The organism is Streptomyces sp. AP-93, assembly GCF_022808175.1.
GTDB lineage: Bacteria > Actinomycetota > Actinomycetes > Streptomycetales > Streptomycetaceae > Streptomyces.
The window spans coordinates 226,546-282,981 of the sequence record NZ_JALGBX010000007.1; the positions used below are offsets into that span (position 1 = coordinate 226,546).

The 56,436-nt window shown below is 70.6% G+C and carries 56 protein-coding genes (2 of these 56 cut by a window edge); 45 read left to right on the forward strand and 11 right to left on the reverse strand.

Translation table 11 applies throughout. The features are described 5' to 3' along the window. From iscB to nusB, 11 genes are all read left to right on the forward strand, one after another. Positions 1–1,365, forward strand: the 3' portion of a protein-coding gene (gene iscB / locus MTF69_RS14460; protein ID WP_243334306.1) for an RNA-guided endonuclease IscB. The gene continues 27 nt to the left of window position 1, outside the view; the window shows 1,365 of its 1,392 coding nt (coding positions 28–1,392); its start codon lies beyond the left edge, outside the window; it ends in the stop codon at positions 1,363–1,365. 103 nt (positions 1,366–1,468) lie between these two features. Beyond that, entirely contained in the window at positions 1,469–1,939 is a 471-nt protein-coding gene (gene ruvX, locus MTF69_RS14465) for a Holliday junction resolvase RuvX (RefSeq protein ID WP_243334308.1), read from the forward strand. 127 nt (positions 1,940–2,066) lie between these two features. Beyond that, positions 2,067–3,854 (forward strand): endolytic transglycosylase MltG, encoded by a 1,788-nt coding sequence (gene mltG, locus MTF69_RS14470; protein WP_243334310.1) that lies wholly within the window; start codon positions 2,067–2,069, stop codon positions 3,852–3,854. A 6-nt stretch (positions 3,855–3,860) separates the two neighbouring features. Continuing rightward, the gene (locus tag MTF69_RS14475) at positions 3,861–4,688 is read left to right on the forward strand and encodes a shikimate dehydrogenase (protein WP_243334311.1); all 828 of its coding nucleotides are present in this window, start codon (positions 3,861–3,863) and stop codon (positions 4,686–4,688) included. A gap of 180 nt (positions 4,689–4,868) precedes the next feature. Then, positions 4,869–6,053 carry a chorismate synthase gene (gene aroC / locus MTF69_RS14480; protein ID WP_243334320.1) on the forward strand — a complete coding sequence of 395 codons (1,185 nt, stop codon included), beginning with the start codon at positions 4,869–4,871 and terminating at the stop codon, positions 6,051–6,053. Positions 6,054–6,097: 44 nt separating this feature from the next. After that, complete coding sequence (locus tag MTF69_RS14485) at positions 6,098–6,580, forward strand: shikimate kinase (protein ID WP_243334539.1); 483 nt, start codon at positions 6,098–6,100, stop codon at positions 6,578–6,580. Then, complete coding sequence (aroB, locus tag MTF69_RS14490; RefSeq protein WP_243334322.1) at positions 6,577–7,668, forward strand: 3-dehydroquinate synthase; 1,092 nt, start codon at positions 6,577–6,579, stop codon at positions 7,666–7,668. Before MTF69_RS14485 ends, aroB begins: the two co-directional genes overlap by 4 nt. A gap of 145 nt (positions 7,669–7,813) precedes the next feature. Continuing rightward, on the forward strand, positions 7,814–8,581 hold the full coding sequence (locus MTF69_RS14495) for an AAA family ATPase (RefSeq protein ID WP_243334324.1): 768 nt from the start codon (positions 7,814–7,816) through the stop codon (positions 8,579–8,581). Between the two features lie 109 nt (positions 8,582–8,690). Then, a complete protein-coding gene (locus tag MTF69_RS14500; protein ID WP_243334325.1) occupies positions 8,691–9,800 on the forward strand; it encodes an aminopeptidase P family protein in 1,110 nt (369 codons plus the stop codon). Positions 9,801–9,859: 59 nt separating this feature from the next. After that, the gene (gene efp / locus MTF69_RS14505) at positions 9,860–10,426 is read left to right on the forward strand and encodes an elongation factor P (protein WP_243334327.1); all 567 of its coding nucleotides are present in this window, start codon (positions 9,860–9,862) and stop codon (positions 10,424–10,426) included. Between the two features lie 2 nt (positions 10,427–10,428). Further along, entirely contained in the window at positions 10,429–10,866 is a 438-nt protein-coding gene (gene nusB, locus MTF69_RS14510) for a transcription antitermination factor NusB (protein WP_214948214.1), read from the forward strand. 181 nt (positions 10,867–11,047) lie between these two features. On the opposite strand, the gene bldD is transcribed toward nusB, so the two are convergent. Beyond that, positions 11,048–11,548 carry a transcriptional regulator BldD gene (bldD, locus tag MTF69_RS14515; protein ID WP_069929708.1) on the reverse strand — a complete coding sequence of 167 codons (501 nt, stop codon included), beginning with the start codon at positions 11,546–11,548 and terminating at the stop codon, positions 11,048–11,050. A 240-nt stretch (positions 11,549–11,788) separates the two neighbouring features. Here bldD and pyrR point away from each other — a divergent pair, with 240 nt between their 5' ends. From pyrR to MTF69_RS14595, 16 genes are all read left to right on the forward strand, one after another. Continuing rightward, positions 11,789–12,397: a bifunctional pyr operon transcriptional regulator/uracil phosphoribosyltransferase PyrR gene (gene pyrR / locus MTF69_RS14520; RefSeq protein WP_279345750.1), complete on the forward strand. Its 609-nt coding sequence runs from the start codon at positions 11,789–11,791 to the stop codon at positions 12,395–12,397. A 148-nt stretch (positions 12,398–12,545) separates the two neighbouring features. Next, the gene (locus tag MTF69_RS14525) at positions 12,546–13,535 is read left to right on the forward strand and encodes an aspartate carbamoyltransferase catalytic subunit (protein ID WP_243334330.1); all 990 of its coding nucleotides are present in this window, start codon (positions 12,546–12,548) and stop codon (positions 13,533–13,535) included. A 2-nt stretch (positions 13,536–13,537) separates the two neighbouring features. After that, on the forward strand, positions 13,538–14,824 hold the full coding sequence (locus MTF69_RS14530) for a dihydroorotase (RefSeq protein ID WP_243334332.1): 1,287 nt from the start codon (positions 13,538–13,540) through the stop codon (positions 14,822–14,824). Next, on the forward strand, positions 14,821–15,402 hold the full coding sequence (locus MTF69_RS14535; protein WP_243334334.1) for a hypothetical protein: 582 nt from the start codon (positions 14,821–14,823) through the stop codon (positions 15,400–15,402). Before MTF69_RS14530 ends, MTF69_RS14535 begins: the two co-directional genes overlap by 4 nt. Then, positions 15,399–16,562, forward strand: a complete 1,164-nt coding sequence (carA, locus tag MTF69_RS14540; protein WP_243334336.1) for a glutamine-hydrolyzing carbamoyl-phosphate synthase small subunit — start codon at positions 15,399–15,401, stop codon at positions 16,560–16,562. Before MTF69_RS14535 ends, carA begins: the two co-directional genes overlap by 4 nt. Next, on the forward strand, positions 16,555–19,863 hold the full coding sequence (carB, locus tag MTF69_RS14545) for a carbamoyl-phosphate synthase large subunit (protein WP_243334338.1): 3,309 nt from the start codon (positions 16,555–16,557) through the stop codon (positions 19,861–19,863). Before carA ends, carB begins: the two co-directional genes overlap by 8 nt. A gap of 122 nt (positions 19,864–19,985) precedes the next feature. Beyond that, complete coding sequence (locus tag MTF69_RS14550) at positions 19,986–21,095, forward strand: quinone-dependent dihydroorotate dehydrogenase (RefSeq protein ID WP_243334543.1); 1,110 nt, start codon at positions 19,986–19,988, stop codon at positions 21,093–21,095. Then, positions 21,092–21,943 (forward strand): orotidine-5'-phosphate decarboxylase, encoded by an 852-nt coding sequence (gene pyrF / locus MTF69_RS14555; RefSeq protein ID WP_308401404.1) that lies wholly within the window; start codon positions 21,092–21,094, stop codon positions 21,941–21,943. Before MTF69_RS14550 ends, pyrF begins: the two co-directional genes overlap by 4 nt. A gap of 579 nt (positions 21,944–22,522) precedes the next feature. Next, entirely contained in the window at positions 22,523–23,380 is an 858-nt protein-coding gene (locus tag MTF69_RS14560; protein WP_243334340.1) for a dihydroorotate dehydrogenase electron transfer subunit, read from the forward strand. 53 nt (positions 23,381–23,433) lie between these two features. Further along, on the forward strand, positions 23,434–24,369 hold the full coding sequence (locus MTF69_RS14565) for a dihydroorotate dehydrogenase (protein WP_243334341.1): 936 nt from the start codon (positions 23,434–23,436) through the stop codon (positions 24,367–24,369). A 245-nt stretch (positions 24,370–24,614) separates the two neighbouring features. After that, positions 24,615–24,938 carry an integration host factor, actinobacterial type gene (gene mihF, locus MTF69_RS14570; protein WP_243334344.1) on the forward strand — a complete coding sequence of 108 codons (324 nt, stop codon included), beginning with the start codon at positions 24,615–24,617 and terminating at the stop codon, positions 24,936–24,938. Between the two features lie 61 nt (positions 24,939–24,999). Next, positions 25,000–25,563 carry a guanylate kinase gene (gene gmk, locus MTF69_RS14575; protein ID WP_243334346.1) on the forward strand — a complete coding sequence of 188 codons (564 nt, stop codon included), beginning with the start codon at positions 25,000–25,002 and terminating at the stop codon, positions 25,561–25,563. Between the two features lie 79 nt (positions 25,564–25,642). Further along, positions 25,643–25,915, forward strand: a complete 273-nt coding sequence (gene rpoZ, locus MTF69_RS14580; protein ID WP_004948662.1) for a DNA-directed RNA polymerase subunit omega — start codon at positions 25,643–25,645, stop codon at positions 25,913–25,915. Between the two features lie 119 nt (positions 25,916–26,034). Continuing rightward, entirely contained in the window at positions 26,035–27,249 is a 1,215-nt protein-coding gene (gene coaBC, locus MTF69_RS14585) for a bifunctional phosphopantothenoylcysteine decarboxylase/phosphopantothenate--cysteine ligase CoaBC (RefSeq protein ID WP_243334348.1), read from the forward strand. A gap of 195 nt (positions 27,250–27,444) precedes the next feature. After that, positions 27,445–28,653, forward strand: a complete 1,209-nt coding sequence (gene metK / locus MTF69_RS14590) for a methionine adenosyltransferase (RefSeq protein WP_243334350.1) — start codon at positions 27,445–27,447, stop codon at positions 28,651–28,653. Between the two features lie 121 nt (positions 28,654–28,774). Continuing rightward, entirely contained in the window at positions 28,775–30,883 is a 2,109-nt protein-coding gene (locus tag MTF69_RS14595; RefSeq protein ID WP_243334548.1) for a primosomal protein N', read from the forward strand. 481 nt (positions 30,884–31,364) lie between these two features. Here MTF69_RS14595 and MTF69_RS14600 read toward each other — a convergent pair whose 3' ends face one another. Further along, positions 31,365–31,886: a hypothetical protein gene (locus MTF69_RS14600; protein ID WP_243334352.1), complete on the reverse strand. Its 522-nt coding sequence runs from the start codon at positions 31,884–31,886 to the stop codon at positions 31,365–31,367. A 273-nt stretch (positions 31,887–32,159) separates the two neighbouring features. Here MTF69_RS14600 and fmt point away from each other — a divergent pair, with 273 nt between their 5' ends. Together fmt and MTF69_RS14610 are read left to right on the forward strand one after the other, a co-directional pair. Continuing rightward, complete coding sequence (fmt, locus tag MTF69_RS14605; protein WP_243334353.1) at positions 32,160–33,125, forward strand: methionyl-tRNA formyltransferase; 966 nt, start codon at positions 32,160–32,162, stop codon at positions 33,123–33,125. Positions 33,126–33,203: 78 nt separating this feature from the next. Then, on the forward strand, positions 33,204–34,652 hold the full coding sequence (locus tag MTF69_RS14610) for an RsmB/NOP family class I SAM-dependent RNA methyltransferase (protein WP_243334355.1): 1,449 nt from the start codon (positions 33,204–33,206) through the stop codon (positions 34,650–34,652). A gap of 11 nt (positions 34,653–34,663) precedes the next feature. Here the strand turns inward: MTF69_RS14610 and MTF69_RS14615 are convergent, their stop codons facing one another. Next, positions 34,664–35,065, reverse strand: coding sequence for a RidA family protein (locus tag MTF69_RS14615; protein ID WP_243334357.1), 402 nt, complete (start codon positions 35,063–35,065; stop codon positions 34,664–34,666). Positions 35,066–35,181: 116 nt separating this feature from the next. On the opposite strand from MTF69_RS14615, the gene MTF69_RS14620 reads away from it, so the two are divergent. After that, entirely contained in the window at positions 35,182–36,177 is a 996-nt protein-coding gene (locus MTF69_RS14620) for a YafY family protein (RefSeq protein ID WP_243334360.1), read from the forward strand. 415 nt (positions 36,178–36,592) lie between these two features. Here MTF69_RS14620 and MTF69_RS14625 read toward each other — a convergent pair whose 3' ends face one another. Beyond that, positions 36,593–37,300 (reverse strand): VOC family protein, encoded by a 708-nt coding sequence (locus tag MTF69_RS14625; RefSeq protein WP_243334362.1) that lies wholly within the window; start codon positions 37,298–37,300, stop codon positions 36,593–36,595. 413 nt (positions 37,301–37,713) lie between these two features. Further along, on the reverse strand, positions 37,714–38,778 hold the full coding sequence (locus MTF69_RS14630; RefSeq protein WP_243334365.1) for an IS110 family transposase: 1,065 nt from the start codon (positions 38,776–38,778) through the stop codon (positions 37,714–37,716). 515 nt (positions 38,779–39,293) lie between these two features. Between MTF69_RS14630 and rpe the strand changes: the two genes are divergently transcribed. The 5 genes from rpe (at position 39,294) to MTF69_RS14655 (ending at position 42,462) form a co-directional block, all read left to right on the forward strand. After that, positions 39,294–39,980: a ribulose-phosphate 3-epimerase gene (rpe, locus tag MTF69_RS14635; protein ID WP_243334366.1), complete on the forward strand. Its 687-nt coding sequence runs from the start codon at positions 39,294–39,296 to the stop codon at positions 39,978–39,980. A gap of 138 nt (positions 39,981–40,118) precedes the next feature. Then, entirely contained in the window at positions 40,119–41,132 is a 1,014-nt protein-coding gene (locus MTF69_RS14640; RefSeq protein WP_243334549.1) for a sugar-binding transcriptional regulator, read from the forward strand. A gap of 136 nt (positions 41,133–41,268) precedes the next feature. After that, positions 41,269–41,493 (forward strand): hypothetical protein, encoded by a 225-nt coding sequence (locus tag MTF69_RS14645; protein WP_243334368.1) that lies wholly within the window; start codon positions 41,269–41,271, stop codon positions 41,491–41,493. 259 nt (positions 41,494–41,752) lie between these two features. Further along, a complete protein-coding gene (locus MTF69_RS43720) occupies positions 41,753–42,028 on the forward strand; it encodes a ribonuclease domain-containing protein (RefSeq protein ID WP_374323043.1) in 276 nt (91 codons plus the stop codon). Beyond that, positions 42,025–42,462: a barstar family protein gene (locus MTF69_RS14655; RefSeq protein WP_243334372.1), complete on the forward strand. Its 438-nt coding sequence runs from the start codon at positions 42,025–42,027 to the stop codon at positions 42,460–42,462. The genes MTF69_RS43720 and MTF69_RS14655 overlap by 4 nt, the downstream gene beginning before the upstream one ends. Positions 42,463–42,513: 51 nt before the next feature. On the opposite strand, the gene MTF69_RS43385 is transcribed toward MTF69_RS14655, so the two are convergent. The 5 genes from MTF69_RS43385 to MTF69_RS14675 all read right to left on the reverse strand — a co-directional run bounded on the left by MTF69_RS43385 (position 42,514) and on the right by MTF69_RS14675 (position 46,076). After that, positions 42,514–43,017 (reverse strand): group II truncated hemoglobin, encoded by a 504-nt coding sequence (locus MTF69_RS43385; RefSeq protein ID WP_308401405.1) that lies wholly within the window; start codon positions 43,015–43,017, stop codon positions 42,514–42,516. Continuing rightward, the gene (locus tag MTF69_RS43390; RefSeq protein ID WP_308401406.1) at positions 43,014–43,343 is read right to left on the reverse strand and encodes an antibiotic biosynthesis monooxygenase family protein; all 330 of its coding nucleotides are present in this window, start codon (positions 43,341–43,343) and stop codon (positions 43,014–43,016) included. Before MTF69_RS43390 ends, MTF69_RS43385 begins: the two co-directional genes overlap by 4 nt. Before the next feature lie 91 nt (positions 43,344–43,434). Beyond that, the gene (locus MTF69_RS14665) at positions 43,435–43,932 is read right to left on the reverse strand and encodes a hypothetical protein (protein ID WP_243334374.1); all 498 of its coding nucleotides are present in this window, start codon (positions 43,930–43,932) and stop codon (positions 43,435–43,437) included. 60 nt (positions 43,933–43,992) lie between these two features. Then, positions 43,993–45,636, reverse strand: a complete 1,644-nt coding sequence (locus MTF69_RS14670; RefSeq protein ID WP_243334551.1) for an FAD-dependent oxidoreductase — start codon at positions 45,634–45,636, stop codon at positions 43,993–43,995. Between the two features lie 167 nt (positions 45,637–45,803). Further along, positions 45,804–46,076, reverse strand: coding sequence for a UBP-type zinc finger domain-containing protein (locus MTF69_RS14675; protein WP_243334383.1), 273 nt, complete (start codon positions 46,074–46,076; stop codon positions 45,804–45,806). A 296-nt stretch (positions 46,077–46,372) separates the two neighbouring features. Here MTF69_RS14675 and MTF69_RS14680 point away from each other — a divergent pair, with 296 nt between their 5' ends. The 4 genes from MTF69_RS14680 to MTF69_RS14695 all read left to right on the forward strand — a co-directional run bounded on the left by MTF69_RS14680 (position 46,373) and on the right by MTF69_RS14695 (position 49,898). Next, positions 46,373–47,197: a type 1 glutamine amidotransferase domain-containing protein gene (locus tag MTF69_RS14680; protein ID WP_243334385.1), complete on the forward strand. Its 825-nt coding sequence runs from the start codon at positions 46,373–46,375 to the stop codon at positions 47,195–47,197. Positions 47,198–47,242: 45 nt separating this feature from the next. Next, positions 47,243–48,907 carry a thiamine pyrophosphate-binding protein gene (locus MTF69_RS14685; RefSeq protein ID WP_243334388.1) on the forward strand — a complete coding sequence of 555 codons (1,665 nt, stop codon included), beginning with the start codon at positions 47,243–47,245 and terminating at the stop codon, positions 48,905–48,907. An 83-nt stretch (positions 48,908–48,990) separates the two neighbouring features. Then, positions 48,991–49,422: a nuclear transport factor 2 family protein gene (locus tag MTF69_RS14690; protein WP_243334389.1), complete on the forward strand. Its 432-nt coding sequence runs from the start codon at positions 48,991–48,993 to the stop codon at positions 49,420–49,422. 20 nt (positions 49,423–49,442) lie between these two features. Then, positions 49,443–49,898, forward strand: a complete 456-nt coding sequence (locus MTF69_RS14695; RefSeq protein WP_243334390.1) for a nuclear transport factor 2 family protein — start codon at positions 49,443–49,445, stop codon at positions 49,896–49,898. A 21-nt stretch (positions 49,899–49,919) separates the two neighbouring features. Here the strand turns inward: MTF69_RS14695 and MTF69_RS14700 are convergent, their stop codons facing one another. After that, on the reverse strand, positions 49,920–51,137 hold the full coding sequence (locus MTF69_RS14700) for a transposase (protein ID WP_243334392.1): 1,218 nt from the start codon (positions 51,135–51,137) through the stop codon (positions 49,920–49,922). A 146-nt stretch (positions 51,138–51,283) separates the two neighbouring features. On the opposite strand from MTF69_RS14700, the gene MTF69_RS14705 reads away from it, so the two are divergent. The 6 genes in view from MTF69_RS14705 to MTF69_RS14730 are tightly spaced (at most 36 nt apart) and all read left to right on the forward strand, a layout consistent with a single transcriptional unit that may run on beyond the window. After that, on the forward strand, positions 51,284–51,664 hold the full coding sequence (locus MTF69_RS14705) for a nuclear transport factor 2 family protein (protein WP_243334395.1): 381 nt from the start codon (positions 51,284–51,286) through the stop codon (positions 51,662–51,664). A gap of 11 nt (positions 51,665–51,675) precedes the next feature. Further along, complete coding sequence (locus MTF69_RS14710) at positions 51,676–53,295, forward strand: GMC family oxidoreductase (protein WP_243334396.1); 1,620 nt, start codon at positions 51,676–51,678, stop codon at positions 53,293–53,295. After that, positions 53,288–53,926 (forward strand): DJ-1/PfpI family protein, encoded by a 639-nt coding sequence (locus MTF69_RS14715; RefSeq protein WP_243334398.1) that lies wholly within the window; start codon positions 53,288–53,290, stop codon positions 53,924–53,926. The genes MTF69_RS14710 and MTF69_RS14715 overlap by 8 nt, the downstream gene beginning before the upstream one ends. After that, positions 53,926–54,360: a VOC family protein gene (locus MTF69_RS14720; protein ID WP_243334400.1), complete on the forward strand. Its 435-nt coding sequence runs from the start codon at positions 53,926–53,928 to the stop codon at positions 54,358–54,360. The genes MTF69_RS14715 and MTF69_RS14720 overlap by 1 nt, the downstream gene beginning before the upstream one ends. Before the next feature lies 1 nt (position 54,361). After that, positions 54,362–56,182 (forward strand): AGE family epimerase/isomerase, encoded by a 1,821-nt coding sequence (locus MTF69_RS14725; RefSeq protein ID WP_243334403.1) that lies wholly within the window; start codon positions 54,362–54,364, stop codon positions 56,180–56,182. Positions 56,183–56,218: 36 nt separating this feature from the next. Further along, positions 56,219–56,436, forward strand: partial view of an STAS domain-containing protein gene (locus MTF69_RS14730; RefSeq protein WP_243334405.1) — the 5' portion only. Its footprint extends 127 nt past the window's final position; 218 of the gene's 345 nt are visible here — the first part of the coding sequence; its start codon is at positions 56,219–56,221; its stop codon lies beyond the right edge, outside the window.

Sequence of the window (56,436 nt, forward strand, 5' to 3'; positions counted from 1 at the left end):
CGCGTCACCCCCAACCACCAGGTTGGGGAGAAGGCCCGTGAGGGCCACCCCGTCGTGTTCGTCCTGGACAAGCACGGCACACCGCTCCAACCCACCAGCCCCCCCAGAGCCCGCAAGCTCCTCTGCCAGGGCCGGGCCGTCGTGGCCCGGCACACTCCATTCGTGATCCGGCTCAAAGACCGTACGGTCTGCGCATCGCAGGTGGACGGTGTGGAACTCGGGATCGACCCCGGCTCGAAGCACACCGGCATCGCCGTGTTGACCGCGAAGAACGGTGAGCGCCGTGGCCTGTACGCGGTCGAACTCGCCCACCGGGGCAGCGTGATCCGGGACAAGCTGACCGCTCGTGCCGCCTACCGGCGTGGCAGGCGCAGCCGCAACCTGCGCTACCGCGCGCCTCGCTTCTCCAACCGGGCCCGTCCCCAGGGCTGGCTCGCCCCGTCGCTGCGTCACCGCGTGGACACGACCATGTCGTGGACCGACCGGCTCGCACGCTGGGCACCCGTCCGAGCGGTGCATGTGGAACGGGTCGCGTTCGACACCCACGCCATGTCCAACGGCGGACCGCTGGAAGGGGCCGAGTACCAGCACGGCACCCTGCACGGCACAGAAGTCCGCGAATACCTCCTCGCCAAGTGGAGGAGGTCCTGCGCCTACTGCGGCATCACCGGAGTGCCCCTCAACATCGACCACATCCACCCCCGCTCACGCAGCGGCAGCGACCGCATCTCCAACCTGTGCACCGCCTGCATCCCCTGCAACGAGAAGAAGTCCAACCAGCTCGTCGAAGACTTCCTCAGGCAATCGCCGTGCCAGCTGGCCCGCATCCTTGCCCAGGCAAAAGCCCCACTCCGCGACGCGGCAGCCGTCAATGCCACCCGCTGGGTACTCTGGCACGCCCTTGATACCGCGTTCCCTAACGTGCACACGGCGTCCGGTGGCCGCACGAAGTGGAACCGGATGCGGACCGGTACCCCGAAGACCCACACCCTCGACGCCCTGTGCGTCGGCGAACTCGACACCATCACCCGTACCCCGGCCCGCGTCCTCGCGGTCACCGCGACCGGGCGCGGCACTTACGCCCGCACACGCACCGACAAGTACGGCTTCCCCCGCCTACGGCTGCCCAGGCAGAAACAGTTCTTCGGCTACCAGACCGGCGATTTGGCTAGCGCAGTCGTACGTACCGGCAAGAAGGCCGGTACCCACGTCGGCCGGGTCGCCGTCCGCGCCACCGGCCGCTTCAACATCAAAACCGCACACGGCCTCATCCAGGGCATCGGACACAAACACTTCCGGCTCCTCCAACGGGCCGACGGCTACGCCTACACCGCCCGACCCGAAGGCCCCACCGTTGCCATCTGACCGCCATCGGCAGAGCGAGATGACCTCCGGGGCTCCGCGCCTCCGGCCCAAGGGTTCGTTTCCTCCCCCAGCTAAAGCAGGGGGTATCCACGAAAGAAGTCCGATGACACTGCGCCGCGGCCGCCGTCTGGCCATCGATGTCGGTGACGCCCGGATCGGGGTCGCCTCGTGCGACCCCGACGGGGTGCTGGCCACACCGGTGGAAACCGTTCCGGGCCGGGACATCCCCTTCGCCCACCGGCGGCTGCGGCAGCTCGTCGCGGAGTACGAGCCCATCGAGGTGGTGGTCGGTCTGCCCCGCTCGCTCAGCGGGCGGGAAGGGCCGGCCGCGGCCAAGTGCCGCGCCTTCGCCACGGAACTGGCGAAGGGCATCAAGCCCGTGACGGTGCGTCTGGTGGACGAGCGGATGACGACGGTCACCGCCGCCCAGGGCCTGCGGGCCTCGGGGAAGAACGCGAAGAAGAGCCGGTCGGTCATCGATCAGGCGGCCGCCGTGGTGATCCTGCAGAACGCTCTTGAGACCGAACGGGTATCAGGTAATCCGCCCGGTGAGTGCGTCGAAGTGGTTGTCTGATCGCGATACGGTAACGTTCCGCGCGATGTGACGGCATTCGAACAGCCGTCGCCCATCAGAAGAGGCGGCACCGTGTGCCGCGGCGGACGGAGCCGCGGCCAACGCCCTGCGGCGCGCTAGGGGATCGATGACTGAGTATGGCCGGGGCCCTGGCCCCGAACCGTGGCATCCCGAGGACCCGCAGTACGGGGACCAGGGGTGGAACGGGCACGAGGCCCAGCAGGGTCAGATGCCCTACGTCGGAGGCCCGCAGCAGTACCAGCAGGAGCCTCAGCCTCAGCAGGCCTACTACGCGCAGCAGCAGGCCCAGTACCCCCAGGCCCAGCAGATGCCGTACCCGCAGGAACAGCAGCAACAGCAGCAGCACATGCAGTATCCGCAGCACCCGCAGCAGCAGCAACAACATCCGCAGCACCAGTACCAGCAGCAGCACCAGCAGACGTACGGGGGCCAGGGGCAGGGCCAGGGCCAGCTCTGGGACACCGGTCAGGGCCAGGTCTGGGACACGGGCCAGGGCCAGTACGCCCCGGCCCCGCAGGCCGCCGACCCGTACGCGGGCGCGGATCCGTACGCGCAGCAGCAGGCGAGCGGCTACCCCGGCGAGGCCCCCGACCTCTACGGCACGCCCGAGGCCTTTCCGCCGCCGAGGCCGCCGAGCATGAGGCACCTGCAGACCGAGGAGCTGCCCTGGCAGGAGGAAGAGGACGCCGCGGCCGACTCCTTCCTCGCGGGCGGCGGCGGCAGCGGCGGTGACGACGGCGACGACGGTGACGGCGACGACGGCGGGCGCGGCGGCCGCCGGTCGGGCCGCTCCGGCGGCAAACCGAAGAAGCGCAGCGGCATGGCCTGCCTCATCGCGGCCGTGGTCATCGTCGGCGTGGTCGGCGGTGGCGGCTACTACGGCTACAGCTACCTCAAGGACAAGTTCTCCGCGGCCGAGGACTTCGCGGGCGACGGCATCGACGAGACCGTCGACGTGGAGATCCCCAAGGGCGCGGGCCTCGGCCAGATGGGCCGCATCCTCAAGGAGGCCGGCGTGGTCGCGAGCGCCCAGGCCTTCGTGAACGCCGCGACGGCCAGGCCCGGGGGCAAGGAGATCCAGCCGGGCATCTACCCGCTCAAGAAGAAGATGTCCGCCGCGGCCGCGGTCGCCGTCATGACCGACCCCTCCAAGCTGCACGTGCTCACCATCACCGAGGGCATGCGCAACACCACGGTCTACGAAGCGATCGACAAGAAGCTCGAAAAGCCGGCCGGCACCACCAAGGACATCGCCTTCAAGCAGGCCAAGGCCCTCGGCCTGCCCGCCTGGGCGAACAACGACAAGAACATCATGGACCCGCTCGAGGGCTTCCTGTACCCGATGCGCTACGACCTGACCAAGGACAGCACTCCCGAGTCCCTGCTCAAGCAGATGGTCAAGAACGCGACGGACAAGTACACGGAGCTCGGAGTCGAGGGCAAGGCCAAGGAACTGGGGCTGGACAACCCGCTCCAGGTGATCACGGTCGCCAGCCTCGTCAACGCCGAGGGCAAGAACCACGACGACTTCCGGAAGATGTCCGAAGTGGTTTACAACCGCCTGAAGAAGACCAATGACGTCACGAACCGGAAGATCGAGTTCGACTCGACGTACAACTACGTCAAGGGCACGAGCGAGATCAACTTCAACATCGTGGAGGCCAAGGCCTTCGTCCACCCCTACAACACGCACAACGTGGCGGGCCTGCCCCCGGGCCCGATCGGGAACCCCGGTCTGGATGCGCTGACCGCTACGCTCGACCCCGACCACGGCGGCTGGATGTTCTTCGTGTCGGTCGACGGCGACAAGACGACCTTCACCCAGACCTACGACGATCACCTCAAGCTCGTCGCCGAGTTCCAGGAACGGCAGAAGCAGAAGAACGGCGGGTAGCAGGACATGTCACGGATACGGGCCGCGGTGCTGGGTTCGCCCATCGAGCACTCCCTCTCACCGGTGCTGCACCGCGCCGCGTACCAGGAGCTCGGCCTCGGAGGCCGGTCGTACGACCGCTTCGAGATCGACGAGGCCGCGCTCCCCGGTTTCATCGCGCAGCTCGGCCCCGAGTGGGCCGGGCTGTCGCTGACCATGCCGCTCAAGCGGGCGATCATCCCGCTGCTCGACGAGATCAGCGACACCGCCGCCTCCGTGGAGACGGTCAACACCGTCGTCTTCACCGAGGACGGCAGCAAGGTCGGTGACAACACCGACATCCCGGGCCTGCTCGCGGCGCTGAGCGAGCAGGGCGTCCGGAAGGTGGAGTCCGCAGCCGTCCTCGGAGCGGGCGCCACCGCCTCCTCGGCCCTCGCCGCGCTGGCCCGGATCTGCACCGGCGAGGTGACCGCGTACGTACGCTCCGAGGCCCGGGCCGCCGAGATGCGCGCGTGGGGCGAGCGGCTCGGCGTGGACGTCCGTACGGCCGACTGGTCGCGGGCGGCCGAGGCGCTGGCCGCGCCGCTGGTCATCGCCACCACCCCGGCCGGTGCCACGGACGAGCTGGCCGCCTCCGTGCCGGCCGCTCCGGGCACCCTCTTCGACGTCCTGTACGACCCCTGGCCCACGCCCCTGGCCGCGGCCTGGACGCACCGCGGCGGAAAGCTCCTCGGCGGCCTCGACCTCCTGGTCCACCAGGCGGTCCTCCAGGTCGAGCTGATGACCGGCTGCCCCACCGCTCCGCTCGGGGCCATGCGCGCCGCGGGCGAGGCGGCGCTGCGCGCCCGCCACTGAGCCGGAGCGGAACCCCTTTCTAGATCCACATGTCGCCCCGGGCAGAGGTGCGCCGCCGTCCGACAGCTGGACCGGAGGGCGGTGTACCGGCCCGGACATGGGAGGATCGGGTGAAGGCGGGTCAGGGCCGCGCACCCGATCGCGCCATCGACGGATCAGGCGCGAGCACGAGGAGCATCGTTGAGCAGGTTGCGTTGGCTGACGGCCGGGGAATCTCACGGCCCGGCTCTGGTAGCGACGTTGGAGGGGCTTCCCGCCGGCGTTCCGGTCACCACCGAGCTGGTGGCCGACCACCTCGCCCGGCGCCGGCTCGGCTACGGCCGCGGTGCCCGGATGAAGTTCGAGCAGGACGAGGTGACATTTCTCGGCGGTGTTCGCCACGGACTTTCCCTCGGTTCCCCGGTAGCCGTGATGGTGGGCAACAGCGAGTGGCCCAAGTGGGAGACGGTCATGTCGGCCGACCCGGTCGACCCCTCGCTGCTCAAGGACACCGGCCGCAACGCGCCGCTGACCCGGCCCCGCCCCGGCCACGCCGACCTGGCCGGCATGCAGAAGTACGGCTTCGACGAGGCCCGGCCGATCCTGGAGCGCGCCAGCGCCCGTGAGACCGCCGCCCGCGTGGCCCTCGGCGCCGTCGCCCGGTCCTTCCTCAAGGAGGTCGCGGGCATCGAGATCGTCTCCCACGTCGTGGAGCTGGCGGCCGCCAAGGCCCCGTACGGCGTCTACCCGACCCCCGCCGACGTCGAGAAGCTCGACGCCGACCCGGTGCGCTGCCTCGACGCCGACGCGTCGAAGGCGATGGTCGCGGAGATCGACCAGGCCCACAAGGACGGCGACACCCTCGGCGGCGTCGTCGAGGTCCTCGCCTACGGCGTGCCCGTCGGTCTCGGCTCGCACGTCCACTGGGACCGCCGCCTCGACGCGCGCCTCGCGGCCGCGCTCATGGGCATCCAGGCCATCAAGGGCGTCGAGGTCGGCGACGGCTTCGACCTCGCCCGCGTGCCCGGCTCGCAGGCCCACGACGAGATCGTCTCCACCCCCGAGGGCATCCGGCGCACCTCCGGCCGCTCCGGCGGCACCGAGGGCGGGCTGACCACCGGCGAACTGCTGCGCGTGCGCGCCGCGATGAAGCCCATCGCGACCGTGCCGAAGGCCCTCGCCACCGTGGACGTCGCCACCGGCGAAGCCACCGTCGCGCACCACCAGCGCTCCGACGTCTGTGCGGTGCCCGCCGCGGGCATCGTCGCCGAGGCCATGGTCGCCCTGGTGCTGGCCGACGCCGTCGTGGAGAAGTTCGGCGGGGACTCGGTCCCCGAGACCCGCCGCAACGTCCGGTCGTACCTCGACAACCTGCAGATCCGGTGACCGGCGGCCGCGCGACCGGCCCCCTGGTGGTCCTCGTCGGCCCCATGGGGTCCGGGAAGTCCACCGTGGGCGAGCTGATCGCCCAGCGGCTCGGCGTCTCCTACCGGGACACCGACGCCGACATCGTCGCGGCCCAGGGCCGGGAGATCTCCGACATCTTCGTGGACGAGGGCGAACCGTACTTCCGTGAGCTGGAGCGGGAGGCGGTCGCCGCGGCCCTCGCCGGCCACGAGGGCGTCCTCGCCCTCGGCGGCGGCGCCGTCCTCGACGAGAGGACGCGCGAGCTGCTGGCCGGGCTGCCCGTCGCGTACCTCTCGATGGACGTCGAGGAAGCGGTCAAGCGCGTGGGCCTCGGCGCCGCGCGCCCGCTGCTCGCCGTCAACCCGCGCCGCCAGTGGCGCGAGCTGATGGACGCCCGGCGCCCCCTGTACACCGAAGTCGCGCGCGTCGTGGTGGCCACCGACGAGCGCACCCCCGAAGAGGTCGCCCAGGCGGTCCTCGACGCTCTGGAGTTGAAGAACGCATGACGGACAAGGTGACGCGGATCCAGGTCGGCGCGAGCGCCGGGCACGACGCGTACGAGGTGCTGGTCGGCCGGCAGCTGCTCGGCGAGCTGGGCTCCCTGATCGGTACGAAGGCCCAGCGGGTCGCCGTCATCCACCCCGAGGCCCTCGCCTCGACCGGTGAGGCCCTGCGCGACGACCTCGCCGCCCAGGGGTACGAGGCCGTCGCCATCCAGGTGCCGAACGCCGAAGAGGCCAAGACGGCCGAGGTGGCGGCGTACTGCTGGAAGGCGCTGGGCCAGTCCGGCTTCACCCGCAGCGACGCCATCGTCGGCGTCGGCGGGGGATCCACCACCGACCTCGCGGGCTTCGTCGCGGCCTCCTGGCTGCGCGGGGTGCGCTGGATCGCCGTACCGACCACCATCCTGGCGATGGTGGACGCGGCCGTCGGCGGCAAGACCGGCATCAACACCGCCGAGGGCAAGAACCTCGTCGGCGCCTTCCACCCGCCGGCCGGCGTGCTCTGCGACCTGGCGGCGCTGGAATCGCTGCCGGTCAACGACTACGTCAGCGGTCTCGCCGAGATCATCAAGGCCGGATTCATCTCCGACCCGGTGATCCTCGACCTGATCGAGGCGGACCCCGAGGCGGCGCGCACGCCCGCCGGCCCGCACACGGCCGAGCTGATCTGCCGCTCCATCCAGGTCAAGGCCGACGTGGTCTCCAGCGACCTCAAGGAGTCGGGCCTGCGGGAGATCCTCAACTACGGGCACACCCTCGCGCACGCCATCGAGAAGAACGAGCGCTACAAGTGGCGCCACGGCGCGGCCGTCTCGGTCGGCATGGTCTTCGCCGCCGAGCTCGGCCGGCTCGCGGGCCGGCTCGACGACGCGACGGCCGACCGGCACAAGGCCGTCCTCGCCTCGGTGGGGCTGCCACTGACCTACCGCGGCGACCAGTGGCCCAAGCTGCTGGAGACCATGAAGCTCGACAAGAAGTCCCGGGGCGACCTGCTGCGCTTCATCGTCCTGGACGGGCTGGCGAAGCCGACCGTTCTGGAGGGTCCCGACCCGGCCGTCCTCGTGGCAGCCTTCGGCGAGGTCACGGCCTGAGCCGCCCGCAGCCGGCATGAACCCGCCCGAACCGGTCTGTACCGGTCTGGGCAGCGCCATCCCGCGACCGTGTGACCCGGCGAGCCTCCGGGGTCATATAACGTTCTCGTATCAGTCGTGGTGGAACGAGACGGAGTGGCAGCGGATGCAGCAGGGAGTGGGAGGCGGGGGCTGGGAGCCGCCGGGGAGTCAGCACCCGGCGGCGCCCCCGCAGCCGCCGGTGCCGCCGGTGGCGGGCTGGCCCATGCCTCCAATGCCTCCCATGCCCTCCGGGCACGCCCCGCCCCTGGCCTCGCCGGGGCCCCCGGACGGGTTCACCGGGCACGTCCCGCTGCCGCCCGCCGCTCCCGGCACCGGCGGCGCCACCCTCGCGGTCCTGCTGATCGGCCCCGCGGGCGCCGGCAAGACCACGGTGGCCCGCCACTGGGCCGGCACCCGGCCCGTCCCCACCGCGCACATCAGCCTGGACGACGTACGGGAATGGGTCTGCTCGGGCTTCGCGGATCCGCAGGCCGGCTGGAACGACCACTCCGAGGCGCAGTACCGCCTCGCCCGCCGCACCTGCGGGTTCGCCGCCCGGAACTTCCTGGCCAACGGGATCTCCTGCATCCTCGACGACGCGGTGTTCCCGGACCGGCCGGTGGTGGGCCTCGGCGGCTGGAAGCGCCATGTCGGGCCCGCGCTGCTGCCGGTCGTCCTGCTGCCCGGCCTGGAGATCGTCCTGGAGCGCAACGCCGCCCGCTCCGGGAACAGGCGGCTCTCCGACGAGGAGGTCGCGCGGATCCACGGCCGGATGGCCGGCTGGTACGGATCCGGGCTGCCGATCATCGACAACTCCCACCTGGACGTCGAGGGCACCGCCCGCGCCCTGGACGAGACCCTGGCCCGCGTCATCTCCCAGCCGGCCTACTGAACAGTCGGCCTACTGAACCCCCGCCCGCGGCGCCCGCCGGGCCGGGCCCGGCCCCCGTCCGGCTGCGCTCACCAGGCCGGATGCGCGCCGCGCTCGTAGGCTCGGAAACATGTCAGACGTGTACGCGGCCCGCCGGGGCCTGCTTCGCGACCGCTGTGCGGCCGCCGGAAACGCCGCCGCACTCATCACGCGTCCGGCGAACGTCCGCTACCTCTCCGGGGCGTCGCCGCTGGGCGCGGTCCTGCTGCTCGGTCCGGGGAGTACGGACATGCTGTTCTGTGCCGGGCAGCCCACGGGGGAGGCCGACGAGGGACGGCTCGACGAGAACCTACGGCTCTCCGTGCTGGCCGGCCCCGGAGCGGATCCCGCCGTCGCGGCGGCCGACGCGGCCTCCGCGGCCCGCGCCGAATCCCTCGCCGTCGAGGAACACCACCTCACCGTCGGCCGGCACCGGGCGCTCGGCTCGGTGGCGCCCGGGCTGCGCCTGGCCGATCTGGGGACCGCCGTGGAACAGCAGCGCCTCGTCAAGGACGAGGAGGAGATCGCCTGCCTGCGGATCGCCGCCGAGATCGCCGACCAGGCCCTCGGGGAGCTGCTGGAATCGATCCTGGTGGGCCGCACCGAACGGCACCTCGCGCTGGAGCTGGAACGCCGGCTCGTGGACCACGGGGCCGACGGCCCGGCCTTCCCGACCTCCGTCGGCACCGGCCCGCACTCCGGCCGCTCCCGGCACCGGCCCTCCGACCGGCGGGTCGAGGAGGGTGATTTCCTGTCCGTCTGCCTCGGCGCGAACTACCGGGGCTACCGCTGCGAGATCGGCCGCACCTTCGTGATCGGCACGACCCCCGCCGACTGGCAGATCGAGCTGTACGAGCTCGTCTTCGCCGCCCAGCGGGCGGGCCGGGAGGCCCTGCGGCCCGGGGCCGCGTACCGCGATGTGGATCACGCGGCCCGCTCCGTACTCGACTCCGCAGGTCACGGCGAGGCCCTCGCGGCGTGGACCGGACACGGTGTCGGTCTCGAAATCGACGAGGACCCGCAGCTTGCACCTACCGCCATGGGTAAACTGGACGCTTGCGTGCCGGTCACCGTCGAACCGGGGGTTCACCTCCCTGGCCGGGGTGGTGTCCGGATCGATGACACGCTCGTCGTACGCCCCGAGGCGGACGGCGGTCCCGAGCTACTCACCATTACGACCAAGGAGCTGCTCGCGCTCTAGCCCGCGTCGCCGGGCTGTGCGCGCACCCGTGGTCTTCCAGTGCAGGAGATTCCCACACCGTGGCTTCCACGAACGACCTCAAGAACGGCATGGTGCTGAAGCTCGACGGGGGCCAGCTCTGGTCCGTCGTCGAGTTCCAGCACGTCAAGCCCGGCAAGGGCCCGGCCTTCGTGCGCACCAAGCTGAAGAGCGTCATGTCCGGCAAGGTCGTCGACAAGACGTTCAACGCCGGCACCAAGGTCGAGACGGCCACCATCGACCGCCGCGACATGCAGTTCTCCTACATGGACGGCGAGTACTTCGTCTTCATGGACATGGAGGACTTCGACCAGCTGATGGTCGACAAGAAGGCCGTCGGCGATGCCGCCAACTTCCTGATCGAGGGCTTCACCGCCTCGGTGGCCCGCCACGAGGGCGAGGTGCTCTACGTCGAGCTCCCGGCCGCCGTCGAGCTGACGATCGAGCACACCGACCCGGGCGTCCAGGGCGACCGCTCCACCGGTGGCACCAAGCCGGCGACGCTGGAGACGGGCCACGAGATCCAGGTCCCGCTCTTCATCAACACCGGCGAGAAGATCAAGGTCGACACCCGCACCAGCGACTACCTCGGCCGGGTGAACAGCTAACCGTGGCTGCCCGGAGCAACGCGCGCAAGCGCGCTTTCCAGATCCTGTTCGAGGCCGACCAGCGCGGGGTCTCCGTGCGCGAGGTCCTCGCGGACTGGGTCCGCCACTCGCGGTCGGACACCGACCGTCAGCCCGCGGTGAACGAGTTCACCATGGAACTCGTCGAGGGGTACGCCGACAAGGTGGACCGCATCGACGATCTGATCGCCACCTACGCCGTGGACTGGGACCTCGACCGCATGCCGGTCGTCGACCGGAACATCGTGCGTCTCGGTGCCTACGAGCTGATCTGGGTCGACGGAACCCCGGACGCCGTGGCCATCGACGAGGCCGTCCAGCTGGCCAAGGAGTTCTCCACGGACGAGTCGCCCTCGTTCGTGAACGGACTGCTCGGCCGCTTCAAGGACCTCAAGCCGAAGCTGCGCCGCAGCGAGAGCTGATCGGCGCCGCCGGTACGGCGTGAACGGAGGGCCCGCAGCGCACACGCGCTGCGGGCCCTCCGCCGTACGTCCCGGCGGCGCCGGAGGGCGCGCCTGTACGGGCATGAAAAAGCCGGTGGGTGCCGGGAGCCTGTCGGCTCCCGGCACCCACCGGTAAACGTTTCTGCTGAGGCCTGGGGGACTAGATGTCCTCGTGAGCCACCGCACGACGCGCGTCCGCGTCCAGAACGCCCCAGCTGATCAGCTGCTCGGTCAGGACCGAGGGCGACTGGTCGTAGATCACGGCGAGGGTGCGCAGGTCGTCCTGGCGGATCGACAGCACCTTGCCGTTGTAGTCGCCGCGCTGGCTCTGGATGGTCGCCGCATAACGCTGCAGCGGACCGGCCTTCTCGGCGGGCACGTGGGCGAGGCGCTCCAGGTCCAGGCGCAGCTTCGGCGGCGGCTCGGCCGCTCCGCCGGGGGTCGTACCCGGCAGCAGTTCCTGCACCGGAACCCCGTAGAAGTCCGCCAGCTCGGCGAGACGCTGGACGGTCACGGCGCGGTCTCCGCGCTCGTAAGAACCGACCACCACGGCCTTCCACCGGCCCTGGGACTTCTCCTCGACACCATGGAGGGAAAGGCCCTGCTGGGTGCGGATGGCGCGGAGCTTGGCCCCGAGCTGTTTGGCGTATTCGCTGGACATAACGCTCCCGGACGCTGTGACGACATGACCACGTGCGGCTCCGCCGCGCGGCTGGTAACTCACTGTGAGGTTACGCAGCGTTACTTGGATGCGTCAAGCCGAATGGTCTCCAACGCCCACGTAAGAGGGGTCCTGGTCTGCCCCGATGCCAGGTCGCGGGAATCTCCCTGGTACCGTGGAAAACGTACATCCGACGTCCTTTAAGGTCCGTCCCGTGAGGCGGAGAAGGAGGTCCTTTTCATGGACACTCAGCACGACCGGCACGACCAGCAGGACCGGCAAACAGCTGCCGATGTCATGCGCCCCGTTCTCGAAGCGCAGGACATCGCCCGTGTTCTGACCCGCATCGCCCACGAAATCGTCGAACGCGCCAAGGGCGCCGACGATGTGGTGCTCCTCGGCATTCCCACCCGCGGCGTCTTCCTCGCCCGCCGGCTGGCCGCCAAGCTCGAAGAGATCACCGGTGCGAAGATCCCGGTCGGCTCCCTCGACATCACCATGTACCGCGACGATCTGCGGATGAAGCCGGCCCGGGCGATCGGCCGCACCGAGATTCCCGGCGACGACATCGACGGCCGCCTGGTCGTCCTCGTCGACGACGTTCTCTTCTCCGGCCGCACCATCCGCGCCGCCCTCGACGCCCTCGGCGACCTCGGCCGCCCCCGCGCGGTGCAGCTCGCGGTCCTCGTCGACCGCGGCCACCGCGAACTGCCGATCCGCGCCGACTACGTCGGCAAGAACCTCCCCACGTCGCTGCGGGAGAACGTCCAGGTCCAGGTCCAGGAGGAGGATGGCCGCGACGCCGTGCTGCTCGGCCAGCGGACCGACCGGGCAGCCGTCGGGCAGTAGCCCCCGCCGGCGGCCGGGCCCCTCGGGGTCCGCGCCGGAGTCTGCCCTGCCGCACCCCCAGCCAGCCCGTCTGCCCTCCCCACGGCTTGCCCTCCCCACGGCTTTGACCTCACCACGGCTTTGACTCACCGACTTACGGAGCACCCGGATGAAGCGCCACCTCATCTCGGCCGCCGATCTCACGCGCGACGATGCCGTCCTGATCCTCGACACCGCCGAGGAGATGGCCCGCGTCGCTGACCGGCCGATCAAGAAGCTGCCCACCCTGCGCGGCCGCACGATCTGCAACCTCTTCTTCGAGGACTCGACCCGGACCCGGATCTCCTTCGAGGCCGCCGAGAAGCGCCTTTCCGCCGATGTCATCAACTTCGCGGCCAAGGGATCCAGCGTCTCCAAGGGCGAGTCCCTCAAGGACACCGCCCAGACCCTGGAGGCCATGGGCGTCGACGCGGTCGTCATCCGCCACCACGCCTCCGGCGCCCCCTACCGCCTCGCCACCTCCGGCTGGATCGACGCCCCGGTGATCAACGCCGGCGACGGCACCCACGAGCACCCCACCCAGGCCCTGCTCGACGCCTTCACGATGCGCCGCCGCCTCGTCGGCAAGGACGCCGGACTCGGCAAGGACCTGAACGGCCGCCGGATCACCATCGTCGGCGACGTCCTGCACAGCCGGGTCGCCCGCTCCAACGTCCACCTGCTGCACACCCTCGGAGCCCAGGTAACCCTGGTGGCCCCGCCCACCCTGGTGCCCGTCGGCGTCGAGGCCTGGCCGTGCGAGATCTCGTACAGCCTGGACGAGGTACTGCCGAAGTCCGACGCCGTGATGATGCTGCGCGTGCAGCGCGAGCGGATGAACGCCGCCTTCTTCCCGACCGAGCGCGAGTACTCCCGCCGCTACGGCCTGGACGGCGCCAGGATGTCCCGCATGCCCGAGCACGCCATCGTCATGCACCCCGGCCCGATGGTCCGCGGCATGGAGATCACCGCCGAGGTCGCCGACTCCGACCGCTGCACGGTCATCGAGCAAGTCACCAACGGCGTCTCGATCCGCATGGCCGTCCTGTACCTGCTGCTCGGAGGCTCCGAGCCCGCCGTCACCACCACCAGCACGCCCCGCACCGAGGAGAGCAAGTAAAGATGAGCAAGATCCTTATCCGTGGCGCGAAGGTACTCGGTGGCGACGTCCAGGACGTCCTGATCGACGGCGAGACCATCGCCGCCGTGGGCACCGGCCTCGACGCCGGCGACGCGACCGTCATCGAGGCCGCAGGCCAGGTCCTCCTCCCCGGCCTCGTCGACCTCCACACCCACCTGCGCGAGCCCGGCCGCGAGGACTCCGAGACCGTCCTCACCGGCACCCGCGCCGCCGCCTCCGGCGGCTACACCGCCGTCTTCGCCATGGCCAACACCTTCCCCGTCGCCGACACCGCCGGCGTCGTCGAGCAGGTGTGGCGCCTGGGCAAGGAGTCCGGTTACTGCGACGTACAGCCCATCGGCGCCGTCACCGTGGGCCTGGAGGGCAAGCAGCTCTCCGAGCTGGGCGCCATGCACGAGTCCGCCGCCCGCGTCACCGTCTTCTCCGACGACGGCAAGTGCGTGGACGACGCCGTGATCATGCGCCGCGCCCTGGAGTACGTGAAGGCCTTCGGCGGCGTCGTCGCCCAGCACGCCCAGGAGCCCCGCCTCACCGAGGGCGCCCAGATGAACGAGGGCATCGTCTCCGCCGAGCTCGGCCTCGGCGGCTGGCCGGCCGTCGCCGAGGAATCGGTCATCGCCCGCGACGTGCTGCTCGCCGAGCACGTCGGCTCGCGCGTCCACATCTGCCACCTCTCCACCGCCGGCTCCGTCGAGATCATCCGCTGGGCCAAGTCCCGCGGCATCGACGTCACCGCCGAGGTCACCCCGCACCACCTGCTCCTCACCGACGAGCTCGTGCGCTCGTACAACCCGGTCTACAAGGTCAACCCGCCGCTGCGCACCGAGGCCGACGTCCTGGCCCTGCGCGAGGCGCTCGCCGACGGCACGATCGACATCGTCGCCACCGACCACGCCCCGCACCCGCACGAGGACAAGGACTGCGAGTGGGCCGCCGCCGCCATGGGCATGGTGGGCCTGGAGACCGCGCTCTCCGTCGTCCAGCAGACGATGGTGGAGACCGGACTGCTCGACTGGGCGGGCGTCGCCGAGCGGATGTCCTTCGCCCCGGCGCGCATCGGCAGCCTTCCGAACCACGGACGCCCCGTCTCGGCAGGTGAACCCGCCAACCTGACCTTGGTCGATACCTCGTACCGTGGTGTCGTGGACCCCGCACACTTCGCCTCCCGCAGCCGCAACACGCCTTACGAGGGCCGTGAGCTGCCGGGGCGCGTCACTCACACCTTCCTGCGGGGCCGGGCAACGGTCGTGGACGGGACGCTGGCGTGACACCTGCAGTAATCCAACTGGCCGCCGAGGCGACACAGAAGTCGGCGGAGGTGACGGACTGGGGCGCCCGCATCGCGTGGGTGATCGGTCTGCTCGTCTTCATCGCGTTCGTGTACTGGCTGATGCGCCAGGGATGGAAATGGCGCGGCACCCTGCAGAGCGATCTGCCGGAGCTGCCCGCCGCCCCCGGCGGTCTCCCCGAGCACCGGCTGGCCCTGACCGGCCGGTACCACGGGTCCACCACCGCCGGGCAGTGGCTCGACCGGATCGTCGCCCACGGACTGGGCGTCCGCAGCCGGGTCGAGCTCGCGCTCACCGACGCGGGCCTCGACGTGGTCCGTCCGGGTGCCACCGACTTCTTCGTACCGGCCGCGCAGCTGCGCGGCGCCCGCCTCGACAAGGGAATCGCGGGCAAGGTACTCACCGAGGGCGGTCTCCTCGTCGTCACATGGGCGCACGGCGACAGGCTGATCGACTCCGGATTCCGCTCCGACCGAGCGGCAGAACACGCCGCCTGGGTCGAAGCGATCAACGACATGAACCACTCAATCACCACGACGGAAGGCGCCGAACGATGACGACCTCCACCAGGGGAGCAGCCAAAACTCCCGCCGTACTCGTCCTGGAGGACGGTCGGATCTTCCGCGGCCGCGCCTACGGCGCCGTGGGGGAGACCTTCGGCGAGGCCGTGTTCTCCACCGGCATGACCGGCTACCAGGAGACCCTCACCGACCCGTCGTACCACCGGCAGGTCGTCGTGATGACCGCCCCGCACGTGGGCAACACCGGCGTCAACGACGAGGACCCCGAGTCCTCCCGCATCTGGGTCGCCGGGTACGTCGTACGCGACCCCGCCCGCGTCCCCTCCAACTGGCGCTCCGTGCGCTCGCTGGACGAGGAACTCGTCAAGCAGGGCGTCGTCGGGATCTCCGGCATCGACACCCGCGCCCTGACCCGCCACCTGCGCGAGCGCGGTGCCATGCGCGTCGGCATCTTCTCGGGCGAGGCCTGGGAGGGCGTGCGCGACGCGGCGCTGCTGGCCAAGGTCCAGGCCGCCCCGCAGATGAAGGGCGCCAACCTCTCCGCCGAGGTCGCCACCAAGGAGACCTACGTCGTCCCCGCGATCGGTGAGAAGAAGTTCACCGTCGCCGCCGTCGACCTCGGCATCAAGGGCATGACCCCGCACCGGATGGCCGAGCGCGGCATCGAAGTGCACGTGCTCCCCGCCACCGCCACCGTCGAGGACGTCTACGCGGTCGCCCCCGACGGCGTGTTCTTCTCCAACGGCCCGGGCGACCCGGCCACCGCCGACCACGCGGTCTCCGTCATGCAGGGCGTCCTCGCCCGCAAGACCCCGCTCTTCGGCATCTGCTTCGGCAACCAGATCCTGGGCCGCGCGCTCGGCTTCGGCACGTACAAGCTGAAGTACGGCCACCGCGGCATCAACCAGCCGGTGCAGGACCGCACCACCGGCAAGGTCGAGATCACCGCGCACAACCACGGCTTCGCCGTGGACGCGCCCCTCGACAAGGTCTCGGAGACCCCCTACGGCCGCGCCGAGGTCTCCCACGTCTGCCTGAACGACAACGTCGTGGAAGGCCTCCAGCTGCTCGACCAGCCGGCCTTCTCCGTCCAGTACCACCCCGAAGCGGCTGCCGGCCCGCACGACGCCGCGTACCTCTTCGACCGCTTCACGTCTTTGATGAACACCGCCCAGATGGAGGCCGATCGTGCCTAAGCGCACCGATATCCAGTCCGTCCTGGTCATCGGCTCCGGCCCGATCGTCATCGGCCAGGCCGCTGAGTTCGACTACTCCGGGACCCAGGCCTGCCGCATCCTCAAGGCCGAGGGCCTGCGGGTGATCCTGGTGAACTCCAACCCCGCCACGATCATGACCGACCCGGAGATCGCCGACGCCACGTACGTCGAGCCGATCACCCCCGAGTTCGTCGAGAAGATCATCGCGAAGGAGCGCCCCGACGCGCTGCTCCCGACCCTCGGCGGCCAGACCGCGCTGAACACCGCCATCTCCATGCACGAGCAGGGTGTGCTGGAGAAGTACGGCGTCGAGCTCATCGGCGCCAACGTCGAGGCGATCAACAAGGGCGAGGACCGCGACCTCTTCAAGGGCGTCGTCGAAGCCGTCCGCGCCAAGATCGGCTACGGCGAGTCCGCCCGCTCGGTCATCTGCCACACGATGGACGACGTCATCCAGGGCGTCGACACCCTCGGCGGCTACCCCGTCGTCGTGCGCCCCTCCTTCACCATGGGCGGCGCCGGCTCCGGCTTCGCCCACGACGAGGAAGAGCTGCGCCGCATCGCCGGCCAGGGCCTCATGCTCTCCCCGACCACCGAGGTGCTCCTGGAGGAGTCCATCCTCGGCTGGAAGGAGTACGAGCTGGAGCTGATGCGCGACACCAAGGACAACGTCGTCGTCGTCTGCTCCATCGAGAACTTCGACCCGATGGGCGTCCACACCGGCGACTCCATCACCGTCGCCCCGGCGATGACGCTCACCGACCGCGAGTACCAGCGGCTGCGCGACATCGGCATCGCGATCATCCGCGAGGTCGGCGTCGACACCGGCGGCTGCAACATCCAGTTCGCGATCGACCCGGTCGACGGCCGCGTCATCGTCATCGAGATGAACCCGCGCGTCTCGCGCTCCTCGGCGCTCGCGTCGAAGGCCACCGGCTTCCCGATCGCCAAGATCGCCGCCAAGCTGGCCATCGGCTACACGCTCGACGAGGTCCCCAACGACATCACCGAGAAGACGCCGGCCTCCTTCGAGCCGTCCCTCGACTACGTCGTCGTCAAGGCCCCGCGCTTCGCCTTCGAGAAGTTCCCGCTCGCCGACGCCACCCTCACCACCACCATGAAGTCGGTGGGCGAGGCCATGGCCATCGGCCGCAACTTCACCGAGGCCCTGCAGAAGGCCCTGCGCTCGCTGGAGAAGAAGGGCTCGCAGTTCACCTTCGTCGGCCCCACCGGCGACAAGGAAGAGCTGCTCGCCACCGCGGTCCGCCCCACCGACGGCCGCATCAACACCGTCATGCAGGCCATCCGCGCCGGCGCCACCCAGGAAGAGGTCTTCGAGTACACGAAGATCGACCCCTGGTTCGTCGACCAGCTCTTCCTCATCAAGGAGATCGCGGACGAGCTGGCCGCCGCCGACAAGCTCTACCCCGAGCTGCTCGCCGAGGCCAAGCGCCACGGCTTCTCCGACGCCCAGATCGCCGAGATCCGCGGCCTGCGCGAGGACGTCGTCCGCGAGGTCCGCCACGCGCTCGGAGTCCGCCCGGTCTACAAGACGGTCGACACCTGCGCCGCCGAGTTCGCCGCGAAGACCCCGTACTTCTACTCCTCGTACGACGAGGAGTCCGAGGTCGCCCCGCGCGAGAAGCCCGCGGTCATCATCCTGGGCTCCGGCCCGAACCGCATCGGCCAGGGCATCGAGTTCGACTACTCCTGCGTCCACGCCTCCTTCGCCCTCAGCGACGCCGGCTACGAGACCGTGATGGTCAACTGCAACCCGGAGACCGTCTCCACCGACTACGACACCTCCGACCGCCTGTACTTCGAGCCGCTCACGCTCGAAGACGTGCTGGAGATCGTCCACGCCGAATCGCTGGCCGGCCCCATCGCCGGTGTCATCGTCCAGCTCGGCGGCCAGACCCCCCTGGGCCTCGCCCAGGCCCTCAAGGACAACGGCGTCCCCGTCGTCGGCACCCCGCCGGAGGCCATCCACGCCGCCGAGGACCGCGGCGCCTTCGGCCAGGTCCTCGCCGAGGCCGGCCTGCCCGCCCCCAAGCACGGCACCGCCACCACCTTCGCCGGCGCCAAGGCCATCGCCGACGAGATCGGCTACCCCGTCCTCGTACGCCCCTCGTACGTGCTCGGCGGCCGCGGCATGGAGATCGTCTACGACGAGGACCGGCTGTCCTCCTACATCGCCGAGTCCACCGAGATCTCGCCGACCCGCCCCGTGCTGGTCGACCGGTTCCTCGACGACGCGATCGAGATCGACGTCGACGCCCTCTACGACGGCACCGAGCTCTACCTCGGCGGCGTCATGGAGCACATCGAGGAAGCCGGCATCCACTCCGGCGACTCGGCCTGCGCCCTGCCCCCGATCACCCTCGGCGGCTACGACATCAAGCGCCTGCGCGCCTCCACCGAGGCCATCGCCAAGGGCGTCGGCGTCCGCGGCCTGATCAACATCCAGTTCGCGATGGCGGGTGACATCCTCTACGTCCTGGAGGCCAACCCGCGTGCCTCCCGGACCGTCCCCTTCACCTCGAAGGCGACCGCCGTCCCGCTCGCGAAGGCCGCCGCCCGCATCTCGCTCGGCACCACCATCGCCGAGCTCCGCGAAGAGGGCATGCTCCCGAAGACCGGCGACGGCGGCACCCTGCCGCTCGACGCGCCGATCTCCGTCAAGGAGGCCGTCATGCCGTGGTCGCGCTTCCGCGACATCCACGGCCGCGGCGTCGACACCGTGCTGGGCCCGGAGATGCGCTCCACCGGCGAGGTCATGGGCATCGACTCCGTCTTCGGCACGGCGTACGCCAAGTCGCAGGCCGGCGCCTACGGCCCGCTGCCCACCAAGGGCCGCGCCTTCATCTCCGTCGCCAACCGCGACAAGCGCACGATGATCTTCCCGGCGCGCGAGCTCGTCGCCCACGGCTTCGAGCTGATGGCCACCTCCGGCACCGCCGAGGTCCTGCGCCGCAACGGCATCAACGCCACCGTCGTGCGCAAGCTCAGCGAGGGCGAGGGCCCGGACGGCGAGAAGACCATCGTCCAGCTCATCCACGACGGCCAGGTCGACCTGATCGTCAACACCCCGTACGGCACCGGTGGCCGCCTCGACGGCTACGAGATCCGTACGGCCGCCGTGGCGCGCGGAGTCCCGTGCCTCACCACGGTCCAGGCGCTCGCCGCGGCCGTCCAGGGCATCGACGCGCTCAACCGCGGCGACGTGGGCGTCCGCTCGCTCCAGGAGCACGCGGAGCGGCTGACGGCGGCCCGCGACTAGGTCCCGCCAGGATCGAAAGCCCGCACGGCCCGTAGAGGGGAGGGGGACACCGTCCAGCGCGATGCGCGACGGTCGTCCCCCTCTTCATGAGCTTCACGAGCGCACAAGGGAACCCCTGCACGATGTACAAGATCTTCTTCAACCTGGTCTTCAAGCGGATGGACCCGGAGCAGGCCCACTACATGGCCTTCCGCTGGATCCGCCTCGCGGCCCGCACCCCGGTGCTGCGCACCTTCGTCGCCGCCTACCTGGCCCCCCGCCACGCGGAACTCCGCACCGAGGCCCTCGGACTGCGGATGCACGGCCCCTTCGGGCTCGCGGCCGGCTTCGACAAGAACGCCGTCGCCATCGACGGGATGTCGATGCTCGGCTTCGACCACATCGAGATCGGCACCGTCACCGCCGAGCCCCAGCCAGGCAACCCGAAGAAGCGGCTGTTCCGGCTGGTCCCGGACCGCGCGCTGATCAACCGCATGGGCTTCAACAACGAGGGCTCGGCGGCCGTGGCCGAGCGCCTGGCCGCCCGCAACCCCGTCTTCAAGACGGTCGTCGGCGTCAACATCGGCAAGACCAAGGTCGTCCCCGAGGAGGAGGCCGTCGCGGATTACGTCGCCTCCACCGAGCGCCTCGCCCGGCACGCGGACTACCTCGTCGTCAACGTCTCCTCCCCGAACACCCCGGGCCTGCGCAACCTCCAGGCCACGGAGTCGCTGCGGCCCCTGCTGAGCGCCGTGCGCGAGGCGGCGGACCGCGTCGTCACCGACCGGCGGGTCCCGCTGCTCGTCAAGATCGCGCCGGACCTCGCGGACGAGGACGTGGACGCGGTCGCCGACCTGGCCCTGGAGCTGGGCCTGGACGGCATCATCGCGACGAACACGACGATCGCCCGCGAGGGCCTGGGCCTGAAGTCCGACCCCTCGCTCATCAAGGAGACCGGCGGCCTGTCCGGCGCCCCGGTCAAGGAGCGCTCCCTGGAGGTCCTGCGCCGGCTGTACGCCCGCGTCGGCGACCGGCTGGTCCTGGTCGGCGTCGGCGGCATCGAGAACGCCGAGGACGCCTGGCAGCGGATCCTGGCCGGCGCGAGCCTGGTCCAGGGCTACAGCGCCTTCATCTACGAGGGCCCCTGCTACGCCCGCGCCATCCACAAGGGCCTGGCCGCGCGCCTGGCCGCCAGCCCGTACGCGACGCTCGCCGAAGCGGTGGGCGCGGAAACCCGAAAGGCCGCCCTGTGACCTCTGCGACTCCTGTGATCCCCTTCGGTACGCGGCTGCGCGAGGCGATGGACACCCGTGGGCCGCTCTGCGTCGGCATCGACCCGCACGCGGCGCTGCTCGCCTCCTGGGGCCTGAACGACGACATCGCGGGCCTGGAGAAGTTCTCCCGCACGGTCGTCGAGGCGCTCGCCGACTCGGTCGCGGTCTTCAAGCCGCAGGCGGCGTTCTTCGAGCGGTTCGGCTCGCGCGGGATCGCGGTACTGGAGCAGACCGTGGCCGACGCCCGTGCGGCGGGCACGCTGGTCGTCATGGACGCGAAGCGGGGTGACATCGGCTCGACGATGGCCGCGTACGCGGAGACCTTCCTGTCGCCCTCGTCGCCGCTGTTCTCCGACGCGCTGACGGTCTCCCCGTACCTCGGCTACGGCTCGCTGAAGCCGGCGGTCGACCTGGCCCGTGAGTCGGGGGCCGGCCTGTTCGTCCTGGCGCTGACCTCCAACCCGGAGGGTGCGGAGGTCCAGCGGGCGGTCCGTTCGGACGGCCGCTCGATCGGGGCGACGATGCTGGCGCACCTGGCGGCGGAGAACGCGGGCGCCTCCCCGATGGGCTCCTTCGGAGCCGTGGTCGGGGCGACGCTCGGGGACCTGTCCTCCTTCGACCTGGACATCAACGGGCCGCTGCTGGCCCCCGGCATCGGTGCGCAGGGCGCTACCGCGGCGGACCTCCCGGCGGTGTTCGGCGCGGCCGTGCGCAATGTCGTTCCGAACGTGTCGCGGGGCGTGCTGAAGCACGGGCCGGACGCGGCCGCGCTCCGCGCTTCCGCGCGGGCCTTCGCGGACGAGATCCGCGCAGCCGTAGCGGCGTAGCCCTGCGGGGCGGAGTCCCCTACCCACCCTTCGCCCGTTCCCCGGGGCTCCGCCCCGGACCCGTTGCCGCGCGCGGCGCCGTTGCCGGGGGCCAGCCCCCGGACCCCCGCTCCTCAAACGCCGGAGGGGCTGGATTTGGCCGGCCTCGGCCCGTACGTGGCTGTGAGGCCGGGCTGGATTTGGGCGGCGGCCTGCAGGTGGGCGTTAGGCGGGCTGGTGTGCCGCGCAGCGGCATATCCAGCCCCGCCGGCGTTTGAGGCGCGGGGTCTGGGGCGGAGCCCCAGGGGGTCCGGGCGCAGCCCGGGGCCCCGCTTCAGCCCGTCCGGCGTTTGAGGGCGGGGGCCGGGCAGCGCCCGGGAGCACACCCAGCCCCGCCGGCGTTTGAGGCGCGGGTCCGGGCGGAGCCCGGGGAACGGTGGAAGGGCGGGTCGGGGACCTCGCCCCGCGCAGCGGGAAACCGGTGTGCGGCAAGGGCGTAGGGCCCGGAGGGTCGGGGCTTCGGACCGGTGTGGTGTGGGGGGCCGAAGGGCGATCATGGGGTGGGGGGTTAGGCCCCCTACCCCGGACGGAGCGCCCCGCGTGCCCCCAGTACAGACCGTCGCCACGATCCGGCGGATCACGCCCGTCGGGGCCTATTATCATCTCGTCCTCGACGCCCCCGGCGTCACCGGCGTCCGCCCCGGCCACTTCGGCGCCCTCGCCATCGGCGGCCGGAATTCGAGCACACTGCTCCGCCGCGCCTTCTCCATCCACCGCGCCGACCCCGCCACCCGCACCGTCGAGTTCGTCTTCGCCGAGGCCGGCCGCGGGACCAGGGCACTGGCCGCGCACCGCCCCGGCGACACCGTGGACCTCATCGCCCCCCTCGGCACCCCCTTCCCGCTCCCCGACGGCCCGGTCGGCGCGGTCCTCGTGGCCGGCGGCTACGGCAGCGCCCCGATGTTCGCCCTCGCCGAGGAGGTCCTCGGGCGCGGCGGCCGGGTCGCCTTCGTCCTCGGGGCGGCCACCGGGGACCGGCTGTTCGGGGTCGACCGGGCGCAGGCCCTCGCCGAGCACGTGTACGTGGTCACCGACGACGGTTCGGCCGGACGGCGGGGACGGGTCACCGACGTGCTCCTCGAGGCCATCACGGTGACCGGCGCCACCGAGGTCCACTCCTGCGGCCCGATGGGCATGCTCAAGGCCGTCACGGAGATCGCCACCGCCGCCGGAGCCGCCAGCCACACCGCCGTCGAGGAGGCCATGGCCTGTGGGATCGGGATCTGCATGAGCTGCGTCCTGCCCGTCACCGGCCCCGACGGCGTCACCCGTTTCCTTCGCTCCTGCACATCCGGCCCCGTTTTCGACGGCACCACCGTCCGCTGGGACGACGCCGGAACCCTGCCCGAGGACCTCGAAGGCGCGGCCGCCATGACCCCGAAGGCGAGCGACCGGTGAGTCCCCTGAGTCCCCTGAGTCCCCTGAGTCCCCTCAAGCCCGAAGATGTCGACATGTCCGCGCCCCTCGGCGCTCACGTCACCCTCCCCAACCCCGTCTCCACCGCCTCCGGCTGCGCCGGCTACGGCCGGGAGCTGCACCGCTTCACCCCCTTGGACGAGCTCGGCACCATCACCACGAAGACCGTGATGCCGTACGTCCGCTCCGGCCGGGCCACTCCGCGGATGGCCGAGACCCCCAGCGGGATGCTGAACTCCATCGGACTCCAGGGCTCCGGCATCGACCACTTCGTCGAGCACGAGCTGCCCTGGCTGGCCGAGCGCGGGGCACGGGTTCTCGTATCGGTCGCGGGGGAGCGTACGGAGGAGTTCGCCGAGGCGGCCGCCCGGCTGACCGGGCAGCCCGCGGTGGTCGGCATCGAGGCCAACATCTCCTGCCCGAACGTCGCGGACCGCGGCCTCGTCTTCGCCTGCGACGCCGACGCCTCCTTCGAGGTGGTCAAGGCGGTCAAGGCGGCGGCCGACCCCGCACTGCCCGTCTACGCCAAGCTGACCCCCGACGTGACGCGGATCACGGACATCGCGGCCGCCTGTACGGAAGCGGGCGCCGACGGGCTCTCGATGATCAACACCGTCCTCGGGACGGCCATCGACACCGACACCATGCGCCCGGCCCTCGCCGGGGTCACCGGAGGCCTCTCGGGTCCGGCGATCCGGCCCGTCGCCGTCCGCTGCGTTCACCAGGTCCACGGCGCGATGCTGGCCGGCGCCGTCCGGCGGGTCCCCATCCTGGGGATGGGCGGGATCGCCTCCGGCCGGGACGCGCTCGAATTCGTGCTCGCCGGCGCTTCGGGCGTGGCGGTGGGGACCGCCTTGTTCAACGATCCGTCCGCGCCCCTGCGGATCCGCGACGACCTGCGCGCGGCACTCGCCGCACGCGGTTTCGGGGCGTTCGAGGACGCCGTCGGGGTGGCTCATCGCACTCTCTGACGAAATTCGAACGTCTTTCACCGGACAAATCCGGGGTGGTTTGTCCGTGATGTACGGTTCAGTGGAGGCTGACCAGGACTTTTCGTCCGTTCTCGCTGACTGGAGCGGTGATGGCCGCTAGTCTCCGAGCAGAGTCAACGAGCAGCGATCGAGCACCACCGCTGTTCGGGCGCTCGCCTGGTGTGATGCCTTCAGGCATTCCACTGGTCCGTATCCGACAGTTCGACATCCGAGGTGACGTAGGCGTGGCTCTTCCGCCCCTTACCCCTGAACAGCGCGCAGCAGCGCTCGAAAAGGCCGCCGCGGCTCGCCGGGAGCGGGCCGAGGTGAAGAATCGACTCAAGCACTCCGGCGCCTCCCTGCACGACGTCATCAAGCTGGGGCAGGAGAACGACGTCATCGGCAAGATGAAGGTTTCCGCTCTCCTGGAGTCCCTGCCTGGCGTCGGCAAGGTGCGAGCCAAGCAGCTCATGGAGCGCCTCGGCATCTCCGAGTCCCGGCGTGTCCGAGGTCTCGGTTCCAACCAGATCGCCTCTCTGGAGCGTGAGTTCGGCGGTAACGCCGCCTAAGGCGTCGTCCGAAGTTCTCCCGGCGTTCTCAGGCAGTCCCGAGAAGCTGGATAATCGCTCTATGGCAGCAGAGGTTCGTCCGCGGCTGACCGTGCTCTCCGGCCCTTCGGGGGTCGGCAAGAGCACGGTCGTCGCGCATATGCGCAAGGTTCACCCCGAGGTCTGGCTCTCGGTGTCGGCCACCACCCGCAAGCCGCGGCCCGGTGAGCGACACGGAGTCCACTACTTCTTCGTCAACGACGACGAGTTCGACAAGCTGATCGCCAATGGCGAGCTGCTGGAGTGGGCCGAGTTCGCGGGCAACCGCTACGGCACACCGCGTGGCGCAGTGCTGGAACGCCTGGAGAACGGCGAGCCGGTCCTGCTGGAGATCGACCTCCAGGGCGCACGGCTCGTACGCGAGTCCATGTCCGAGGCACAGTTGGTCTTCCTGGCTCCTCCGAGCTGGGACGAGCTGGTCCGCCGGCTCACCGGCCGGGGCACCGAAACCGCGGAGGTCGTCGAGCGCCGGCTCGGCGCCGCCAAGATCGAACTGGCTGCCGAATCCGAGTTCGACACCACCCTGGTCAACACCTCGGTCGAGGACGTCGCGCGCGAGCTGCTAGCCTTGATGAATGTCGTCTGATCGTTGACCGGTGTTCAACCGGTCCGGACGGTCCGAATTCGACACTTCTAGGTCTTACCCCATCTTCGGAAGGTAGAGCGTGTCCTCTTCCATTACTGCGCCCGAGGGCATCATCAACCCGCCGATCGACGAGCTGCTCGAGGCCACGGACTCGAAGTACAGCCTCGTGATCTACGCGGCCAAGCGCGCGCGTCAGATCAACGCGTACTACTCGCAGCTCGGTGAGGGCCTGCTCGAGTACGTCGGCCCGCTGGTGGACACCCACGTCCACGAGAAGCCGCTTTCGATCGCGCTGCGCGAGATCAACGCGGGTCTGCTGACCTCCGAGGCCATCGAGGCCCCGGCTCAGTAAGGCACGAGTGTCCTTTCACCACAGGCCCGGCAGAACATCTGCCGGGCCTGTGGTGTGTCATAGGTGTCATAGAGGTCATGCAGGTGTGGTGGCGGTCATCAGCCGAAGGGGCGTGTGTGGTGGGTAAGCCGAAGGTCGTGCTCGGAGTCAGCGGCGGGATCGCCGCTTACAAGGCGTGCGAGCTGCTGCGCCGGCTGACCGAGTCCGGGCACGACGTACGCGTGGTGCCGACGGCGGCGTCGCTGAACTTCGTCGGGGAGGCCACCTGGGCCGCCCTCTCCGGGAACCCGGCCTCCACCGAGGTCTGGGAGAGCGTCCACGAGGTGCCGCACGTACGGATCGGGCAGGGCGCCGACCTCGTCGTCGTGGCCCCTGCCACCGCCGACATGCTGGCCAAGGCCGCCCACGGGCTGGCCGACGACCTGCTCACCAACACGCTGCTCACCGCGCGCTGCCCCGTGGTGTTCGCACCCGCGATGCACACCGAGATGTGGGAGCACCCGGCCACCCAGGAGAACGTGGCCACGCTGCGCGGGCGCGGCGCCGTCGTCATCGAGCCGGCGGTCGGCCGGCTCACCGGCAAGGACACCGGCAAGGGGCGGCTGCCCGACCCCGAGGAGATCTTCGAGGTGTGCGTCAGGGTCCTGGCCCGTGGGGTGGCCGAGCCCGACCTCGCCGGCCGGCACGTGGTGATCAGCGCGGGCGGTACGCGCGAGCCGCTGGACCCGGTCCGCTTCCTCGGCAACCGCTCCTCCGGCAAGCAGGGCTACGCCCTGGCCCGTACAGCGGTCGCCCGCGGGGCCCGGGTCACCCTGGTCTCCGCCAACGCCGCGCTCGCGGACCCGGCCGGGGTGGACCTCGTACGGGTCGGGACGGCCCTGCAGCTGCGCGAGGCCGTGCTCAAGGCGGCCGCGGACGCCGACGCGGTGGTGATGGCCGCGGCCGTGGCCGACTTCCGGCCCGCCGAGTACGCGGGCGGGAAGATCAAGAAGAAGGACGGGCAGGAGCCCGCTCCCGTCGCCCTCGTACGTAATCCGGACATTCTCGCGGAGATTTCCGCCGACCGGGCCCGGGAGGGCCAGGTCGTGGTCGGTTTCGCCGCCGAGACCGACGACGTACTAGCCAACGGGCGGAGCAAGCTCCTCCGCAAGGGGTGTGATCTTCTCGTCGTCAACGAGGTGGGTGAGGCGAAGACCTTTGGTTCCGAGGAGAACGAAGCGGTCATCCTGTCCTCCGATGGGAGCGAGCTCGCCGTCCCCTATGGTCCGAAGGAATCGCTCGCAGACGTGATTTGGGATCAGGTCGCACCGCGCATCGGCGCGCGACGCGCCTGAGCGGAGGCTCTTTCCGCAGGCTGATCCTTGAGTAAGAATGGAGTGTCGCAGGTCACACGGCTCCCACAGGGCGAGACGGGTGGTCCGGCGAACGGTGGCGACCGATAAACTGCAGCCGGAACGTGATCGGGCGCAGCCTCCGATGTCGTCCCACCAATATTTCAGCCAGCAGCCGCTGCAACCCCAGGGAGCGTTGTGTCCCGTCGTCTCTTCACCTCGGAGTCTGTGACCGAGGGTCACCCCGACAAGATCGCTGACCAGATCAGCGACACCATTCTCGACGCGCTCCTCACCGAGGACCCGACCTCGCGCGTCGCCGTGGAGACCCTCATCACGACCGGTCTCGTCCACATCGCGGGAGAGGTGACGACGAAGGCGTACGCGCCGATCGCGCAGCTCGTCCGCGACAAGATCCTCGAGATCGGCTACGACTCCTCGAAGAAGGGCTTCGACGGCGCCTCCTGTGGCGTGTCGGTGTCCATCGGCGCGCAGTCCCCGGACATCGCGCAGGGTGTCGACACCGCCTACGAGAAGCGGGTCGAGGGCGACGAGGACGAGCTCGACAAGCAGGGTGCCGGCGACCAGGGCCTGATGTTCGGGTACGCCTGCGACGAGACCCCCGAGCTCATGCCGCTCCCGATCCACATCGCGCACCGCCTCTCCAAGCGGCTGTCCGAGGTCCGCAAGAACGGGACCATCCCGTACCTGCGTCCCGACGGCAAGACCCAGGTCACCATCGAGTACGACGGCGACAAGGCCGTCCGCCTCGACACGGTCGTCGTGTCCTCGCAGCACGCGGCGGACATCGACCTGGACTCGCTGCTCGCCCCGGACATTCGCGAGTTCGTCGTCGAGCACGTGCTGAACCAGCTCGTCGAGGACGGCATCAAGCTCGACACCGAGGGCTACCGCCTGCTGGTCAACCCCACCGGCCGCTTCGAGATCGGCGGCCCGATGGGCGACGCCGGCCTGACCGGCCGCAAGATCATCATCGACACCTACGGCGGCATGGCCCGTCACGGTGGCGGCGCCTTCTCGGGCAAGGACCCGTCCAAGGTCGACCGCAGCGCCGCGTACGCCATGCGCTGGGTCGCCAAGAACGTGGTCGCCGCCGGTCTGGCCTCGCGCTGCGAGGTCCAGGTCGCGTACGCGATCGGCAAGGCCGAGCCCGTCGGTCTGTTCGTGGAGACCTTCGGCACGCACAAGGTGGACGTCGAGAAGATCGAGAACGCCATCGGCCAGGTCTTCGACCTGCGTCCGGCCGCGATCATCCGCGACCTCGACCTGCTGCGCCCGATCTACGCCCAGACCGCCGCCTACGGCCACTTCGGCCGCGAGCTGCCGGACTTCACCTGGGAGCGCACCGACCGCGTGGACGCCCTGCGCACCGCTGCCGGCCTGTAGGACCCGCCTGATCGACGGACGGCCCCGGACCCTTGTGGTCCGGGGCCGTCCGCGTGCGGCGCCCCGTCCGCCGTTGTCGGTGGGGTTTGGTAAGAATGCGGGTGTGAGCAGCACCGATGACATGGGGGAGCGGAGCGCGCCGGGCGGTCCGCCGGAGCAGCTCGCGCTGATGCGGGAGATGGTCGCCGAGGCGAAGGCCAAGGCGCCCAAGGCCAAGCCGCGGACCTGGCGCGGCGCTTCCGTGGCCGAGGAACTGCCCGTGGCCCGGGTCCTCGTCAACAAGGGCGTGCTCCACCTCGACCGGCTCTTCGACTACGCCGTACCCGCCGAACTCTCCGAGTCCGCCCAGCCCGGTGTCCGCGTCCGGGTCCGCTTCGGCGCGGGCTCCCACCGGGTGCACGGCGGCCGCCGCGAGGGCGGCGGGCTCATCGACGGTTTCGTCATCGAGCGCCGCGCCGAGTCCGACTACAACGGAGCTCTCGCGGCCCTGGCCCAGGTCGTCTCGCCCGAGGTCGTGCTCGGCCCCCGCATGCTCGCCCTCGCCCGCGCCGTCGCCGACCGGTACGCCGGCAGCCTCGCCGACGTGCTCCAGCTCGCGCTGCCCGCGCGCAGCGCCCGCGCCGAGGCCAAGCCGTCCCCCGAACCGCTGCCCCCGCCCGCCGCGCCCGAGCCCGCCGGCTGGGAGCGGTACGGAGCGGGCCCCGGCTTCCTGCGGGCCCTGGCGGGCGGCGGAACCCCGCGCGCCGTGTGGACGGCCCTGCCCGGCCCCGGCTGGGCCGACGAGCTGGCCCGCGCCATGGCCGCCACCCTCGCCTCGGGCCGCGGCGCCCTCGCCGTGGTCCCCGACGGGCGCACCGCCGCCCGTGTCGACGCGGCGCTCACCGCCCTGCTCGGCGAGGGGCGGCACGCCCTGCTGACCGCCGAGTCCGGGCCGGAGAAGCGCTACCGCCAGTGGCTGGCCGTCAGCCGGGGTTCGGTGCGGGCCGTGGTCGGCACCCGGGCCGCGATGTTCGCTCCCGTACGGGACCTCGGGCTCGTCGCCGTCTGGGACGACGGCGACTCCAGCCACAGCGACGTCCACGCCCCCTTCCCGCACGTGCGGGAGGTGCTGGAACTGCGCGCGGTCACCGACGGCTGCGCCTTCCTGGTGGGCAGCACCAGCTGCACGGTGGAGGCCGCGCAGCTCGTCGAGTCCGGCTGGGCCCGCCCGCTGGTCGCCGACCGCGAGACGGTGCGCACGTACGCGCCCCGGATCCGGACCGTCGGCGACGAGCTGCTGGCCCGGGACGGGGCCGCGCGGGCCGCCCGGCTGCCGAGCCTCGCGTGGGAGACCGTACGGGAGGGCCTGAAGACCGGGCCCGTGCTCGTCCAGGTGCCCCGGCGCGGCTACGTGCCCCGGCTGGCGTGCGAGCGGTGCCGGACGCCCGCGCGGTGCACGGTCTGCGCCGGGCCGCTGGAGGCGCCCGACGCGCGGGACCTGCACTGCGGGTGGTGCGGGCGGGCAGAGCCGGCCTGGCACTGCGAGGAGTGCGGATCGTTCCGGCTGCGGGCCCAGGTGGTGGGCGCGCGGCGGACCGCCGAGGAGCTGGGGCGGGCCTTCCCGGCCGTCCCCGTACGGACTTCCGGGCGCGACCACATCCTGGACGAGGTGCCGGACCGGCCCGCGCTGGTGGTGTCCACGCCCGGCGCCGAGCCGGTCGCGGCGGGCGCCGGGTACGCGGCGGCGCTGCTGCTGGACGGCTGGGCCATGCTGAGCCGGCCCGACCTGCGGGCGGGCGAGGACGCGCTGCGGCGGTGGATCGCGGCGGCCTCGCTGGTCCGGGGGGACGGGCAGGTGGTGGTCGTCGCCGAGCCGACGCTGCGGCCCGTCCAGGCGCTGGTGCGGTGGGATCCCGTCGGGCACGCGGTACGGGAGCTCGCGGAGCGGGCGCAGCTCGGGTTCCCGCCGGTTTCCCGGATGGCGGCGGTCGCCGCGGGCAGCGCGGAACTGGTGCAGGCCTTCCTGGCGGGGGCCGGGCTGCCGCCGGACGCGGAGGTACTGGGGCCGGTGCCGCTGCCCGCGCGGCGGGGGGAGCCGTCCGTGGGGGAGCGGGCGCTGGTCCGGGTCCCGCCGGGCAGTGGCGCTGCGCTGGCGGCCGCGTTGAAGGCTGCGCAGGTTGCCCGGATGGCGCGGGGGGCTCCGGCGGCGGAGGCGGTCCGGATCCGGATCGATCCGCTGGACATCGGCTGACCCCGGCCCGGCCCGGCCGCGGGCTGCGGGTGCCCCGCTGCGCGGGGCGAAGTCCCCGCAGTAGCCCTTGCCGCTGCGCGGGGCGAACTCCCCGCAGTAGCCCTTGCCGCTGCGCGGGGCGAAGTCCCCTACCCGCCCTTCCACCGTTCCCCGGACGCTGCCCGGACCCCGGTCCTCAAACGCCGGACGGGCTGAACAGACCCCGGGGCTCCGCCCCGGACCCCGCGCTTCGAACGCCGGCGAGGCTCGGATCGGCCGGATGGGCTGGAGGACCTGGGGGTGGGAAATCCAGCCCGTCCGGCGTTTGAGGACCGGGGTCCGGGGCGGAGCCCCGGTTTCGGGAAGGGGCGGGGTGGGGGAAGCCGCCCGCAGGGCGACGGCCCGGTTCCGGCGGGGACGACGGAAGCCCCCGGCGGGGCGGCCTTGGGGGGCGCTCCGCCGGGGGCTGGCCGTCGGGGGTCGGCGTCCCGGCGGGGAGGGGTCAGCCGTTGCGGGGGCCGGGGAAGGCGGCGGTGCGGGACGCGCCCGACTCCTCGCGCACCGGCTGCGGCGGCACCGAGCGCGCCGCCGGGACGGTGGGCAGGGGCCCGAGGGTCCGGGTCGTCGTGCCCTCGGCCAGGGGCTCCCGCTCGGCGCTGCCGGGCTCGGCGCTCTGCGCCCGCCGGGCACCGTAGCGCCGGTGGACGGCCTGCTTGGTGACGCCGAGCGCCGAGCCGACCGCGTCCCACGAGAAGCCGAGCGAGCGGTCGAAGTCCACCGCGGCGGTGACCAGCGTCTCGACGCTGTCCCGCAGCTCCTGGGCGAGGCGGACGGTGGGCGCGGGTGCCCGGCCGTAGACGACGAAGCCCGTGGAAGGGCCTGAGCGGCGCGGGCGGTAGACGTTGCCGAGCTGGGCGGTGAGCGTACGCAGAGCATCCACCTGCCGGCGAACCCGCTCGATGTCCCGCACCAGGAGGTGCAGGCTGGCCCGTGCTTGGGCGTCGTGGGTGGCGTGGTCGGCCATGAAGAAGCCTCTCGAACCGGTGCTGAAGAGCGGATAGGGCCGCAGACACCGTTCTGTTTCGCGGCCCGTTTCGGTCAATCTCTCTTGACCAACGCGCTACCCGGTGGGCAGGTCACGCTGTGGGGGCGTGTCGGCATATGCGAGGAGCGCGCGTGTGTGCGTACGCCCCCTCGGCCGGGCAGTACAGGGGGCAGTACGACGCAGGTGGGACCGTGGGCGGACAGACCATAGACTGATGTGCTGCTGACAGCCGAGATAGCGAGGTAGACCCCAGTGAAGCTCGTCTTCGCAGGCACCCCCGAGGTCGCCGTGCCCGCCCTGGACGCTCTGATCGCCTCCGGGCGCCACGAGGTCGCCGCCGTCGTCACCCGGCCCGACGCGCCCGCCGGCCGAGGCCGTCGCCTCGTCGCCAGCCCCGTCGCCGAGCGCGCCGAGGAAGCCGGCATCGAGGTGCTCAAGCCCGCCCGGCCGCGCGACCCGGACTTCCAGGCCCGGTTGAGGGAGATCGGGCCCGACTGCTGTCCGGTGGTCGCGTACGGTGCGCTGATTCCCAAGGGCGCCCTGGACATCCCCAAGCACGGCTGGGTCAACCTGCACTTCTCGCTGCTGCCCGCGTGGCGCGGCGCGGCGCCCGTGCAGCAGTCGATCATGGCGGGGGACCAGGTCACCGGTGCCTCCACCTTCCGGATCGAGGAGGGGCTGGACACCGGCCCGGTCTTCGGGATCCTCACCGAGGAGATCCGGCCCACCGACACCAGCGGCGACCTGCTGACCCGCCTCGCCTTCGCCGGCTCCGGGCTGCTGGTCGCCACCATGGACGGCATCGAGGACGGCACCCTGCGTGCGGTGGAGCAGCCCGCCGACGGGATCTCGCTCGCGCCGAAGATCACCGTCGAGGACGCCCGGGTCGACTGGAACGCGCCCGCGATGCGCGCCGACCGGCTGGTGCGCGGCTGCACCCCGGCGCCGGGCGCATGGACGGTCTTCCGGGGGGAGCGGCTCAAGCTGGTCTCGGTCGGGCTCGTCGCGGACCGGACCGACCTGAAGCCGGGCGACCTGAGCGTGGCCAAGAACAACGTCTACGTCGGCACCGGCTCGCACGCCGTGGAGCTGCTCTGGGTGCAGCCGCAGGGCAAGAAGCCGATGAAGGCCGCCGACTGGGCGCGCGGGGTGCGGATCGCTCCTGGTGAGCGCCTGGGTGGCGGGGCCGACGTAGGTGGCGGGGCCGACGTAGGCTGATTTTCGTAGTTTCTTGTATTTCGGTTCTTGTTTTTCGGTTCTTGCAGTTCTTCCCGTAACCCCCGGAGCACCTTTCACGTGAGCGAGCAGCCTCGTAGCAAGCCGGCCAAGACGGCCAAGCCGTACCGCAGGCCCAAGAAGGACCCCGTCCGGATGCTGGCCTTCGAGGTGCTGCGGGCGGTGGACGAGCGTGACGCGTACGCGAACCTCGTGCTGCCGCCGCTGCTGAAGAAGGCCCGCAAGGACGAGACCTTCCAGGCGCGGGACGCGGCGCTGGCCACCGAGCTCGTGTACGGGACCCTGCGCCGCCAGGGCACGTACGACGCGGTCATCAGGGCCTGCATCGACCGGCCGCTGCGCGAGGTCGACCCGCCGGTGCTCGACGTGCTCTCGCTCGGCGCGCACCAGCTGCTCGGTACCCGGATCCCCACCCACGCGGCGGTGTCCGCGAGCGTGGAGCTGGCCCGGGTGGTGCTCGGGGACGGGCGGGCGAAGTTCGTCAACGCGGTGCTGCGCAAGATCTCCGCGCACGACCTGGAGGGGTGGCTGGAAAAGGTCGCCCCGCCGTACGAGGACGACGCCGAGGAACACCTCGCGGTCTTCCACTCGCACCCGAGGTGGGTCGTCAGCGCCCTGTGGGACTCGCTGGGCGGTGGCCGGGCCGGGATCGAGGACCTGCTGGAGGCCGACAACGAGCGGCCCGAGGTCACGCTTGTGGCGCGGCCCGGGCGGTCCACGGCGCAGGAGCTGCTGGAAGCGGTGGGCGAGGACTCGGCGCTGCCCGGGCGCTGGTCCCCGTACGCCGTCCGGATGGCCGAGGGCGGCGAACCGGGCGCGCTGGAGGCGGTGCGCGAGGGCCGCGCCGGTGTCCAGGACGAAGGCAGCCAGCTGGTGGCGATGGCCCTGGCGGCCGTCCCGGTCGAGGGCCGCGACGAGCGCTGGCTGGACGGTTGCGCGGGCCCGGGCGGCAAGGCGGCGCTGCTCGCGGCGCTCGCCGCCCAGCGCGGGGCGTTCCTGCTGGCCTCCGAGAAGCAGCCCCACCGGGCCCGGCTGGTCGAGCGGGCGCTCGCCGGCAACCCCGGCCCGTACCAGGTCATCACGGCCGACGGAACGCGCCCGCCGTGGCTGCCGGGATCCTTCGACCGCGTCCTGATGGACGTGCCCTGCTCCGGCCTGGGCGCACTGCGCCGCCGGCCGGAGGCGCGCTGGCGCCGCCGGCCGGAGGACCTGGAGAGCTTCGCGCCGCTCCAGCGCGGGCTGCTGCGCGAGGCCCTGTCGGCCGTCCGGGTGGGCGGCGTCGTCGGCTACGCGACCTGCTCCCCGCACCTGGCGGAGACCCGGGTGGTCGTGGAGGACGTCCTCAAGGGACGGGGCGCGGGTGCGGCCCCGATCGCGGCGGAACTGATCGACGCGCGACCGTACATGCAGGAGGTCCCGGCGCTGGGCGACGGCCCGGACGTGCAGCTGTGGCCGCACTTGCACGGGACGGACGCGATGTACCTGGCGCTGATCCGGAGGACCGGGTAGGCAGGGTCGTGTTACGCGACGGCGGTCCCCTCCAGCTCGACCAGCTGGCCGGGGATCGCCAGTCGGGTCACGCCGAGCATGGTGGTGGTCGGTGCCACCCCGGCGGCGCCCAGCCGCGCAGCCAGCACACCGTAGTGCTGGAAGAGCAGGTCGACGTCGGTCGTGTAGACGTTGAGGCGGACGAGGTCCGCGAGGGACATGCCGGCCTCGGCGAGCACGGCCTCCACGTTGTCGATGCTCAGTGCCAGCTGCGCCGCCATGTCCCCGTCGTGCTCGGGCTTGCCGTCCGCGTTCATCGCGGTCTGCCCCGAGAGGTACAGGGTCCGGGTGTGGCCGGAGACGACCTCGCCCTGGTTGAAGCCCATGTCGACTGACCAGGTCACCGGGTTGACCGCGGTTCGTTGCGTTGCCATTTCAGGTCTCCATCGGGTTGGTGGTGCGGTGGCTCGGCAGCCGCCCGCTTGTTCTGTTGATGAGCCTTGCAAGGAATCACGACACCCTCTGTCGTGTATTCCGATAAAGTTTTTTCATGCGCGCTGACCGGTTGGTCTCGCTGGTGCTGCTGCTGCGTCAGCGCGGTCGGCTGACTGCGGACACGCTGGCCCGCGAGCTGGAGGTATCCACCCGTACGGTGCTGCGCGACATCGAGGCGCTGTCGGCATCCGGGGTCCCGGTCTACGCGGAACGCGGCCGGCACGGTGGTTTCGCGCTGTCTCCCGGATTCCGGACCGAGCTCACCGGCCTGAACCACGAAGAGGCCCTTGCCCTGCTGGCCGCCGGATCGGGGCGCGGCGAGCAGGTGTTCGGCCTGGGCTCGGCGCTCGCTTCGGCGATGCGGAAGGTGGTCGACGCGCTGCCCGAAAGCCACCGGGCCACGGCGAGCGACGCGGCCCAGCGGTTTCTCGTCGACCCGGAGGCCGACCTGCTCTCGCGCCGGCTGGTCGCCGAGGAGGTCCCCGGATCCACGATGGTCGAGGTCCGGCGCGCGGTGCTCGCCGGACACAAACTGCGGATCCACTACGCGGCCACGGGCCAGACGCCGCAGTGGCGCACGGTGGACCCGATCGGGCTGGTCACCGTACGGGACCGGGGCTACTTGCTGGCCACGAAGGCCGGCGAGGACCGCACCTACCGGCTGTCGCGCGTGCTGGCCGCCGAGGAACTCCCCGAAGCGGCCCAGCGACCGAACCGGGTCGATCTGGACCGGATCTGGCGGGAGCGCTCCGCGCAGTTCCTCTCCGGCGGCGACCACATCGCCGTGCTGGTCCGCGTGAACCCGGCGCGGCGGGAAGACCTGCTGAACACCGCACTGGCGGTCCGCGCGGAAGAGCCCGACGCCGACGCGGACGGCTGGCTGCGCCTGGAGGTGACCTTCCAGGATTCACGACATGCCCAATGGGCCCTGTGGCAACTCGGCATGGATGGGGAGGCGTTGGCTCCGCAGTCGTTGCGCACGCTGCTGCACGACCGGGCGGCGGCGGTCGCGGCCCGGTATGGGGACTCGCCTGGGGGGCTGGGGGAGTGAGGGGTGGGGGTGTCGGGGTGGTGGCCCGGGCTGCGGGTTGGTCGGTGGCTGCGTGGGGTTCCGGGGGGATCGGCCGGGGGGAGGAGTGGGGAGGAGCGGGCCGGCTGGAGATGCCCAGGTCGCCTCCGGCCGATGGCCATCCGGACACGGATCCGGCAGGACCGTGACCTCAGCCGGAACGGACGCGCGGGGCGATCAGAGCATCCAGGACCGGGCGCCTGGACACCCTTCCCGCGACCGTCGACCGCCGACATGAGCGTAAGGACGACATACAGCCCCTCAGGGTCGGGGGGCGCGACAGATCGCTACACACTCCCACTCGGCTTAGCGACTACCGACCGTCCGTGGCTGATCTAGAGAGGGTGGCTGGTCTGGAGGGGTGGCTGATGTGGAGAGGCGGCTGCGAGCGCTTCGGTCAGCTGTCGGGGAGGTTGTCGCGGAGGTCTTCGGCGCGGAGGAGGTCGTCGGCCAGGGAGGTGCGGTCGGGGGTCGGGAGGGGGATCTGGTCGGCCTCGGACAGCAAGCGGGCGGCTAGCGGGGTGTCGTCCAGGTGGACGGCCATGGCGGCGCGGAGGATGAGGGCTTTCACGCGGGACGGGGGAGGGACGTCGGAGGAAAGGAGGCGGTCGAGGATCTTGGCGGCGGCCGCGTAGTCCTCTTTGGAATCGCCGAGGAGTGAGGCCATGTGGAGGGCCTTGGCCACCGGGTCCTTCGGAACCGGGGAGTGGTGGAGGTCTTCGCTGATCGGTTGGCCGATGCGAATGCTGTTGCCGCCCGGGTCGGCCATGATGAACTGCCGCATCCCGTAGGTGGTGTCCTTCAGTGGACCGATCCGGGGGAGACCACGGGTCGGGATCCTGCCCAGTTCTTGCTTCAGTCCGCTACGGAACTTCGCGTACAAACCGTCGACGTCGTCGGTCGTGATGTAGCACGCGCCGTACGACTCGGCCGGCTCGAAGCCCTTCAGTGCCGCGAACTGCAACTCGACGTCACCGTGCTGCACGACGGCATAGGCGTACGGACGTTCTTGATAGAACGTCACCTCGAAACCTATGGCCTTGTAGAAGTCGACCGTCTCGGGGATGGACCTGCAGGGGAGCATCGCCGCCAGTTTCTCGCTCATCCTCCGACCGTAGGACCACCCGCCCCGATTAGTCAAACTTGATTAGCATCCACTCTTCGTCCCTCGGCCACGGACGGTCGGTAGTCGCTAAGCCGAGCGGGAGTGTGTAGCGATCTGTCGCGCCCCCCGACCCTGAGGGGCTGAATGTCGTCCTTACGCTCATGTCGGCGGTCGACGGTCACGGGAAGGGTGTCCAGGCGCCCGGCCCTGGATGCTCTGACCGCCCCGCGCGTCCGTTCCGGCTGAGGTCACGGTCCTGCCGGATCCGTGTCCGGATGGCCATCGGCCGGAGGCGACCTGGGCATCTCCAGCCGGCCCGCTCCTCCCCACTCCTCCCCCCGGCCGTTCCCCGGGGGGATCCCGGAAGTCTTGTGGCGTTTCGGGGTGGGTCGGTCGGAAGCTCCTATGGATCGTCAAGTGGTGTGGGGGAGCGGGGTGGGTGTGCTGATCGGCCGGGTGAGGTGTCTGTAGATCTCGCGGGCGATGAAGCGTTTGAGGCAGCGCAGGATGTCTTTCTTCGAGAGGCCTTGCGTGGTGCGGCGGGTGACGTAGTCGCGGGTGCGTGTGTCGTGTCTCATGCGGGTCAGGGCGATCATGTGGAGGGCGTTGTTCGCGGCTCGGTCGCCGCCGCGGTTGAGGCGGTGGCGGTCGGTCCTCCCGGAGCTGGCGGGGATGGGGGCGGCCGCGCTCAAGTGCGCGAACGCCGCTTCCGAGGTGAGTCGGTCGGGGTTGTCGCCTGCGGTGATCAGCAGCTGTGCGGCGGTTTCGGGTCCAACTCCGGGAAGATCCAGCAGGGTTGGCGCTGCCTGGGCGACCAGTGGTCTGAGCTCGCGGTCCGCGTCGGTGATCTCTTCGGTCAGGTGCTGGTAGCGGCGGGCCAGACGCCGTAACGCGATCTTGACCGCGCAGGAGGGATCGCTGAGGTCCGCACCGGGCCGGGACCGGGCGAGCGTGGTGATCAGGTCGCTGGTGGGTAAAGATCGCAGGCGTTCGCGGACCTCGCCCGGGGCGGTGACGATCAGGTTCCGGATCTGGTTGATCGTCTGGGTCCGGGACTTCACCGCGCTCTTGCGGACCACGCGCAGGGCGCGGATGGCCTCCACGATCCCGTCCCGCGTCTTGGGGGTGCCGCTCGCGCGGCCGGAAAGGACCGCGGTGGCCGCCGCGTAGGCGTCGACGGGGTCGGATTTGCCGCTGGCGCGGCGGGCCCGCCGGTCAGGCCGGTCCACCTCGATCACGGTCACCTTATGTTTGCGCAGGCGGCGGGCGAGTTCAGCGCCGTAGGCGCCGGTGCCCTCCATACCGACGGCGATGACCTCGCCGTGTGAGAGGAGCCAGTCCAGCAGGTGCCGGTAGCCGTCGGGGGTGGTGGGAAACGCCTGGGTCGCCAGGTGCCGGCCGATCGTGTCGATCACGGCGGCCTGGTGGAAGTCGGTGTGGGTGTCGATTCCTGCGAGGACCGCTATCGGTTCTGCCATTCTTGGGGGGCTGCCTTCCGTGTGACACGCGAGGGACGGCACGCGCGCCGGCCGGAAAGCCGGACAAGACAGTGACGGGACCTTTGGCCGGGCTCCTATGAGGTCACTGGCCCACCGGCCGGCGCGCGCAAAAACAGCACCGCCCGGGCAGCCGACGATTCCAACCAAGGACAACCGAAGCGTCAGTCAAGGGTCGAGTCAGACCACCCGAACAAGGCCGCCATCATCCTCACTGTCAAGGGTTGAGTCAGACCACCCGAACAGTGCCGCCATCATCCTCACTGTCAAGGGTGGCCGAAGGCCATCGCGAAGCGACGCGACCGCAGGGAGCGCTCTTGACGGACCGGCCCACCCCGAAAGGACACTGGACTGCCGGGACGCCCCCCGGAACCCCACGCAGCCACCGACCAACCCGCAGCCCAAGCCCACCCCTCCCGCAGCCCCCGAAACCCGCCCCCCGTCTCCACTTCCGGGGTAGTGGCCGGAAGGCGTTGGCGGCATGGCACGCTTGGGGCATGGCCGTTCAGATCAATCCCAGCATCTTGTCCGCCGACTTCGCCCGGCTCGCCGAAGAGGCGAAGGCCGTTCAGGGGGCCGACTGGCTGCATGTCGACGTCATGGACAATCACTTCGTCCCCAACCTCACGCTCGGCGTGCCGATCGTGGAGTCGCTCAGCCGGGCGACGGACATCCCGCTCGATCTGCACCTCATGATCGAGGACCCCGACCGCTGGGCCCCTCAGTACGTCGAGGCGGGTGCGGGATCCGTGACCTTCCACGCCGAGGCCGCCGCTGCGCCCGTGCGGCTCGCGCGGGAGATCCGGGCCAAGGGGGCGCGGGCGGCCATGGCGCTGAAGCCCGCGACGCCGATCGAGCAGTACGAGGACATCCTTCCCGAGCTCGACATGCTGCTGATCATGACCGTGGAGCCCGGCTTCGGCGGTCAGCCCTTCCTTGACATCATGCTGCCCAAGATCCGCCGCACCCGGGAGCTGATCTCCAAGCACGGTCTGGAGCTGTGGCTGCAGGTCGACGGAGGCGTCTCCGCCACGACCATCGAGCGGTGCGCGGAGGCCGGAGCGGACGTCTTCGTGGCGGGCAGCGCGGTCTACGGAGCGGTCGATCCGGCGGCAGCCGTACGCACGCTGCGTGACCAGGCGGGTGCGGCGATCGCCGCCGCGCCCTGGGCTTGCGACCACTGAACCAAGGCTTGGTGAACAGCTCGGTGAACGGGAGCTGTCCAGGCTGATCAACGGCCGTCGGATCTGACAGGATGAACGGCGAGTCGAGAGTGTGAACACGAGAGTGTGAACAGCAGTGAGGAGAACGCGGTGTCTGCAATGTCGGCGGGACGGTCAGCCCTGCGGATGGGACCCGCGGAGCTGGTGCAGGCGGCGGCCATGGCGCGCCGCTTCTACCTGGAGGGGAAGTCCAAGATCCAGATCGCCGAGGAGTTCGGCGTGAGCCGCTTCAAGGTGGCCCGGGTCCTGGAGACCGCTCTGGAGCGCGATCTCGTACGCATCGAGATCCGCGTGCCGGCCGAGCTGGACGCGGAGCGCTCCGACGCGCTGCGCGCCCGGTACGGGCTGCGGCACGCCGTGGTCGTCGAGTCCCCCGCCGATGCCACCGAGGACGCGCCGGACCCGGAGAACCTGGGTGCCGTAGCCGCAGATCTGCTGGGTGAGCTCGTCAACGAGGGGGATGTGCTCGGCCTCGCGTGGGGGCGGTCGACCATCCACATGGCCGCCTCCCTGCACCGGCTGCCTCCGTGCACCGTCGTCCAGCTGACGGGGGTGTACGACGCCGGTACGGCCGAGCGCGGGTCCGTGGAGGCCGTGCGCAGGGCCGCGCAGGTGTCGGGCGGAGACGCCCACCCGATCTACGCGCCGATGCTGCTGCCCGATCCGGCCACCGCGGCCGCCCTGCGGAACCAGACGGGGATCGCGCGGGCCTTCGAGTACTTCGACAAGGTGACGGTCGCCGCCGTCTCCATCGGGTCCTGGGAGCCGGGCATCTCGACCGTCCACGACATGCTGAGCGACGAGGAGCGGGCGCACTACGCCTCGCTGGGTGTCGCGGCTGAGATGTCCGCCCATTTGTTCGATGCCGAGGGGCGCCGGGTCGGGCGGGACCTCGGCGAGCGGTGCATCACCGTGGAGGCGGACCGGCTGCGCCGGATCCCCGAGGTCGTCGCCATCGCCGGCGGGCTGCGCAAGGCGTCCGCGATCGGCGCTGTTCTGCGCTCGGGGCTCGTGACCAGTCTGGTCACCGACACCGCCGTCGCGGACTACCTGCTGACCGAATCGGAGCCCGGCCTGAGGCCGGCACTGGAGCGGGCCGACCCCGACGAGTGATTGTTCGGATTGGTCCGATTGTCCGGGCGAATGCCGGTCAAACGCGGGCACGTGATGTTCGCCGATGCGGATGGTGCCGTAATTGAGATCCGAACGGCGGACCGTTCGGCGGCCTGCTGGGCGCATACTGGGTGCAATGACAAAGTCCGCAGTACCTCGCCGCCATCTTCCGTCCAGCCCGTTCAAGGCCCCCGTGGAAGCGCCGCTCCGGCACTTCAGCGTCGGCGACCGGGTTTCTCACGATGAGCACGGCCTCGGCCGTGTCGTCGCCGTTGAGGAGGGGATCGCTGTCCTCGTCGAATTCGGGCCTGAGGTCCGCAAGCGCATTCTGAGCCCGTACACCAAGATGTCCGCCCTCTGAAGACACCGCGCGATTCGCGGGCGAATCGGATATTTGGCACGATCGGTGCATGATCTTTCGGAACGTGCCCCGATCGTTGCTGCGTGTGCTGGGGGCCGTGTTCCTCTGCGCGGCGCTGGTCGGTGCGGTGGGTTGCAGCGGGAAGAAACCCGCGCCTGCCGCGGCCACCAGTACGAGCGCGAGCGCCGGCTCCGGCGTTGACGTTGCCCCGAGTGGGGCGGCGAGTTCCGCTGTGCCGACGCCCGGATGGGCGAAGGGGATGGCGACGGTACGGGCCGCGGCGTTGCCGCAGCAGGCCCGGGACGTGCTCGCGCTGATCGACAAGGGCGGGCCGTACCAGTACCGGCAGGACGGGACCGTCTTCGGCAATTTCGAGAAGGCCCTGCCGCAGAAGAAGCGCGGCTACTACCACGAGTTCACCGTGAAGACGCCCGGTGAGCGGGACCGTGGGGCCCGGCGGATCGTGACCGGTGTGGGCGGGGAGTTCTTCTACACGGACGACCACTACAAGACCTTCAAGGCGGTTCTCCGATGAGCCTGGACCCGCGGCCCCTGGCCCCCGTGCTCGAAGCGGCCGAGGCCGCCGGCTGGGCGACCGTACGGCTGGATCTGGACGGCGTACGGAGCAAAGCGGAGCTGATGCGGCGGGCTGGGGGCGCGCTGCGGCTGCCGCCGTGGGTCGGGGGGAACTGGGATGCGCTGGCCGATGCGCTGAGGGATTTGTCTTGGTTGCCGGCTGCGCCGGGCCGGCTGCTCGCCGTGACCTCCTGGCGCGGGTATGCGGAGGCTCGGCCCGCGGACTGGGCGACGTTCCGGGAGGTGCTGGAGGAGGCCGTCGACTTCTGGCGGGCCGAGTCCGAGCGTGAGGGCGAGGCGCCGGGGTTGACGGTGCTGCTCGCCGAGTCCGGCCCGGGGCCGACTGCCGGGGCTCCGCCCCGGACCCCGCGCCTCAAACGCCGGCGAGGCTGAATTTGCCCCGGCGGGCCCGGCGGAGCGCGGGGGGTCCGCCGGGCTGAGGGGTCAGGGCTTGGGGATCCAGGGTGGGGTTTGGCCCCAGGACCAGACCGGGATGTCGGCCGCGTCCACCGGGGGTGGGTTGGGGCCCGAGTAGATCAGGGCCATGCGGGTGCCCCATTCGATGTAGTACGCGAAGACCGCGCGGAACTCGGGGTCCGTGGGCAGGCCCACCTCGTCGGCGGTGTCCGTCAGGAGGTCGACCCAGCGGCGGCGCTGCTCTTCGGTGATGCCGCGGCCCAGGTGCTTGGTGGCCATGTGCTGGTGGCCGCCGTGGGCAGCTGTGTACTGCTTCGGGCCGCCGAAGACCTCCGCCAGCCAGACCGCCACGTGCTGGGGGTGTTCGGAGTCCATGCCGGCGAAGACCGGGGCCAGGATCTCGTCCCGCAGGGCGTGGGCGTAGAAGACGTCCGTGAGGCGGTTCATCGCCTCCTCGCCGCCCATCCATTCGTAGATGGTGGGCGTGGTGCCGGGCGTCGTGTTCGGTGTGGTTTCGGGTGTGGTGCTCATGACGGGGTCGAAGCCTTTCCGGGGCCGGCCACCTTCGTGACGAGGTAGTGCTGCATTTCCTCGATGGCCGTGACGTACGGGCGGATCGCGCTGAAGAACGCGGGGAAGTGCTCGCCCTTGCGGAAGCCGTTCAGGTGGGCGTCGATCGAGGTCCAGCGGATGCGGAGGATGTAGCGCTCGGGCTCTTCCTCGCAGCGGGCGAGTTCGTAGTCGATGCACTCCGGCGAGGCGGTCAGGGCCTCGGAGGCCCTGACGTACGCGTCTTCGAAAGCCGGCTGGTCGTCCAATGCGATCCGGTAGCGGATGTATTCGACGGTGGTGGTCATGGTGCGGGCCTCTCCCTGGGGGCGGGCGTTGATCGCCGGTGGTCCGTGCCAGGCTTGCGCGATCTTGCGGGCGCGGGGAGATCTTTCGCAGTTATGACCCGGACTTCTGGGAGTCGGCGAGGTCCGGACCCTCGGCGCGGACCTGCTGGACCCGGTCCAGGGACTCGCGAAGGTCCGTCAGCCAGGTGTCGGTGTTGCGTCCGACCAGGCGGACGCACCAGGCCAGGGCGTCGGCGCGGCTGCGGGCGACGCCGCCCGCGACCAGGGTGTCGAGGACCTGGCGCTCGGGCTGGCGCAGGCGGGTCATGACCGGGACGGCGAGGTGGGTGAAGAGGGTCTGCTCCTCGCCCGACCGGGCGGCCCAGGACACCTTGCGGCGGTAGAGCTCCTCCGCCTCCCGGGCGACTTCCATCCGCTGTTCGCGGGTGCGCTCGCGGAAGGCGGCGACCGATTCGGTCTCGGGGATCGCGCCGACGACGGTGATCTCCTCCCGGTCGACCGTGACCGAGAGGAGCGAGGTGTAGACGTCCACCGGCAGGTGCTCGGCGAACCAGGTGCGGAGCTGTTCGTTCTGCGCGGATGTAATCATGTAATCAACGGTGCGTCCGGTGCTCCCTTGATCGCAAGGGGACCGGACCGGTGTTCGCTCTCAGCCCATCGAGCGGTAGCGGTGGATCAGGGAGACCGCCATGGCTCCCTCGCCCACGCCCGAGGCGACCCGTTTGACCGAGTGGGCCCGTACGTCCCCCGCCGCGAAGACGCCGGGAACGCTGGTCTCCAGCGGGTACGGGGCGCGCTCCAGGCTCCACTCCTCCGGGAGTTCGCCGCCGTTGGAGATCAGGTCCGAGCCGGTGAGGACGAAGCCGTACTCGTCCCGCTCGACGACCCCGGCCAGCCAGCTCGTGTGCGGGCGGGCGCCGATGAAGGTGAACATGAAGCGGGCCGGGATCTCCTTGTCCTCGCCGGTCTCGGAGTTGTGGAGGGTCAGGCGTTCGAGGTGGTCCTCGCCGTGCAGGCTGACGACCGTCGTGCGGACCCGCACCTCGATGTTGGGAGTGCGCTCGATCTCGTCGATCAGGTAGCGGGACATGCTGTCGTCGAGCGAGGCCGCGCGGACCAGGATGGTGACCCGGGCGGCGTACTTGGCGAAGTGCACGGCGGCCTGGCCGGCCGAGTTGGCGCCGCCCACGATGAACACGTGCTGCGAGATGCACGCCGAGCTCTCCGTGGTCGCCGCGCCGTAGTAGAGCCCGGCGCCCTCGAAGCGGTCGGCGCCGGGGGCGTCCAGGCGGTTGTACGAGACGCCGGTCGCCAGGAGCACCGTCTCGGCGCTGATCTCCGTACCGTCCGCCAGGGTCAGGATCTTCGCCGGGTCGTCACGGGTCAGCGAGGTCACCTCCACCGGGTGCAGGATCTCCGCTCCGAAGCGGGAGGCCTGGATGGTGGCCCGGCGGGTCAGGTCGCCGCCGGAGAGGCCCGAGGGGAAGCCGAGGTAGTTCTCGATCAGGCTGGAGGTGCCGGCCTGGCCGCCCGGGGCGCGGGAGTCCAGCATGAGCGTGGACAGGCCCTCGGAAGCCGAGTAGACCCCCGCCGCGAGGCCCGCCGGGCCCGCGCCGACGATGACGCACTCGTAGTGCGGGCGCGAGGCGGTGGTGGCCAGCCCCAGGCGCTGGGCGAGCTGCGTGTCCGTCGGCGCGGAGAGCACCGAGCCGTCGGGGAAGCGGACCAGGGGCAGCGCGGCGTCGGGCTGGGCGGCGGCGATCACGGTCAGCGCCTCGGGGTCCCGCTCGACGTTGAGGAAGCGGAAGGGCTGGCCGTTGCGGGTGAAGAAGTCCCGGACGGCGTGGGTGCCGGGGGAGACCAGGTGGCCCGCGACGATGATCCCGTCGTACGCCGGGCGGTAGGTGGCGAGCCAGTCGGAGAGCAGGTCGTCCAGGACCGGGAAGAGCCGCTCGTGCGGCGGGTCCCAGGGTTTGAGCAGGTAGTAGTCCAGGCGGACCCGGTTGATGGCGGTGATCGCCGCGTCCGTCTCGGCGTACGCGGTGAGGAGCACGCGGCGGGCGTCGGGGAAGCGGCTGACGGCCTCCAGCAGGAACTCGACGCCGGTGACGTCCGGCATCCGCTGGTCGACGAGGAAGAGCGCCGGGTCGTGGCCGCGCTCGTCGAGGGAGTCCAGGATCTTGAGGGCGTCGGCGGCCGAGGAGGCGCCGAGCACCCGGTAGCGGTCGCCGTAGGCGCTGCGCAGGTCGCGGCGGACGGCGCGCAGCACCTGCGGGTCGTCGTCCACGGCCAGGATGACGGGCTTGCGGTTCTCCGCGCGCGCCGCGGCCTCGGCGGTCGCGGCCGCCGTTGTGGCGGCGGCGCCGGGGGTTCCGGTGGTGCTGGTGGTGCTCGCGGCGGTGCCGCCGGCGGTGGTGCCGGTGGTGCTCGTGGGCGCCGTGGCGCTCTCCGGGGCGGCGCTCACGCCGGGTCCAGCATCAGCTTGTCGGTGTAGCACCAGGCCCAGTCCTCGCCGGGCTCGTGGGAGGCCGCGATCGGGTGCGCGGTGGTCCCGTAGTGCCTGGTGGCGTGACGGTTCTTCGAGGAATCGCAGCAGCCGACGTGCCCGCAGCTCAGGCACATCCGCAGGTGCACCCAGGTGTCACCGGAGACGAGGCACTCCTCGCAGCCCTCGGTGCCCGGTTTCACCGGACGTATCGACTCGATGTGGGTGCACAACAGGTCCATCGTCATCGTCCCCGTCCCTCTCCCGCGCTCTCGCGCTGTCGCGCTTCGCGCCCGTGATATGCGGCGCGCCCGAGATTCCGGCGCGTCCAGACCATAAGGCGGGGCCCCGGCGGGGGTTCAGGGATTCGGACGAAGTCAGGTAGTCCGGAAGCTACTTCATGACATCGCCGGACGACTTCCTGAGGTGCCCCCATGGCCTGGGCGACTACCTCACGAAGTCGCACACCAGCGCTTTGACGGGAACCCCGGGCGCGGCCAGTGTGGGGGACGCCAACGACAACAGGCGGCGCCTGGAGGAATCCGTGAGCAGAAAGATTCTGGTCATTGTCTCCGAACACGGTTACTGGGCCGAGGAACTGATCGGCCCCGTATCGCAGTTCGACGAGCAGGGCTATGAAGTCGTATTCGCCACGCCGACCGGAAAGCGTGCCCACGCTCTCCCGCCGAGCCTCGACGCGAACTACATCGATCCTCCGCTGGGACGCTCGGTCACCACCGAGGAGAACGCCCGGCTGGGCCGGGAGTTCGAGCAGTCGAGCCGGCTCGACTCCCCCCTCGACATCGAAGCGTGGGCCCCCGAGCGCCCGTACACGAGCGACTCGGCCTATCTGCCCAAGCTGGAGCAGTACCACCGCGATCTGGACAAGCTCCAGACCGACATCGCCGGTTTCGACGCGGTGCTCGTCGTGGGCGGCAGCGGTCCGATCGTCGACCTCGCCAACAACGAGCGCGTGCACGCCCTGATCCTCGCCTTCAAGAACGCGGGGAAGGTCGTCGCGGCCGAGTGCTACGGCGTCGCCTGCCTGGCCTTCGCCCGGGACTGGGGCGACCGCCGCAGCATCATCTGGGGCAAGCACGTGACCGGCCACTGCAAGGAGTACGACTACAAGGACGGCACCGGATTCCTCGGCACCGATTTCAACATGGGGCCGCCGCCGTATCCGCTGGAGTACATCCTCCGCGATGCGACCGGACCGCGCGGCGCGTACCACGGAAATTTCGGCCACCCCCTTTCGGTGATCGTCGACTTCCCCTTCGTGACCGGTCGTTCGACCCCCGACTCGTATCTCACGGGGCAGAAGATCGTGGAAGTCCTGGAGAACGGTCTCACCCGGTACGGCTGGTAATTCCGGTAACTCCGGAACGACGGTACGAAAAGGAGGGGGAGTTCGATGAGTTCTGGAGCCACTCCCGGACGGGAAAGGCTGATCGACCAGTTCAAGGCCGACGGCCTGAACGTCATGTTCGGAAATCCGGGGACGGTGGAACAGGGATTCCTCGACGCGGTCGACGCGGCGGAGGACTTCCACTACGTCCTCGCCCTCCAGGAGACCGTGGCCGCCGGCATCGCCGACGGCTACGCCCGGGCCACCGGCGGGGCGGCGCTGCTCCAGCTGCACTCCGGGGTGGGTCTGGGCAACGGCATCGGCATGCTCTACCAGTCGCTGCGCGGCCACACCCCGCTCGTCGTGGTCGCCGGCGACGCCGGGGTGCGCTACGACGCCATGGACGCGCAGATGGCGTCCGACCTGGTGGCGATGGCGAAGCCGGTGACGAAGTACGCGACCCGGGTCACCGACCGGCACTCCGTGCTGCGCACGATCCGCCGGGCGGTGAAGATCGCCCTGACCCCGCCGCGCGGCCCGGTGTTCGTGGCCCTGCCGATGGACGTGCTGGACGAGCTCAACTCCGAGCTCGTGCTGCCCGCCACGGTGCCCCTCACGGACGTGGCGCCTTCGGCCGCCTCGGTGGGGCGCGCGGCCGAGCTGCTGGCCTCCGCCGAGCGGCCGGTCGTCCTCGTCGGGGACGGGGTCGCGCTCTCCGGGGCGCAGCGCGAACTCGTCGCCGTCGCCGAGCTGCTCGGCGCCGACGTGTACGAGGTCGACTCCTCCGAGGTGAACATCGCGGCCTCGCACCCGCTGCGCCGCGGTCAGACGGGCCACATGTTCGGCCCGCACAGCAAGGAGCTGATCGGGGGCGCGGACGGGGTGCTGATCGTCGGCACCTACGTCTTCCCCGAGGTGTTCCCGGAGCTGGAGAGCCCCTTCCGGACCGGCGCGCGGGTCGTGCACATCGACCTGAACGCCTACGAGATCGCCAAGAACCACCCGGTGGACCTCGGGCTCGCCGCCGATCCCCGGCAGGCGCTGCGCGCACTGGCCGGCGTACTGGAGCACGTGCTCACCCCCGTGCAGCGGGCGGCGGCGGCCGGGCGGCTGGACGCGCGGACCCGGGAGCGGGTGCGGGCGGGCCAGGCCGAGCAGGAGGCCAAGGCCTCCGAAGAGGCAGCCGGTTCGCCGATGGCGGTCTTCCTGCGGACCCTGGCCGAGCGCACGGGCGGGGACCTGATCGTCTTCGACGAGGCGCTGACCACCTCCCCGCTGGTCACCCGGTACCTGCCGCCGGAGCGCCCGGGCGACTACCACCTCACCCGGGGCGGATCGCTGGGCGTGGGCTTCCCGGGCGCGGTCGGCGTCAAGCTGGCCCGGCCGGAGCGGCTCGTCGTCGGCTTCGCAGGCGACGGCGGCTCGATGTACACCTACCAGGCGCTGTGGACCGCGGCCCGGCACGGCATCGAGGCCAAGTTCGTGGTCTGCAACAACCGCAAGTACCGGCTGCTGGACGACAACATCGCCCAGTACTGGCGGGAGCGGGAGATTGCGCAGCACGGCTTCCCGGGGTCCTTCGACCTCTCGCACCCCGAGATCGACTTCGCCGCCCTGGCCCGGTCGCTGGGGGCGGGCGGGATGCGGGTGGAGAAGCCCGACGAGGCGATCGCCGCCGTGGGGCGGATGCTCGCCCACCCGGGGCCGTTCCTGGTCGACGTGCAGATCTGACGCACCGCGTACCGCGCACGCACGGGTCGTACGTACGGACAGACAGACAGACAGACAGACAGCAGCAGACAGGAGGAGACCGCATGCCCGCCGAGCGGCTGACCGAGGACGCGATCCGCGCCTTCGCCGAGAAGTGGTACGTGGCCCTGGACCAGCACGTCCAGCCGGACCAGGTGCTGGCCCTGATCACCGAGGACCTGGAGTTCAAGGTCCCGGAGGACACCTTCCTCGGCCACCAGGGCTTCGGCCGCTGGTACGAGGCGGTCACGAACCGCTTCTTCGACGAGGTGCACACGGTCACGAAGGTGGAGCCCGTCATCGGGGGCGACCGGGCGGTCGTCCGGGTCCTCGTGAACTGGCAGGCCAAGATCTGGGACCCGCCGTCCGCCCGCAGCGTGTGGCTGGGCTTCGACGCGGACCAGACCTGGACCGTGGTCGCCGGCCCCGACGGGCCGCTGATCCAGCAGTACACCGTCAACGAACTGGCGCCCATGCCCGGTTCCGCCTCCCTCTGAGCGGCGAAGGAGAAGCGACGATGACCGAAGTGACACGGGAGCGGGTCGAGGCGGCGTACCGCGCCCTCGGCTCCGGCGACCGGGCCAGGATCCTGGAGTACTACGCGGAGGACCTGCGCTGGCAGGTTCCCGGCAACCATCCGCTCGCCGGCTGGTACGAGAGCCTGGACGCCTTCCTGGAGCTGATGGCCCAGACCCACAAGCTCACGGGCGGCACCTTCCGCATGGACATCGAAGCGGTCCTCGTCGGCGAGGACTGCAGCGCGGACGTCTGCCGCAACGTCGCCGTGCGCGGCGGCGCCGACGAGTCGAGCCGCTCCCCGTACGAGCGGATGGACTACCCGGTCTTCCACTTCATGCGCTGGCAGGGCGGCCGGATCGTCGAGGGCCACGACGGTCTCTTCGGCGACACGGCCACCGCCTTCAGCCAGTTCTGGGCGCCCTTCGCCCCGGACGGAACCCGCAGGGACCAGTAGGGGGTTGACTTCTCCCTCTCCCTATCGGGAGGGGGTTCCCATCCTCGCGGGTGGGGGTTCCTGCTTCACCACGGATCGCCCGGACCGAGAGGAGGACTCCCGATGAGGTCTTACACCCGCTCCACAGGCAGCAGCCGCCAGCCCGGCGGCCAGGAGATTCACTGCTGCGTTTCCGTCCCGGTCGTGGGTCGTCCCGCAGGTGTCACACGTCCATTCACGGATATCCAGGGACATCGTGTCGGCGATGGACCCGCAGGCCGAGCACAGCTTGGAGCTGGGGAACCACCGGTCGACGGTGATCAGCTCGCGCCCGTACCAGCTCGACTTGTACTCCAGCATCGAGCGCAGCTCGCGCCAGCCCGCGTCGGCGATGGCACGGGCAAGGCTGTGGTTCCCCAGCATGTTGCGGACAGCCAGGTCTTCGACCACGAGCGTTTGGTTTTCACGCACGAGTCGAGTCGTCAGCTGATGCAGATGATCCCGGCGCCGGTCGGCGATCCGGGCATGGACCCTGGCCACCCGGATCCGGGCCTTGGACCGATTGCGGCTGCCCTTCTCCTTCCGCGACAGAGCGCGCTGCGCACGGGCGAGTTTCTCCCGGTCCCTTCGCTCGTGCTTCGGGTTGTCGATCTTCTCGCCGGTGGAGAGGGCGACCAGGGCCGTAAGCCCGACGTCGATGCCGACGGCGTTCGTGGTGGCCGGCATGGGGACAGGGGCGTCGTCACACAGCAGAGAGACGAACCAGCGGCCGGCGCTGTCACGGGACACGGTGACCGTCGAGGGCTGAACACCAGCCGGGATGGGACGGGACCACACGATGTCCAGCGGCTCGGACATCTTCGCGAGGGTGAGTTGCCCAGCGGTGTAGCGAAAGGCGCTGCGTGTGTACTCGGCGCTGGCGCGGGATTTCCGCTTCGACTTGAAGCGGGGGTACTGCACCCGCTTCCCCCAGAACCCGACAAAGGCTGCCTGCAGATGCCGCAGCGCCTGCTGGAGCGGAACCGAGGACACCTCGGCCAGGTAGGCGAGCTCCTCGGACTTCTTCCACATCGTGAGCATCGCCGAGGTCTGCGGGTAGTTCACTCGCTCCCCGCGAACCGACCACGCGTCGGCGCGGGCGGCAAGGGCGAGGTTGTAGACCCTTCGCACGCACCCGAAGGTCCGCGACAGTTCCACCGCCTGAGCGCCGGTCGGATGGAAGCGGTACTTGAACGCCCGCTTCACGGAGGAAGTCTCCATGCCCGGACGCTAGGGGTTGTCAAGGTCCGAAGACAAGCCCAGGTCACAGCGTCACGCAGCGGCACTCCAATGGCTGGTTGCTCCGGGCCGAGCATGCGTTTCCTTTCTCCGGTCAAAACCGGGGGTTTCCACATAGGGAGATTGGGATGAGTGCGATCGATTCACGAACGATCCTCACCAAGTACTACGAGTACGCCAACGCAGGTGACTGGGACAGCTGGTGCGACCTGTTCGCCGAGGACCAGGTCATGGACGAGCAGCTCGCCGGCCACATCGAGGGGCTGGAACTGCTCCGGTCGATGATGAAAGGCATGGGGACGATGTACCGGGTCTTCCGCAACGAGCCCGTGCACTTCCTCTTCGACGGTGAGAAGGCCGCGGCTGTCTCCCACCTGACCGCGGTCACCCCCTCCGGGGAGGAGATCGAGGCCGAGGTCATGAACTTCTTCCGGATCGTGGACGGAAAGATCGCCTACATGGCGAACTACCACGACACGGTTCCCTTCCAGGTGCTCGGCCAGGGCTGAGGGGGCGCGCGATGGCCGTGGATGAGTACGACTACATCGTCGTGGGATCCGGCACCGCCGGCAGCGTCCTCGCGAACCGCCTCTCCGAGGACCCGGACGTCAGCGTCCTGGTCCTGGAGGCGGGAGCGGGCCGCATCCCTCCCGAGGTGGACGATCCGTCCTCCTGGTACAAGCTGCTCGGCGGGCCCGTCGACTGGGGTTACACCAGCGTCCCGCAGCCCGGCCTGGACGGCCGCCGCACCTACGAACCGCGCGGCAAGGCCCCCGGCGGCAGCAGCAACCTCTACATCATGATGCACATCCGGGGCCACGCCTCGGACTTCGACAACTGGGCCTACCAGGGCGCGGCCGGCTGGGCGCACGAGGACGTACTGCCCTACTTCTCGCTGCTGGAGGGCCAGGAGGACGCCACCGCGCCGACCACCGGAACCCGCGGGCCGCAGCGGATCACCCACGCCGGACGGCACGGCCCCAACCCGGTCTCGCGCGCCTTCATCGACGCCGCCGTCGAGCTCGGCCACGAGGAGATCGCCGACTTCAACACCGACGGACCGCGGCGCGGCCTCTTCGGCACCGGCTGGCACCACATCGACGTGGCCGACGGCCGCCGCCAGGGCGTCCTCGCCGCCTACCTGGAGCCGGCCCTCGACCGCCCCAACCTGACCCTGCGCACCAGCGCGCAGAGCACCCGGCTGCTCTTCGACGGGGACACCTGCACGGGTGTGGAGTACGTCCAGCTCCAGGCCCCCGCCACGCTTTCGGACAGCGACGTCCCGGGGCGGACCGTGCGCGACGGTCACAGTGCGGCGTCCGAGCCCGGGCTGCACACCGTACGGGCCCGCCGGGAGGTGATCGTGGCCGCCGGGGCGATCGAATCGCCGAAGCTGCTGCTGCTCTCCGGGATCGGGCACCCCGAGCAGCTGCGCGAGCACGGCATCGGAGCCGTCGCGGCCGTGCCCGGTGTCGGCGAGAACTTCCACAACCACGTGCTGACCGGGCTGATGGCCGAGGTCACCCAGGAACTGCCGCCACCCGCACAGAACTTGTCGGAGAGCGCGCTGTTCCTCTCGTCCCGGCCCGGACTGCCGGCGCCGGACCTGCAGATCGCCTTCGTGCACGTGCCGTTCGACGTGATCGTCGGCCAGGACCACCCGAACACGGTGTCCATCCTGCCCGGTGTCGTCCGGCCCGTCTCGCGGGGCTGGATCAAGCTGGCGAGCGCCGATCCGCTGGCCCACCCGCTGATCAACCCGAACTACCTGGGCGACCGCTGGGACTTGGAGCGGATGGTCCAGGGCGTCAAGACCGCCCGGGAGCTCTTCGCGACCTCGGCCTTCTCGCCCTGGTACAAGCAGGAGCTCCAGCCCGGGCCCGGCTACGTGTCCGACGAGGACCTGCGGACCTTCGTGAAGCAGAAGTCGGAGAGCTATCACCACCAGGCCGGGTCCTGCCGCATGGGCATCGACGACCTCTCCGTCGTCGACCCGCAGCTGCGGGTGCACGGCGTACGGAACCTGCGCGTCGTCGACGCGAGCGTGATGCCCGCCGTCCCGTCGGGCAACTGCCACACCGCCATCGCGATGATCGCCGAGCGCGCGGCGGACTTCCTGAAGGGGGTGTCCCGTGCCTGACGTGGTCCTGCGCGAGGGAGCGCTGTCCGGGACCCGCATCGCGGTCCTGGTCGAGAGCGACTTCTACGAGCCCGAGATCTTCTACTACGGCCGCCGGTTCGCCGAGGAGGGCGCCGAGGTCGACTTCCTGACCCGGCTGTGGGGCAACGACTCCATCACCTTCTCCGGGCACGAGTACCGGGCGCCGTTCACCGCGACCCAGTCCCTGGAGGGGCTGAGCGACGAGGACCTGCGCCGCTACGCGGCGATCATCGTGCCCTCGGGCATGGTGGCCGACCGGCTGCGCTACACCGAGGACGTGGACGTCCTGGCCCCGGCGACGGAGCTGCTGCGCCGGGCCTTCGAGGAGCCGACGGTCCTCAAGGGGATCATCTGCCACGGCATGTGGCTGGCCGCCTCGATCCCGGACAAGGTGCGCGGCCGCAAGGTCGTCTGCCACAACAACCTCATCGGTGACGTCCGGAACATGGGCGGCGAGTACGTGGACGAGGACGTGGTGGTCGACGGCGACCTGGTCACCGGCCGCACCGGGGCCCACCACCATCTGTTCGCCCGCCGGATCATCGAGCTGATCGCCGCCGGGCGGGGTGGGCGGGCCCAGGGGGACCAGAGCCGTCGGGGCACCGGCTGATGGCCCCCATGGTCTGGTCGCACGTGGGCCTGAACTGCGCAGACCAGAAGACCACCGAGGACTTCTACACCCGGTACTTCGGCTTCACCCGGGCCCGGGTGGTCGACCTGGGAGATGCCCGGATCATCTTCCTCCGCCAGGGGGACGTGTATCTGGAGCTCTTCGCGGCGGGCACCGAGCAGGCCGACACGGCCCACCACGACGGGCCGGCGGCGGCGGGCCGGATGCGCCACCTGGCCTTCCAGACCGACAGCGTGGACGCCTTCCTGGCCATGCTCGGCGACGCGGCCGAAGTGACCCTGGGGCCACTGGACTTCGACGACTTCATCTGCGGGTGGCGGACCGTGTGGGTCCGCGATCCCGACGGGGTGATCGTCGAGGTCAGCCAGGGATTCGAGGACGAACACGGTCAACACGACAAGGACGGTGTATGACATGGCGGACGCCGTGAGCTTCTCCTTCTCCGACACGATCGCCGGCTACGTCGGCCGCTTCGACTCCGAGTCCCGGCTGCTGCGGCTGAAGACCTCGGACGGCCGCGAGTTCGACGTCTCCCTGGCCGGGGACCCCAGCGCCGAACTGGTCCGCAACCTGGACGAGCCGTACATCGACGCCTCCGGGCACATCGACGAGATGCTCTCGCCGGGACGGTTCCTCTACGTCTACGGGGTGTACTACCCCGAGCAGGGCGGCCGCTTCGAGGCCAAGCGCCTGGTGTTCCTGGGCCGCGGGGCCGAGGACTACCGCTTCGAGGAGCCCAGCTGGTGGATCAAGCAGATCGAATCGCTGGCCGACTTCTACAAGCGGGCGCAGTTCGGCGACGGGCCGGTGGACTTCACCGAGTACCGCACCGAGATCCGGCTCGGCGGCGACAAGACCGCCAGCCACGTCCAGGAGACCGACACGATCTCCCGCCTGGTCTACGGCATGGCCTCGGCCTACCTGCTGACCGGCAAGGACGAGTACCTCGAGGTCGCCGAGCGCGGCACCGAGTACCTGCGCAAGCACATGCGCGTCGTGGACAGCGAGGAGGACGTGGTCTTCTGGTACCACGGCATCAGCGTCGACGGGGACAGCGAACGCAAGCTGTTCACCTCGGAGTTCTCCGACGACTACGACGCGATCCCGATGTACGAGCAGATCTACGCGCTGGCCGGCCCGATCCAGACCTACCGGGTCACCGGCGACATCCGGATCAAGAACGACGCGGACGCCACCATCCGGCTGTTCGACAAGTTCTTCAAGGACCCGGAGCAGGGCGGCTACTACTCGCACATCGACCCGATCCTCTTCAGCGCCGACCACGAGTCCCTCGGGGAGAACGCGGAGCGCAAGAACTGGAACTCGGTCGGCGACCACGCGCCGGCGTACCTGATCAACCTGTACCTGGCGACCGGGGAGCAGCGCTACGCGGACTTCCTGGAGTACACCTTCGACACGATCGCGGACAAGTTCCCGGACTACAAGAACAGCCCCTTCGTCCAGGAGCGCTTCTTCCGCGACTGGTCCCACGACACCGCGCACAGCTGGCAGCAGAACCGCGCGGTCGTCGGCCACAACCTCAAGATCGCCTGGAACCTGATGCGGATGAACTCGCTGAAGGCCAAGCCGGCCTACGAGGAGCTCGCCCGCAAGATCGGCGAGATCATGCCGGCCGTCGGCAGCGACGTGCAGCGCGGCGGCTGGTACGACGTGGTCGAGCGCGTCAAGACGGGGGACGAGGAGACGTATCGTTTCGCCTGGCACGACCGCAAGGCCTGGTGGCAGCAGGAGCAGGCGATCCTCGCCTACCTCATCCTGAACGGCACCGTCGGCGGGACTAAGTTCCTGCGCGAGGCCCGGCAGGCGGAGGCCTTCTACAACACCTTCTTCCTCGACCACGACGAGGGAGCCGTCTACTTCAACGTCCTCGCGAGCGGGACCCCGTACCTGCTCGGGACCGAGCGGCTCAAGGGCAGCCACTCGATGTCCATGTACCACTCGGCGGAGCTCTGCTACCTGTCCGCCGTCTACAACAACCTGCTCATCAACGGCCGGGAGATGGACTTCCACTTCCAGCCCGACCCGACGAACCTGCCCGACCGCGTGCTGCGCGTCTCGCCCGACCTGCTCCCCGCCGGTTCGGTGCGGATCGCGTCCGTCGAGATCGACGAGAAGCCGTACACGGACTTCGACGCCGACGCACTCACCGTCCGGCTGCCCGACGTCCAGGGCCGGGTCAAGGTCAAGGTCCGGCTGCGCCCGACCGCCCAGTAGCGCTCAACGGGGGCGCCCCACTCAGAGGGGAAAGCAATGACCCTGAACGTGAAGGAACGCCGCAACAAGACGGGCACCGTGCTCGTCGCCACCGGCGAGATCAACAGTGAGACCTCCGGATCGCTGCTGCAGAGCCTGCTGCCGCTGGTCCGCGAGGGCCGGCCGCTGCGCATCGACTTGACGGCCGTCACCTACGTCTCCAGCGCCGGGCTGCGCACCCTGCTCGTCGTCTACCGCGAGGCCCAGCACGCCGG

Coding starts and splice junctions, on each gene's coding strand:
- MTF69_RS14595 (WP_243334548.1), top strand. CDS start 28,775: ATGGGGGAGCGGAGCGCGCCGGGCGGTCCGCCGGAGCAGCTCGCGCTG.
- MTF69_RS14640 (WP_243334549.1), top strand. CDS start 40,119: ATGTCGGCGGGACGGTCAGCCCTGCGGATGGGACCCGCGGAGCTGGTG.
- MTF69_RS14615 (WP_243334357.1), bottom strand. CDS start 35,065: ATGGCAACGCAACGAACCGCGGTCAACCCGGTGACCTGGTCAGTCGAC.
- MTF69_RS14625 (WP_243334362.1), bottom strand. CDS start 37,300: ATGAGCGAGAAACTGGCGGCGATGCTCCCCTGCAGGTCCATCCCCGAG.
- MTF69_RS14495 (WP_243334324.1), top strand. CDS start 7,814: ATGCAGCAGGGAGTGGGAGGCGGGGGCTGGGAGCCGCCGGGGAGTCAG.
- MTF69_RS43385 (WP_308401405.1), bottom strand. CDS start 43,017: ATGAGCACCACACCCGAAACCACACCGAACACGACGCCCGGCACCACG.
- MTF69_RS14675 (WP_243334383.1), bottom strand. CDS start 46,076: ATGACGATGGACCTGTTGTGCACCCACATCGAGTCGATACGTCCGGTG.
- carA (WP_243334336.1), top strand. CDS start 15,399: ATGACGACCTCCACCAGGGGAGCAGCCAAAACTCCCGCCGTACTCGTC.
- MTF69_RS14530 (WP_243334332.1), top strand. CDS start 13,538: ATGAGCAAGATCCTTATCCGTGGCGCGAAGGTACTCGGTGGCGACGTC.
- aroB (WP_243334322.1), top strand. CDS start 6,577: ATGACGGACAAGGTGACGCGGATCCAGGTCGGCGCGAGCGCCGGGCAC.
- MTF69_RS14645 (WP_243334368.1), top strand. CDS start 41,269: ATGACAAAGTCCGCAGTACCTCGCCGCCATCTTCCGTCCAGCCCGTTC.
- mltG (WP_243334310.1), top strand. CDS start 2,067: ATGACTGAGTATGGCCGGGGCCCTGGCCCCGAACCGTGGCATCCCGAG.
- pyrR (WP_279345750.1), top strand. CDS start 11,789: ATGGACACTCAGCACGACCGGCACGACCAGCAGGACCGGCAAACAGCT.
- MTF69_RS43390 (WP_308401406.1), bottom strand. CDS start 43,343: ATGACCACCACCGTCGAATACATCCGCTACCGGATCGCATTGGACGAC.
- MTF69_RS14690 (WP_243334389.1), top strand. CDS start 48,991: ATGCCCGCCGAGCGGCTGACCGAGGACGCGATCCGCGCCTTCGCCGAG.
- MTF69_RS14710 (WP_243334396.1), top strand. CDS start 51,676: ATGGCCGTGGATGAGTACGACTACATCGTCGTGGGATCCGGCACCGCC.
- MTF69_RS14630 (WP_243334365.1), bottom strand. CDS start 38,778: ATGGCAGAACCGATAGCGGTCCTCGCAGGAATCGACACCCACACCGAC.
- MTF69_RS14705 (WP_243334395.1), top strand. CDS start 51,284: ATGAGTGCGATCGATTCACGAACGATCCTCACCAAGTACTACGAGTAC.
- rpe (WP_243334366.1), top strand. CDS start 39,294: ATGGCCGTTCAGATCAATCCCAGCATCTTGTCCGCCGACTTCGCCCGG.
- MTF69_RS14620 (WP_243334360.1), top strand. CDS start 35,182: ATGCGCGCTGACCGGTTGGTCTCGCTGGTGCTGCTGCTGCGTCAGCGC.
- MTF69_RS14525 (WP_243334330.1), top strand. CDS start 12,546: ATGAAGCGCCACCTCATCTCGGCCGCCGATCTCACGCGCGACGATGCC.
- MTF69_RS14725 (WP_243334403.1), top strand. CDS start 54,362: ATGGCGGACGCCGTGAGCTTCTCCTTCTCCGACACGATCGCCGGCTAC.
- MTF69_RS14600 (WP_243334352.1), bottom strand. CDS start 31,886: ATGGCCGACCACGCCACCCACGACGCCCAAGCACGGGCCAGCCTGCAC.
- MTF69_RS14550 (WP_243334543.1), top strand. CDS start 19,986: ATGTACAAGATCTTCTTCAACCTGGTCTTCAAGCGGATGGACCCGGAG.
- MTF69_RS14485 (WP_243334539.1), top strand. CDS start 6,098: ATGGGGTCCGGGAAGTCCACCGTGGGCGAGCTGATCGCCCAGCGGCTC.
- MTF69_RS14475 (WP_243334311.1), top strand. CDS start 3,861: ATGTCACGGATACGGGCCGCGGTGCTGGGTTCGCCCATCGAGCACTCC.
- MTF69_RS14720 (WP_243334400.1), top strand. CDS start 53,926: ATGGCCCCCATGGTCTGGTCGCACGTGGGCCTGAACTGCGCAGACCAG.
- MTF69_RS14565 (WP_243334341.1), top strand. CDS start 23,434: ATGTCCGCGCCCCTCGGCGCTCACGTCACCCTCCCCAACCCCGTCTCC.
- MTF69_RS14655 (WP_243334372.1), top strand. CDS start 42,025: ATGAGCCTGGACCCGCGGCCCCTGGCCCCCGTGCTCGAAGCGGCCGAG.
- MTF69_RS14500 (WP_243334325.1), top strand. CDS start 8,691: ATGTCAGACGTGTACGCGGCCCGCCGGGGCCTGCTTCGCGACCGCTGT.
- MTF69_RS43720 (WP_374323043.1), top strand. CDS start 41,753: ATGGCGACGGTACGGGCCGCGGCGTTGCCGCAGCAGGCCCGGGACGTG.
- MTF69_RS14695 (WP_243334390.1), top strand. CDS start 49,443: ATGACCGAAGTGACACGGGAGCGGGTCGAGGCGGCGTACCGCGCCCTC.
- MTF69_RS14665 (WP_243334374.1), bottom strand. CDS start 43,932: ATGATTACATCCGCGCAGAACGAACAGCTCCGCACCTGGTTCGCCGAG.
- ruvX (WP_243334308.1), top strand. CDS start 1,469: ATGACACTGCGCCGCGGCCGCCGTCTGGCCATCGATGTCGGTGACGCC.
- MTF69_RS14700 (WP_243334392.1), bottom strand. CDS start 51,137: ATGGAGACTTCCTCCGTGAAGCGGGCGTTCAAGTACCGCTTCCATCCG.
- gmk (WP_243334346.1), top strand. CDS start 25,000: ATGGCAGCAGAGGTTCGTCCGCGGCTGACCGTGCTCTCCGGCCCTTCG.
- MTF69_RS14685 (WP_243334388.1), top strand. CDS start 47,243: ATGAGTTCTGGAGCCACTCCCGGACGGGAAAGGCTGATCGACCAGTTC.
- bldD (WP_069929708.1), bottom strand. CDS start 11,548: ATGTCCAGCGAATACGCCAAACAGCTCGGGGCCAAGCTCCGCGCCATC.